Below are 57,671 nucleotides of genomic sequence, written 5' to 3' on the forward strand. Positions count from 1 at the left end.
TTGATGAAATTCCACAATTCTTAAATATTCTAAGTGGTGAGATGACTCTGATTGGTCCACGACCTGTTGTTGAGCCCGAATTAAAGGAGTACGGAAATGAAGTTGACCTTTTATTATCTGTGAAACCGGGAGCAATGGGGTATTGGCAGGCAAATGGCCGCAGTAACATTGGATATCCTGAACGTTGTAATTTAGAATTATATTACGTTAAAAATGCATCACTTGGTTTTGATTTGAGAATATTATTTAAGAATATATATTCGATCTTTCGTAGTGAAGGTGCATTTTAAAATAGAGGAGAAATAAAATATGAAGGTTGATTTAGAGTCGATACGACGGTTAATAGTTAGATATTCAATTTTGATTATACTTTTTGTAATTGTTTTTGGGGGTATTGGATACACAGCGTCTAAATTTTTACTGAATAAGACATATACTGCTCAAAGACAAATAATGGTTAAACATAAGAAACAAACCGAGACTCAAATTCAAATTGATATTAGTCTTATGCCAAATTATTCAACAATCGTTAAAGATCCGATTATTTTGAATGAGGCGACAGGTCAATTAAAGAAAAAGTATCCAGAGCTATCTGAAGCAAGTCTACAAAATAATACAAATGCTTATACTCAATATAAATCAACAATATTTGTGGTTCAGTCACAAGCCAAAACAGAGCGTCAGGCAGTTGATCAAGTAAATACAATTTCAAGAGTGTTTGCTAGCAAGATAAATACGATTACTAATGCAGGCGAGATTAAACTTATGGCAGCAGCTCAGAGTGGAAATATGCAGTCACCCTCAGATACAAGTATTGCACTTATTGGAGCAGTAGTAGGCTTGTTGTTTGGATTATTGGTAGTATTGATGAATAGTTATAAAGAGCAAAAAAAGAGTAGAACTTCTGGGAGCAAAAACAAATTGCGGGGTTGATCATTTTGACATTTTTACTGGTACCCATAAGTTTATTGAATAAAGTACTCGTTTCGGGTGTGCCGGGTATTATGAATACTGTACCTCTATATTTATTCGCAATCATGTTTTTTTGGCAAGTTAGAAGTAAAAAAGTACGGTTAGAGGATTTGACGGTTAGTAAAAAGGCATATGTTTTTTTTGTAGTTGCCTGTTTGGCACAGATAGTGACTGTATTTAGGAGTTTTATAATTACAACAACCAATAGTACGATACCTGTGAATTTGTTTTCTAATATTGGGAATATGTTGGTCACCTTTTCCGCTATTATTTTTTACTACTATTTCTGTGATGCGATGTTTACGTCTGAAAAGGCTATTAGTAGTTTTCTTCAATCGGGAATTGTAACCTTAATAGTTTTATATATGCTGGTAGTAATACCGCAAATCATTACCACGTTTACGCCTGCTTTAGATGGATGGGTTAATTTTGTTGGAAGAGTATTTGAAGAACGACATCCAGGAAACACATTATTTTATTTGAATGGTAGTTATGCGACCACGGAACATCGTGTTAATGGTTTTGCACCGGAGGCAAGCTTTTTTGCCGCAATGATTGGGATTATCTTTATTCCTTTATTGCTGTCTGCAATCCATAACCGATATGATGTTTTTAAAAAAAGAGTTAGTCGATATTTTTATTATGCATTATTACTATTGACAATGATTATTTTGATGTTTGCAAGAACAACCACTGGATTTTTGATTGTCTTTTTGGCGATTCTTATTTTACTACTTATTGTTCATGGTCGTGAAAGACTGTTTGTTATGATAATGTTAGGATTTATTCTAATCTTAGTTATTGGATTATATATAGCTAACCCAACTTTTCAAACGTTGGTTAATTCATACTTGCTAAAAAAACAAGGCACCGATAATCGAATGGGCGGAACTATTTCATTATTTAAGATGTTCCTTAGTTATCCAATCTTAGGTGTTGGTAGCGGTGCTACAGACTACTTTATGTTTAAGTACGTACCAATATCTACAACAAATAATTTAGAGTTTTATAGTAATTTCCTCCCGGCTCAGAGTTATCCAGTACAGTCAATTTGGGGAGAATTTTTTGCTTATTTTGGGGTAATAATTATGATTCCAGTTCTGATCTATATTGCCAAAAAAGTAAAAATTGCTATAGGTTTACGCAAATGGCTGCATGAAAAAAATGTAGCTGATCATCAATCAGTCGCACTATATACGTATGTGATTGATGCGTTCTTGTATTCACTTATATTTTTTGCGGTTTTAGCATGTTTTTCATTCTCATGGACGGAATCATACTATTTGTTGTTCTATTCATTTTATATCGTAATTATTAATAAGCTAGCATTGCAGGAGAAGGGATAAAAACCATGAAGATAAAAGTTTTAGTTGCAGCACACAAGCCATATGAAATGCCTAATGATAATCAAGTATATATTCCTATTTTTGTGGGAAGCAAACTACATTCTCAAATACCTGAAAATTATGTTTCAGATGGAACAGGTGACAATATTTCATTGAAAAATCCTCACTTTAATGAGTTAACAGCACTATATTGGGGATGGAAAAATTTGGATTGTGATGCATTAGGACTAGTACATTACCGACGTTATTTGACGGAAAATCATATTCCTAGACGAAATTTGAATGAAATTTTAACTGCTCAACAAATCGAAAACTTGTTTCAAAATAACGATATTATTGTTCCTAAAAAAAGGCATTATTATGTAGAGTCTAATTATGAGCATTATATTCATGTTCATTATCCCGAACCGTTAAAACAAGCTAGACGAATCATTAGTCAAGAATATCCTGCATATCTAAGTGCGTTTGACCTGGTAATGCACCGTAAATCTGCTCATATGTTTAATATGTTTATCATGAAACGAAAACCTTTAAATGCGTATTGCACATGGCTATTTGATATTCTTTTTAAACTTGAAGGCTGCATTGATATTACTGGTTATGATAAGTATGAAACGAGAGTATTTGGTTTTGTGAGCGAAGTCCTATTAGACGTTTGGTTAGAAAAGACGAAATATGTTTATGTAGAAGAAAAGGTCTTGTACTTGGAAGGTCAGAATTATCTAAAAAAGGGCTTTGAAATGCTTCAGCGCAAGTTCAATCCTATCCATGATTAAGGAGATTAATAATGGATTATGATATTAGTGTGATTGTTCCGGTATATAATTCCGAAGCACATTTAAAACATTGCTTTAGTCAGTTTAAAAACCAAATTTTAGATGAAGTTAGATTGGAAATTATTTTTGTGGATGATGGTTCACAGGATGATTCGCTAAGTATGCTGAATGTATTTGCAAAAGAAAATCAAAATGTGAATGTAATTCATCAGTCTAATCAAAAGCAAGCTGCAGCTAGGAATACTGGATTGCGCGCAGCAAGAGGGACTTTTGTTGCGTTTGTGGATTCAGATGATTCCTTTTCTAACAAGTATTTTAAACGATTGTTTGAAAAATCATGTGATGCTGACTGGGTTATTTCAGGCATCGAACGCATATTTAAAGCAGGAACTGACAAAATTGATACTGCGTGTTTTAAGGATCTTAAAAGTTCTGATAAAATACTTAGTGCATACGCTAGTAGCAATACTGAAATGGATGCCGGAGTTTGGTCTAAACTGTATCGAAGAAAATTTCTTTTTAAGCATGAAATATTTTTTGAAAATGGAAATTTTTTTGAAGACAGTTTTTTTAATTTGAAAGTTATTGTGCATATCGATCCCCAAAGAATTCGATATATACAGCAGACATATTACAAACTGGTCAAACAGACAGGATCAACAACGACTCAATTTAATGCAAATATCGATAAACTTGCTGGAAATTATGTAAACCTATGTAAAGGATATTTATTGAATAGTGATTTAAGTGAAGATACAGTTGATACTGTAATTGATAATCTAATTGCTCGTACCTTGATTCACGTTATTCATCACCATATAAAATATGATGAGAATATAAAAAAATATCCAATAAAGAAAATAATAAAACGTTTCGTGTCGAGTAATTATATATTCACAAATAAATTGCCCAACTCATATCGAATTGCACTTTTAATGCTGAGGTTTTTCCCGAGTTTTTATTGTTATCTTTATAGAAGTAAGAAAGTTGGAAGAAAATGAAGTATGTTTTAAATGTGACCTATGGTGAAAAAAATAATGCAGGTAGCAAAGCTAAAGCAGACGTTACGGAAATATTAACCAAAAAGCTGCTGTTCAAGGCAATTCAGTTTCAACAATTAGAGTCGCGAGCTGAAAGAGTTCATTTAGGCTATTCTAAAATTAAACATGTTTTGGAAAATGTCCATTCTGGAGATACCTTGGTGATACAATATCCAACTTATAATGGACACACACTTGAAAGTTTACTTTTAAAAAAATTGCAAGCCAAGCATGTAAAACTCATTGCTTTTGTACATGATATTGATGTTTTACGGTACGAAAAAAAGATTTTCTATAAAAATGTTGCTTGGGAATGTCGATTACTTAATAAATTTGATGTAATTATTTCTCCTAATTCACGAATGACCCAATTATTAAAAAGAAATGGGCTAGTACGGCCAGTCGTTAATCTTCAAGTATATGATTATTTGCAAGAGCAGTCTTTCCCAATGAGATCCACGCAATTCCAAGCAATAAGTTTTGCAGGAAATCTGACAAAGTCAACATTTTTGAGTAAAGTTAAGATACCAACGGATTATTTGTTACATTTGTATGGAAACAAGCCCGATGCGAATGTGCTAGAAAATAAGCGTGTTAAATATCATGGCTCATTTAGTCCTGAAGAATTAATCAATGTGATGCCCAATGGTTTTGGTTTAGTTTGGGACGGACCGAATCCGCGAGAGCTCTCTGGAACTATGGGTAAATATCTTGGGTATAATAATCCACACAAAGTGTCCTTATATCTGTCTGCTGGTTTACCGATATTAATTAGTGATAAGGCAGCGATTTCTGATTTCATTATCTCCAATCATGTAGGAATTATCGTGAATAATCTGGACGAATTGGCGTTTACTTTGAAGCAAGTGTCCTCAAGTGACTTTTTAGTATTGCAAAAGAATGCTCAAAAGCTCGGGGGGAAGTTGCGTGAGGGGTACTATAGTCAATTGGCAGTACAGCAAGCGTTAAACATGTTGTAAAGGCTATCTGGAGGTTGTATTGAAAACTAGAAATTCTGCGTTTGAGCTGTTAAGAATAATAGCTATGTTTATGATTGTGCTGTATCATTCAGTGTTCTGGGGGCCGTTAAACCAGATCACTTCATTGTCAACGAATCGAATATTTGCTCAACTTTTTCTTGTAGGCGGAAAACTAGGTGTAAATCTATTCGTGATGATTAGCGGCTATTTTTTAGTAACTTCGAAGGCTAAAATTGAAAAAGTAATTCCAATGTGGAAACAAGTATTTACATATTCTGCTGGTTTTTTAGTAATTTTCTTTATGATTAATCGGGGTAATGTGAATATTAAATCATTACTGCGCGGCTTTTTCCCAATGGTGTTCAATGAATATTGGTTTGTAACCACTTATTTAATGTTATATATTTTGGCACCATATTTAAATAGATTGATTAAGTCACTTCCTAGCCGTTTCTTGTTGAGGCTAATAGTTATATTAACTGTAGTTATATCAATACTACCAAGTATTTTTCAGAACCAAATGGCGGTAAGTAACCTAGGATGGTTCATTTTATTATACATTATTGCTGCGTATCTGAGACTTTACGGAGTTCCTTCAAAGTTGATAGCAAGACACTTCAATGTCTGGTTTTTGGCTATTTCGGCGGCATTACTGTACGGCTCGATTATTATTATGGATCTTGCTAGTTTGAAGTTTACTGTTTTTAAGGGTAAAGAGTTACATTTTGCTGGGCAAGAATCGATTCTATTATTGTGTTTTTCGATTTCAATATTTATTTGGGTCATGAATATTACACCATTTAGCAATAAGTTCATTAATCGAGTTTCAGCATTAACTTTTGGTGTGTACCTAATTCATGACAATGAATTTATTAGGCCTCTTTTGTGGCAGCATTTAGTACCTGAAAAGTTATTGTTCCGTAGTTCCATGTATCCAATTAGTATTATTGGAATTACCGTGCTGATTTATATTATTACATCATTCATTGAATGGATACGTCAACAAGTTCATTTCCGGAAGCGAGGTTAGGCACATGAAGGTAGGCTTGGTTGTACCATATTTATCAGGGCATGGAGGAATGGAAACGGTCCTAAAAAGTTTCGTTGATCATTATGATGACTCAACTTTATCTGTTTGCTTCCCCCAAGGGGTACAAAGTACAGATTTTTTGACCGATATACTAAAGCAACGTTTAACAGTAAGAAAAGTTCCAAATAAGAAGCTTGTTAGACAAACCGTGGGTGTGTTCAATTTATCAAAATATATTTTGAAAACTGATGCAGATGTTATTATTTGTATGAGTTCTATGCTAATTAAATTGGTGGCTAAGCTAAGATCATTGTTTAAAAAACAATTTGCAATCGTATCATGGCTACATTTTTCTATTACTGATGAAGATGCACTGAATTATAATGATTTAAAGTTAGCTGATTTTCACTTTGCGATTAGTAGTGGAATAAAGAAGCAAATGGTCGCTAATAAAATATCAGCAAATAAAATATTTACAATCTATAATCCAATTTCAACGATGAACAATCATGTAATAGAGAAGAGTCATGATGGCGTGACTCGGTTTGCTTATATTGGGCGAATGATGTGGGAGAGACAAAAGAATTTAAAAGAGATGCTGACAAGTTTTAAAGACGTTAAAGGAAATTATATTGTATATATGATTGGTACCGGTAGTGAAAGTGACATGCACAAAATAAGTTCATATATCAAAGAAAATCATATGGATAATGTTATTCTCAAAGGGTGGCAACATAATCCGTGGGGTTCTGTGCCGGCTATTGATTACACTGTATTGACGTCAAAATTTGAGGGCTTTCCGATGGTTCTGGTTGAATCAATAGCTCGTGGAGTGCCAGTTATTTCTAGTAATTGTCCAACCGGACCGGATGACATTGTTAATAATAGTAATGGTGTGCTATATTCAGTTGGAAATACGATAGAGTTGCAAAGTATTTTACAAAACGCTATTGATAACAAAATTTCGTTTTTAGAAGATGAAGTTTTAAAAAGTGCGACTAAGTTTTCTAGCGATGTATATTATAAAAATGTGTCCACGGCGTTAACTAGAATAAGTAATAATTACTGATGTCTGTCATATTTTTAATCCGAAAACATATGATTGACCTGTTAATTGTTGACGTATCAACTATATCAAAAAAATAGCGACCAATTCCGGCAGTATGCACTGGTCCCTGTCAAGTTGACACTTGAAATAATATAAAATTTGTTTGTTCTATCTTGATTTATGAAATGGCTTGACTTCGGTATTCTACCAGAGTTTGACCATTGTTTCTTGTCGATCGAACGTAAGTACCTAATAACTGACCGGCTATGATTGGCAATAAATACACGATATGATTACCTCATCAAATTAAATGGTGAGGTTTTTATTATGGATAAACAAGATATCGTTCAGGTTAAAATGCCCCAGAAGACCTTCGCAACAACTCCCGTTGTTCCTAGTCGCGCAATTCAATTAAAAGTTGGCTCCAATAAATCTGTGATTATTTACAACAAGGCAAACAGCTACATTGTTGATGCAGTTTTAATGTGCAGAGCGGCGATAAAATGTAGGAAAATGGCGATTTAGAATTGTCGGTTTTCCTACATTTTTTTGATATCATAAATCACATTGAAAATGAGGAGGTTCTCAGTGTGAGATATGATATCAGACAAGGAGTTGAGATGTACGTGAATAATAATATTAAGCCAAATTACGCAGCGCTGGCCCGTCAGTATGGAGTAGATTATCGAACAGCTAAACGCGCATTTCGAGAAGTACAGAACAACGATACGATAAAGACTAGCAGGCCTAAACGGCCGAGTTTATTGGATCCTTACCGAAAAATAATACAAGATAAATTAGAATTGAACTGTTCTGCTAAATCGATTTATAAATTTATTGAGAAGAAGGGATTTCAAGGCAAATATACGATTGTCCGAGAATACTGCGCTAGTATCCATAAAGAGCGAATCCGTAAAGCGACTATTCGAGTGGAATATACGCCCGGATTATCTGCACAAGTTGATTGGAAAGAAAATATGACGCTCTATGATGCAAATGGTACGCCACATAATTTCAATATTTTTCTTTACGTGTTGCCATACTCAAAATTGAAATATTTAACGCTAATTTTTGAACGTAGTCAAGACACATTGTTTGAATGCTTGGCCGAAGCATTTGAGCACACCGGAGGCGTTCCAAATGAAATTTGGTTCGACAATATGAAACAAGTCGTCGACCATACAAAATCAGCCTTTGGTAAACCGATATTCAACGAAAGATTCAAGCAATTTAGTCAAGATGCTGGTTATAAGCCCATCGCTTGTCGTGTATTCCGTCCGCAAACTAAAGGCGTTGTAGAAGCCTTGGCAAGAACAGTCGAACGACTTAGGCCGTATAACTATGAATTTGAAGATGGTGTTGAATTAATCAACTTAATCGATGATCTGTGTTGCGACTTAAATAGTGAAGTGTCACAAGCTACGGATCAAGTTCCGCAAGAAAAATTTGAGGCCGAAGAAAAAGAGTATCTGCACGAATTGCCAGTTGATCTATTAACACCCTTCTTTGAGGAAGACATTACCCGTGTCGTATCGAAGGAATCAATGATTAACTTTCGTAAGTGCAAATACTCTGTGGATCCGCGGTATATTGGTAAAACAGTTGATATTGAGTTAACCAATGACCAGCGGCATTTACAGATTTATTATAACGGAGAACCAATCCGTTCGCACGCTATTACTACGTATGCCTTTAATTATGATGACAATGATCGAATTAAAATACTTAAGCCAGATCTTTTGAAAGACCATAGTGAACAGGATATTAAAGCTTACATTGCCGAGCACATGACTCAATACGATTCAACATGAGGTGACTAACATGACAAAATTTCAAGAATTACTAACTAATCTAGACGCATTAGGTATGAATAAAATGCATGCTTATTTGCCAGACTATTTAGATGATATCAATGCGCAACAACTAACTTTTACTGACGCCATGCTCAAGTTAACTGATATTGAATTGAGCTGGCAGTCAGAATTACAAATAAAGCGGATCGTTGAACGTGCGCATTTTCCGCAGGAAAAAACGCTAAAATCATTTGATTTTGATTTTCAACCAAATCTCAATCGACAAGAAGTGAAGGAATTTCAAAGCTTGGCATTTATTGAGAAATGTGAAAACTTGGTCTTCATTGGTAGCCCCGGAGTGGGCAAGACCCACTTGGCAATTAGCATTGGAATTGAGGCTTGTCAGCAGGGAAAACGGACTCTTTTTATTAATTGCCATGAGCTGTTGGTCCGACTAAGGTCGGCCTATGAAAAAGGTACTTTAGACCGAAGTATTCGCCGATATTCGCGATATGAACTTCTGGTAATTGACGAAATTGGCTATCTGCCAATTGATCATGATGAAGCAAATTTGCTTTTCCAGTTAATAAATGCACGATATGAAAAACATTCGACAATTATTACCAGCAATAGCGATCTATCTGCGTGGATCGAAATTTTTCACAATCCAATTGTGACCGCCGCCATCCTCGATCGTATTGTACACCATGCACATGTTATAAAGATTAATGGCAAATCTTACCGCTTGAAAGCAACAAATTAGCCGCCACAAACCTACATTTTTATCCGCCCAAAACCTACATTTTTACACCGCCCTTGACAGTTTTAAAGGCGGTGTTCAATAATGCTCATTGATCCAGCAAAGATTAATCAAGTTTATATTGTTTGTGGCAAGACAGACTTACGTCGTGGAATTGATGGTCTAGCAGCTGTCGTACAGGAACAATTTGCATTAGATCCATACAATCAGGCTTTATATCTATTTTGTGGTACCCGCAAAGATCGATTCAAGGCGCTGTATTGGGATAAAGATGGTTTTCTATTACTTTACAAACGGATTGAAGCCGGCCGACTACAGTGGCCGGTCAATCAAGATGAAGTCCGAAAGTTAACCTATCTACAATTATCAAGACTTTTGGGAGGATGGTCACTAGATTCGACCATTCATAAAATTAAACCGCCAAAAGTAAATAAAGCGCTTTCTGTTAGTGGTAGGTTATGATAAACTCAATAACAAGAAAACGTAGAATGAATGGTTATATGATGACGTCAGAAGAAGAAATTACTAGTTTAAAAGCGCAAATAAAAGAACAAGCGGAGATCATTGATTACTTGACCAAAAAACTATTCGGCCAAAAGACAGAGAAAATTGATGGTAATCAAATCTCTTTATTTGAGGAAGAAAATCGTGTTTTTACCGAACCAGAGCAAACTGGGCGTACCTTTGTATCGGCAACTTCAAGATTGGAAGCGCCTCGGCGTGGATCTAAGTGAGACAACCATTGCCAATTGGGTGATCAAGGTCAGCCAAATTATGGTGCCATTATATGAGCAGTTGCGTCAGCAACTGGTTCAACAGCCCTGCCTGCAAGGTGATGAAACGCCAATCGAAGTGTTACGTGAACCTGGTAAAGCTGCCAAATCAGAATCCTATATGTGGGTGATGCGAAGTGTTACGCATCAGGCAAAACGTGGCGTCTTTTATGCTTATGGCACCAGCCGTGCCAGTAGCTTCGCCGAATCACTTTATGCCGGTTTTACGGGGACCCTTCAATGCGATGGTTATGCCGGTTATAATATCTTAGATGATTCAGTCATTAGGGTTGGTTGTTGGGCACGCATGTCCGGCGAAAATTCTATGACGCCGCCAATTCTGGTAAAAGCTTTAAGATGAGTCCGCCATTGGCATTGCTCAATAAAATGTTTAGCAATGAGCGTAAATGGCAGCATCTATCGCCACGAGTGCGCCGCCGACGTCGACGCAGTCAGCAACGAAAACTGTTAAAACGTTTTTGGTGTTGGATCGATACGATCGATGTTTTACCTAAGAGTCGCCTAGGCAAGGCCGTTGTTTATGCTCGAAACCAACGGGCCACGTTAAATCGAATCATTAATAATGGTTCCGTTGACTGGAGCAATAATGCCTCGGAAAGAAATATGAAGACCTTGGTCATCGGGCGTAAAAATTGGTTATTCAGTACTAGCCAAGCTGGTGCTAAAGCCAATGCGATTTGGATGACTTTAATTGAGTCAGCCAAGGCCAACGGCGTTGATCCGTCAGCTTATCTCGTATATCTATTAAAAAACATGCCACAACTTCCAACATTTGCGAATTCGGCAGATTTAGAGGTTTATTTACCATGGAACTTCAAACTAAAACCGAAAGTAATCAGTGATATCAAACAAAGCGTAGTTGCTTAGATGCGTGGACAAAATAACCCGAACTCTCAAAAAAAACGAGAGTTCGGGTTATTTTTCACTTTTCAATACGGTCAGTTATTAGGTGCTTACTATGATTACCTTATCAAATAAATTGGTGTGGCATTTATTATTGATGTGCATGATATTGTCAGGGTTGAAATGCCATACAATATTAACTTCGAACCTTTAACTAAACATTCATCTATGTTTCAGATCATTGAGTCTCTTTAGTATTGTTGGCTTTAAAATTAAAATCATTCCAATGTAAATTGCTAACCCTACCACTATTTGTTCAATTAAAGCGACAACAGAGATTCTCATTTGTATGTTTAAGTTGTATATGACCAGAAACATAATAAATGCTGACAAGAGATATTTCCAAAAATTTTTAAATAATCTTGAAAATGCTAAGTCTTTTCTCACACAAAACAATTGATAAGCAGTTACTGTGATTTCTGAAAATAGTGTTGCAAGCATTGCCCCACGAACACCCCAATAAATAATTAGAGGAATATTAACGATAATATTCACTAATGCGCCTAATACTACAGACTTTGTAAAATCCTTTGTCCTTTTTGTGGGTAAGAGGTATTGTTGTCCAATTACATTACTAAGACCAATCAAAATGATGACCGGTGCTTCGATCATTAATAGGATATTTACTGAAGCAAATTTTTGTCCGAAAAACCAGGGTGCAAAAGTTGTGGCGATTCCCGCTATTCCAAATGCCATCGGTGTTGATATTGCTAACACGAAATCAAATGATGCATATAAATATTTTTTGACTTGCTTGAATTTTCGCTTTGCATATAGATTGGCAATATGTGGTAGCATAACGGTACCAGTTGCGGTCACTACTGCCAATACAATCTTAACGAGCTTGTCAGAGTAGTCATAATAGCCCGATGCGGTGACTGAGTCTAATTGCCACAGCATTGTTTTATTCACTGCTAGGTAGACTGTAGTGGCCACTTGAGGCACAAATAAGGATAAAGAGGGTAACAAGTGTTTGAGCAAACTTAGTTCATGCCATTTGGGTTTGGAGATTGAATTTATAAGATATGGCCATAAACTGATGTTTCCAAACAATTGTGATAAAGACAAAATTAAAATATATTTTCCAACATCTTGGCTAGTCTTTACTAGTGTAAAGATTGCAACTAATGAAGCAATTTTTACAAAAGTATTACGGACAACTGTTTTTTTGAAGTCCTCAAGTCCCATGAAGTACCAAGAAATATCAAACGCACCGGCAATAATATAAAATGATTGATAAAAGAAAGCAACTTTGAATTGAGTTTCAGTGAACAAGAAAATTAAAAAAGCAATGTACGCAAGTGCGATTGTAGTGATTTGTAAAAATTCAATTTCCCAGAACACTCTAGATCTTTCTTTCAGGTCATCTCTGATAAAAGCAATCTCACGGTTTCCATAAATAGTAATTCCAACTGTTCCTGCTAGTAGAAAATATGTAATAACTGAATTGGTAGTTGCATTGATCCCTACACCTGTTGGGCCAAGCACCCGAGAGATGTATGGCACAGTTAATAATGGTGTTAGCAGGATTAGTATATTATAACCAGCATTGTATAGATAATTTTTCACTAGCTGCATTATGTTCCTCCTAAGACTATTTCACTAAAGTGATTGAATATGGTGAAAATAACCATTTAATTTTATCATACAATCTATAGGAAAAGTATTTTTTGAATGTATTTGTTCGTGATTTGTGACATGAAAAAGATGCCCGGAATGTCAACTCAAGCGCAACACCATGGAGCCAGGCCGTGAGCTAGCTTGCAAGCGCGGCCTCAATAAGCTCGGCGGCGTTAGCGTAGCCGAGTGTCATGCGATGTTTTTGATTCAGCGCCTCTTGAACCTTTGCGATGTCATCATCAGAGAAACCATGTAGCGATAGACCCTTAGGGATGTACTCTCGAATCAAACCGTTCTGGTTCTCGTTACTGCCACGTTCCCAAGGTGAGTAAGGGTGCGCAAAGTAGATCTGAGGCCCTTGAATCTGGTCCAACAGTTTGAACTCAGAACCGTTATCAAAAGTGATGGTCTTAAAGTAGCCAGGATGCTGATCAATGGTAGCTTGAAGCTCTTTTAAGCAGGTGTCTGCGTGGTAATTGGGAATCTTGACGATGATCTCATAGCGGGTTCGCCGTTCGGTCAGGGTCATCAGTGCTGGTTCACTAGCCTGACGCTTGCCTTTAACTAGGTCACCCTCCCAATCACCAAAGCGTTCACGGTTATTGATAGTGTCTGGTCGTTCATCAATTGAAGTGCCAGCCAGACGCTTGTTTTTCCGCGAGTGGTTGTGACGATTGGACTTTACATGGCGTCGGACCTTGGCTGGCAGGTCGATGTTCTTAATGTCTAAGCGGCCTTGACCAATGTACCGATAAACAGTCGGTGTTGAGGGGCATGGTTTGTCAGGATGAGCCTGTTTAAAGGTATGAACAAAGCCATCAACACTATCAATCCGTGGCCGGCGTTTAAGTACTGTTTTAAGCATCTTGAAGAACAGCCAGCAGGCTTCCTCTAAGCCTCTGAAACGGCAATTTTGACGGGCTTTTTCGTGGCGAATTTGGCTGGTATCCGCAAAGTATTCGGTGAAAAAGAGATAGTCAGAATTACGCTGTTGAACAGTACCACGCCTGATTTCACGTGAGATGGTGCTACGACTACGGTCAAGCCGACGGGCAATTTCAGCCTGAGATTCTCCTGCATTCAAATACGCTTGGATTTCGCCTCTTTCTTCCGGGGTAAGTTGTTGATAATGCTTGGTAGTGCTATTCTTGGATTGGGTCATGGAGATGTCCTTTCTAGAGTTTCAGCACTTTAAGTTTAGGTCTCCATGGCCTATTTGTATAATTTGAACTTGTTGCACTTAGATTTTAAATCCGGGCATGAAAAAGATGGGCGTATGTTAATATATAATTATATAATTTTTTAAATATAGTTTTATAAACAGGAGGGCCTACTATGCTTCTTACTTTTGAAGCATAAACAAGTTAATGAGTAAAAAACAGGGATATAAAAAGTGGTTGATAATTCTGTGTGTGATAATGCTTTCTTATTTTTTATTGATGGGTTCAAGTAGTGAATCAGTAATAAAAATGTTTTTGAATATTTTTATTGAACACAGTAAGGTTCAATTGATAACTATAGGCTTTCTAACTGTGATATTTTTTGTGATAGTTTTGTTGATTCCAATATTTTGGGTAGCAACAGGATTCTATTTGACTTTGTCATTGTTGATTGCAGTAACAAACCATGAAAAATTTCAGCTAAGAAATGAAGGAATTCTTCCATCAGATATTTCTATGATTACTTCATTTGGCAAAATTTTGTCCATGATAAGTCCCATATTAATAATAAGTTTTGTTGGAGTTTGTATAGTAATTTTTATGGGAAGCTATTTACTGACTAAGAATATAAAATTTAATGTGCATTGGTCCGTGAAGATGCTATTCGTATTAACAATGTTTGGATACATATATGCACTTAATAATTTACAACGAGAAAGTTCTATTTTTTACACTGTTGGGCAAGCAATGGGAGATGATCCCAAATACTATGATCAGTCTGAAGCTGTGGCAACGAATGGACCGATAGTGAATTTCTTTAATAATACTAATGTGAAAGTAATGGATAAGCCCAGTGGATATTCAAAGCAAAGAATGAAACAGATTGTTTCAAAGTATAGAAAGGAAAGTCAACGAATAAATGCACATAGAATTACTAAGAAGCAAACGGTAGTTTTTATTTTGTCCGAAAGCTTCAGCGATCCAACAGCAGTTCCAGGGGTGACTTTAAATTATGATCCAATGCCATATACGCGCCGACTGATGAAGCATACTACAAGTGGCAACATGATTAGTGACGGCTATGGTGGTGGCACCGCTAACATGGAGTATCAAGCACTAACTGGTTTATCTTTAGGGAATTTTTCGGCAACTCTACCCACTCCATACTCACAGTTGGTAGTTCATCAGTCAAAAACATTTTCGTTTAATAACCTATTTAAATATAGCCAGGCAATTCACCCATATTCGGGAACTTTGTATGATCGGGAGCAAGTATTCAAAAAAATGCAGTTTGATAGATTTAACTATTTACAGCATGGTTATTCGAAACAAGATGAAAAAAAGTTGGGTACAAATCCATACGTTTCTGATAAAGCAGTTTATACCAATTTGCTAACACAACTAGAAAACAAGCAAGGATCACAATTTATACAATTATCCACTATGCAAAATCACATGCCTTATACGACTAATTATTATCAAAAAAATCAATTCAATGTAAATGGGAAAATGTCACAAAATGAGAAAAACGAAATTCGAGTGTATGCTAAAGGAATTCAAGAAACGGATTCCGCAAATGAATATTTAATTAACAAATTAAAGAAGATAAAGCAAAATATTACCATTGTTTTCTATGGTGATCATTTACCAAGTATTTATGCACATGTTAATTTAGAAAAAAATGGTGTTGTTATGCATGAGACACCGTATTTTATATGGTCTAATCACTCACGAGAAGCGAAGGTTTCATACGCAAGTCGTATGGGAACGTATGGTTTTGGCAGTGAAATGTTGCAGGCAACTAATAGTAAAGTAACACCTTATTATGCATTAATTCAGCGAGTTAATGAACAACTTCCCATTGTTGCTTCTAAGGTTTCTAGCACGGCTTCTGATCCAAATTTACCAAGTGGGGGCATGAATCTAGTTGATAATAAGAAAAATAAATTGATGACTATTCAGAGTTTGTCAAATAGTCAACAAGAGTTGCTGCATGATTATCAATTAGTCCAGTATGATTTTACATCTGGAAAACATTATGCATTGAATGAGTTAACTAAGTGAGTACTTTTCGATGGCTTTGAGAAGTTGACAATGGAGACATTTTATTGAAGATATACTAATAACCGATGTTACCGATTTTAACTCCAAAGTTATTTACTAAGTGAGTTGCATAAAATATTAGAAACATTGTGCCATTTTTCAACAGATGTGGTTTATGTAATCTGTTATTTATTATAGATGATAAGCTTACGGAAGCAACTGTCAATCATCTGGTCTGGATAGTATTCGACTACTAAAGTTTGTAGTGAAAATGGATACGGTTTTTGGTGCACCAACCATAATCGAATTCTAAGTGTTAATTTCCGACACTTCACGTTACAATAATAGCAGTAATCAACGAAAATCTTGTGGACAAAGGATGTTAGTGACATGAACGATGATGGACTTACGGTATTTCCAGCCGATTACAATTCTTCGTACCACCTAATCCTGAGGCGGGGGACGGAACATTATGCCTATTACTATTTTAAAATCGATAAGCTGGATCAGCGGATTATCTTCTACGATGATGTTGCTCGTAGTGGCATTTCGATTAAAACGCAGATTACGCGCCAATTTATGCGCAATTTAATTAAAGCGATTGGTTGGCATCCGGTTGGCAACAGTATCATTGTTGAAATTTATAATGTGGAACGACAGACGTCCAAGGCGACCCGCCTAGTCTGCGATATTTGAGTAGATAATCATTCTTAAGAGTCCCATTACTGATGCTAAGTTGGTAATGGGCTTTTTTCATCTGTTGTGGTCGATCAGCCGTTCTCAAGTTACGATAACCCGAAATAATTCAAATAGGCATTGAATCTCAGGCAGCCAATCAGTATACTTTGAAGTATGTTAAGTGACTTAACCTTTTCTAGAATGATAATGAGGTTCAGTTATTAGCATTGATTGATCGGAGAAGCTGTGCGAGGCCGAAAAATGCAGGTTGTAATGATTAGCAATTGACTGTGTTAGTTCATGACAGTCGCATATCGACGATAAGTGATCTGATCGTGGTTACTTTTTTGATTGACAAAATAAAAATAAGGGGAGTATGGGGGAATGTTAAAGCAACAGAAGTATTATCAGGCTGCAGATGACCGTCATAGCGGTGGGAAATTTTGTCCGAACTGTGGGCAACCAGTCGCAGCCAAGGATGATTTTTGTGGTCATTGTGGTTTTGATTTAAAAGCTTTTTGGCACAAGTCTAAAGCTGGATTACATGAGGAAATGCCGGCTAAACCGGCTAAGTCACAACCAAAGCAACCGGTAACGACGCATATACGACGGACACGGACTAAGTCACCAATGCCGGTCTGGTTCTGGGGAATCGTCGGAATGATAGGCGTCTTAGTGATTGGGAGTTACTTATATGGTCAACACTATTATCAGCCAGCCAATCAGCTTGATCGTGATATGGCGGCGCTAAAAACAGGTAAAGGTTTGGCAAAACAAGTGACGAGCACCGATCCGTCGCTAAAGATTACTACGGATTCGGTTAAACCGATGGTGGCTTACTTTAAGCATGATGCCAAGGCATTAGCGAGTCTGGCGAGTGATCTGAAAACCAATGCGGGTGTCAATCAATACGGAATTCAATTTGTCCGAACGGGTAAGGCTTGGCTATTTTTTGACAAATACCAATTACAAGTCCCGTCGATTTATGCTAATTTGACGACTAACCACGAGAATGTTTCGTTAGCTGTCAACGGGAAGCAAGTTGCCAAGTCGACAAGTGCTAGGTATATCAAAAAAATTGGTCCCTATGTACCAGGTAACTACACGTTGACTGCTAAAGGGAAAGTTGGTCAGCATGAAATTACTAATAAAGGGACTCACTATCTGCATACGAACGGCCAGACGGTAAATCTGGATTTGCGTACGATTTCACTGACAGTTGAAGGAACGCCAGACACCGTGATTTATGTTAATGGCAAAAAACAAGGCAAGATTCATAGTAGTGGCACGCTTGCATTAAATGAATTACCTTGGTCCAATCACATGATGATGATTGGTAAATATCAGATTGGGTCGAAGACAATTACCTCGACAGCCGCAGATATTAGTGCCGCTGAAGGTGAAAAAATCACTGTTAAATTTCCTGGAACCATGAGTACTGATAGCGCGACAAATCTTATTGGCAATGTCTTTAGTGCCGTCAGCCGTTATACAAATACTGGTAATCTGAAAGACGCGACGAACTATGATAATCACAGTTTAGATGACTACTTCGTTAATGGTACAGATAATGTGAATTATCAGGAACTCGTGAAAATGGCCAAGGGTTACTATGACAATCACGACATTATTGGGGTCAGTTATCGGCCAACGCTGGTGTCAGTAGTGCCGGCCGCAGACGGTAAGAGTGAGATTACTTACGATCTTAAATATGACTTTACTAATACTAAAGATGAGCGTCTCCAAGTATTCCGGTATACAGCAACAGTCGAAAAGAATGGTGGCCATAATAAGATCAGTAAGATTAGTGCTGCCAAAAAAATTCGTGATTACACTAATAGCGATAATAGTTCCGACAACTAGGGGGAAGTAACGAATGACTAAATGTCCAAATTGTGATGCGACCGTGAAGCCAGGTGCAAAATTTTGTACACATTGTGGCTTTGATTTGACTAAAGCTACGCCAAAATCAACGCAGTCAACTTCAGCGGCAACGGATACGGGTGTACCAGACTCAGCACAAACACAAGAAAACACGAATTCGACCACGCAGGAACAGACACAAGTTAATCGTCGCGAGCAAGTACAGCGATTACAATTTACTGCAAAAAGTTATTTCAATTGGTTATTACAGACGTGGAAAACCCCGACGACTAATATCGCTGGGGAAAGTTATTTTGCCTATCTCTCGTTTGTGATTGAAGCGTTATTAGTGACAACCACAGCAGTGACGCTCGTTAATCGTTTTTTAACAGCCTTTAATCGTTCACAGTCCGCGATGAATGCCAGTAAATTAACGTTTGGGACTGATTTGAAAATTTTATTGGTCGTTTTACTGGGGATGGTGTTCTATCTAGGAGTTGGTTTTGCAGTCAGCACTTTAGGAAATCGGGGGATTAAAATCGGTCTTTCAGCTTATTTGGCTCAATTTGCTCGACTGACGAATGCTGCGATGATTGTGAATCTACTACTTTTGGTTTCGGTCTTTATGGTCAATATGACTGGCAATATTTTCCAACTATGGGGCAGCCTTAAACTCGTTTTCGTATTATTCAGCCTTGGTTGCTTGATCTGGCAACTTGGGTTAATTTTATCGATTACGAGCGTTACTGATCAGCCAGTCATCAGCAAGGCTTATCTAGTGCTAATTGCGGTAGTTATCGTCTCAGTATTAAGCTATTTGATGACACGTTTAATCAGCCAAGATATTGCGACAGAAATGATTAGTAAGGCCAACGACTTGATGACACAGTTTTCAAGCTTGTTTGAGATGTTTGGACGTCGATAATAACAAAAAAGGGTCCCCACTAACTACGCCATGGTTGGCAGCGGTTAGTGAGGACCTTTGTAACAGCGAACGGTGGTTAATTAAGCCTTGGGGGCGTCGATGATCGGTGTTTCGACCGTTTCAACGTACTTGGCAGCCAAGGGTTCAGCGACCAAGTTGACACCTTCTTTGGAGAATAGTTGTGCGGCAGCTAAGTCAGCCATCGCCTTGGCAACAACTTCCTTGGTCAAGCCATCACTGGCGTAGTGCAATTTCAAATGGTGAATCTTTTGGGTACTAGTTTTGAAGCTCATGTCTAAAGTTTTCATCGATTATTTCCTCCTATAGTTAGGCAACAGTTGCGTCATATTGATAAAAGTTAGTAATTTTAGCGGCATCGAATGTTTGGCCGGTTAAGGTTTCGAGCGCTTTACCAAAAGTGGTGAGTTGTTCGTTAGTGGCTTCCTGAGTAATGGCGGTAAACGTTTGCTTCCGCACGACGTTATCACGATCTTTCAATTCAACGGCTAACGTTGATTTCAACCAAGTTTTGTTCATGGGGGTGACCTCCTTAAGTTTTTGTAGGCTGGCCAGCTTACATTAATACAGACGGCTGACGGGGCTAAAAAGTGCAACAGCTTGAAAATTTGTTTGTGAGGACAAAAAAATCCGCTGGAAAGTTTCCAAATAGCGGAATTTCCAGCGGATCAGTTAGCGTGATCTAGAAGCTAAAATCATGAGTCGTCTTTAAGACAGCGGTCGTAAATGGTGCGGCGGCAAGTTGTGCGACGAAATTGCCAAGTGCTTGAATCTGTTCTGGTTTAATCTCGGCGGTGACGTTGGTGAAAGTCCGCTTAGCGGCGTGCGCGTCATCAGTTGCCACGGTGATCGATAGGGTGTTTGCCTGCCAATTTTGCATGAATGTATCCTCCTTGACTGTTTTTTGTAAGCTTACAAGATACCAACGGCTAGGGCTGGCAAATAGTGCAATTATTGCTCAGATTCATAGAGCGCTTGCGCTTTTTGCAGTAAACTTGCGCGCCAGTTATAGACGGTTCGACGACTCACGCCATGAGTTGCCATGATTTCGGCGACCGTTTGCTCGTCCAAAAAGAATTCCGTCAAGTAGATCCGTTCACCGGGGCGGCATTGAGCTAACAAACTGGTGAGTAGGTCAGTTAATTGCCACTGACGTTCGCGACCAACCATGGGGGTAATACTCAGTTGTGCGGCGGCAGTCATTGGCACTTGCGACTGACTGCGGAGTGTTTGTTTGCGCAGATAATCGAGCGTCCGCCATTTGATCCGACGAAAGGCAAATTTGCGAAAGTCAGCGAGATTTTCTGGTAAGTCTGGGTCGTAATTTTGATAGGCTGCTAGCCAGGTTAAATGGGCCGTGGTAACACAATCCTCAAATTGGGGATGGCCTTTGGTGACGTTCGCCGCTTTTAAGGCACCATATAAGAGGCGTTGATGAGCTGGTTCTGCTAATAAGTCGAAGGCTGCTTGGTTTTCAAGTCGATCAGTACGCATGGTTAATTCCTCAAATCGTTAGGTTGCCTTGGCCAAGGTTGACTTTAGCTTAACGAAAGTGCGACTGAATCACGAGCAGACGAAAAGTGACCAAATTTGTATAAGATACAGCTAATTATGGCATTTCATAGAGAATTGGCTTTATTTAGACGAATTGTCTGGTATTCCACGTACACAGCTGGTACGCTATGGTTAACTTGATTGGTTATTCCGTTAGTTAATCATTAACTGAGTACACAAGCTAGTGAGAATGCCGGATCATCGGTAATTGAGAGGAATTGTGCTATGTTTAATAGTAACAAGCTCCATCATGACTTTAATGAATATGTCTGGTCAAAATTACCAAATGCGTTTAATTTAACTCAGCCACTGCAACTGCTGCAATGGGCTCAACCTCGAAAAATGATTAAAATTAACCTTCATCATACTTTTCTTATTCTTGACATGAGTGCCCTGAACTGCCTTGAAAATGCCATTGTTTTTGATTCACAATTAGGGCTGTTAAAGACGATACAAACAACGCGTGAGCTCATGCGACAATATTGGCATCAAGCCGATTACTGGCACCGGCCCTTGCTCGAACAAATTGCGCGCGTCAATCACATCACGGCCAGCAAGATTCCTTTTATTAAGGGCGATGTTTGCATGATTCCATTAGGCGCGAGTACCCAAAAGTCGACCAGCTGGTTTAGTAGTCATTTATTGACCGCTCAAGTAAAGCGCACCGCCAAGCAGACCGAATTAAGCTATGGTCAACGGGTATATGTGACCGTTGCTGGGAGCCTCAAAGTCATTCAGCGCCAAGTGAAAGACAGCCAGCAGATGCAGGCGGCATTGCGGCTCAATATGGCAACGAACTTACAGTTTATGTGTGGCGAGTTGCCCGCAACCGAAGTTGATCAACAGGCGTGGGGCTACGGACAAAGTTTGATGCGTGACTTCGCATGGTATGCCTATGAATCCAAAGGACTGATTTTTACGACGCAAGAGATCCGGCAAACGGTGAACAATTTTTTTGGTAAAATTTAACTTTTTTGGTAAATTAGAAGCTAGTAACGTCAGTCAATGACAGGAGCACAAGTTTAATGACAAAAAAGATTACCAAAATTATGGCGCAAAAACGTTCTGGGCGTTACAACGTCTATTTAGATGATAAGTATGCGTTTCCGATTAGTGAGTCGGTGATGATCAAGTTTCGCGTGTTCAAGGGAATGGAAGTCGATGAGGCACTCGCTGCGGAAATGGTAGCGGCCGATGACATTTCCAAAGCGTACACCCGAGCTTTGGATTATCTATCCCATCAATTGCGCACGGAAAAGGAAGTTCATGATAAACTTCGTGATGAAGAAATCGATGAACCGGTGATTACCGCGACCATGCAGCATCTACGTGAGCTGAATTTACTCAGTGATGAACAGTACGCTGCGGCCTATGTCCGGACGGCTAAACGAACCTCGGATAAAGGCCCCCGGGTGATCCGACAAAAATTACGCCAAAAGGGTGTCGGTGAGCAACTGATCGATGACGCTTTGGCCGGGCAATTTACAGCTGATGACCGGCTTGAGAATGCGACGGATGCCGCTAAAAAATTGGCAAAACGCTACCATAATCAAGCTTTTAAAACGATGCAACAAAAGATCCGCCAAGGGCTGATGACCAAAGGCTTTGATAGCGAAATCATTACCGCGGCAATCGCTGATTTGGCGTTAGAACCGGATATCGATGAACAATGGGACGCACTTGTTAGCCAAGGTGAAAAGCTATGGCGCCGCAACCGTAAGTATGCTTTCTCGGAACGTTGCCAGCGCACTAAGCGCAATCTTTATCAAAAGGGCTTTCTAATGGATGATATTAATCGATTTATTGACGAACAGGTTGCGGATGACTGAAATGCGGTAAATAGATACGCGCACGTCATTAAAATCTGTTATAATGTTTAATGAAATTCGATGAAATTTTCACCCTATGTTTTAGAAAGTTGGGCTTAAACATGACGCGCGAAGCTAAAGGACCTAAGGAAGGCGACTTCATTACGATCAAAAGCTATAAGCACGACGGGAGTTTACATCGAACTTGGCGCGATACAATGGTACTCAAAACAAGCGAAAATGTCCTAATTGGTTGCAACGATCACACGCTCGTCACCGAAGATGATGGCCGGCGGTGGGTGACTCGCGAACCGGCAATCGTTTATTTTCATAAGCATTATTGGTTTAATATCGTGGCGATGATTCGCGATAACGGGGTTTCATATTATTGTAACTTAGCGTCACCATACGTTTTAGATAAAGAGGCTTTGAAGTACATCGATTATGATCTGGACGTCAAAGTCTTCCCCGATGGTGAGCGGCGGTTATTGGATGTTGATGAGTACGAGGAGCATGGCGCCAAATGGCAATATCCGACCGAGACCGATCGCATTTTAAAAGCCAATGTGAAGGTTTTAGTAGATTGGATTAAGCATAAGAAAGGCCCATTTTCACAAGAATACATTGATATCTGGTATAGCCGTTATCAAGAATTATCACGTCGGCAATAGCTCTGCTGGCGGCGAGCCAGTAGCGTAATTTAGCAAAAAGACATCCGCTGGGTGTCTTTTTTTTAACCTTAACGCGTAGTGCTAGTTCCGTAATATTTCTAGTGAAGCACTAATTTATGCTAAGTCCGCTTTTACCTTGAGCTAGATTGCTATGAACCTTGATAATGTTCCATAAAAATAGTGCCGCTAATCGGCTACCTAGGCCGATTAGCGTTCGGGTTCCAGGATGTTCAAAATGGCCAACGATATTCAAATTATTAAAACCTGTTTCAATATATCGTCGTTGATTTTTTAGAAATGAGGAATTTATATGATCTGTTTTCCTCATGTTCTTTCGCAGTGGAAACCAGAAGTTGATTCCTTGTGATTTTAATCGTTCTTGAAGCTTCCGGCTCAAGTATCCGCCGTCTGCTAAGACTTGATGAGCCGGTGCTTCTCGTAAAAGCTCTTCAACTGGTTTTCTATCATCAACGTTTGCTGGTGTCAGTTCCCAGTTCACAAAATAACCGTCATTATCCATCACCGCATGTAGCTTGAAGCCATAATAATATAGTTGCTTGGTTGCGTTATAGCCTTTATGAGCTACACCTCGTAAGACTTTTGCTTGATTACTTCGTCTTGCTGAGACCAAAGTGATTGGGGCACTATCAATGATTTCATAAGTGCTGCCATGCCGATATCGCTTCAATAGATACTGACGGATCAACTTCATTATTTGAAGAAGGTCGCGACACCGACGATTGTAACGACTTCGTTCTGGAACAACCACTCCGGAAGCCGCCAAAGTTTGATGGAAGTGGGTTTCTGAAGGGTCACGTAACGCTATTCGCGCAAGCATACAAGCGATAATCGTGACGTCATTAACTTTTAGTTGACGATAATTTTGACGAAAACGAAATCTTTTTGGCAATAGTTGGTAAATTGGTGTAATTATTTTGATGAATTCTTGGACGGTTGCTTGAATTAAATTGAATTTTGGGATAGCTTTAAGGAGGCCTTGCATTTACGGTTCTTCTTTCTGGGTTTAGTCACCTTAGAAGCTACCGCAAATGCGGGCTTTTTGCATATAATTTGATTTAATCAATGAACTATCCGACAAATGTTACAAGACTAGCACTACGCGTTAACCTTATTGTCGATCAAGTGTGGTATCAAAACAAATCGGGACGATGCTGAAGTCAAAATTTATCTATAAATTTACGTCTCCGTGGACCAGCACGTTCGCCGTGGGGGCAGACCTGCAGCCAAAAATCGGTCTGCAGGGCGCTTTCAAGCCGCAGCCCACGTCTTAAAAGTCGGCCAGACACTAACCTGGGAAAAATCACCCAGCTAAGTGTCTCGACACGGCAAACGAGCTAGTCCCCTCCGACGTTAAACAGTGGTTGTCATCAAAAAGATATTGGCAAAGTTAAAATCTGCTAACAACTAATTAATATTAGTATCACTGACTAGCGCAGGGCGGGCTGGATGATGCTCAGTGGTGAAATTTTCCTTTGCTGGTGAACTTCCAGCTTAGGAAAAGCCCGGCTTGTGAGACCGCATTTTGGCTCACAAACGAGGCCACCACGTTCCAGCATCAGTCCAGACCAACCGGAGCGGCAAGTTAAACGGATACTTATAAATGTGAACGTTACATGGCTACCGGCTAATTTAAGGTACTGTCACCAAATATGTTACAATTAATCACGTGATTTTAAGGGAGTGAAGTTAATGAGTGTGCTGAAAAGTCTCATGATGTCCGACACGATGATGTGCCAACGATAGTGTCAGCGGAGCTAGCCATTCGAATGAAGGAGCTCGCTTGCTGACAGACGCAAGGAGCAAAAATGCAAAAAAATATTAAACAATTAACACAACTAGATCAAATTTTAACCAAAGTGGCTGAGTTCACGCACAGTACTGTGGCGGCAGAACAGCTTGCAGCCAGTCCAATTTTGACGGATATCACGGCAGTACGTGACCAATTAGCGTTGACCGCTGAGGCCCACCAATTGTTGTTGAATTCAGTTATGCTAACCTTTTTCAACTTAGATGATTTGAAAGTGATTCAAACCAAACTGGATCAAGGCATGTTGTTAAATGCCACGCAATTAGGCGTTTTGGGGACTTTCTTGACCAGTGGACAACGATTAATGACCACATTACGGCATCATGCCAAATTAGCGCCGAAACTGGTCGCCCTAATGACACCGGTGACAGGTTTGAGTAGTTTACAGCAACGTTTGACGACTGAAATCAAACATGATCAAGTTGCCGATCAAGCCACACCGGAATTGACGCAAGTCCGTCAAAAAATTAGCCAACAACGGCAACAGGTCCAGGCAGCTTTGACCCAATTTGTCCAAAAACATCCACAAGCTATCCAAGGTCGACGGTTAATCACCCGCAATGACCATGTTTGTGTTCAATTGAAAGCTAATTATAAGACCCGTTTCCCAGGTCAAATTATTGATCAATCCGGAACTGGCTCAACGGTTTTCTTTGAACCCAAGATGGCCGCACAACGGGGGCAAATTTTGGCCGAGTTGGTCGCGGAAGAAAGTGCCGAAGTTTACCAGATCTTAGCGACATTAACGGGTGATGTTCAGGAACGTTGGCCACAACTGATCCAGAACCAACAATTGATCAGTCAATTGGATCAACTCATGGCTAAGGGGCAATACGCGTTAAGTACGCGGAGCTGTTTGCCAGCGTTAAATACGACGCAACATTTGAAAATTGTTAATGGTCGACACCCATTATTGGGGACAAACGCGGTACCGTTAAACGTTGAATTGGCGCCCAAACAAGGCTTGATGATTACTGGGGCTAATTCCGGTGGGAAAACAGTGGTCCTCAAAACGATTGCGCTATTTGCTCAGATGGTACAAGTTGGGCTAGAAGTGCCGGCTGATTTAGGCACCGAGATCCCAGTCTTTACGCAGATCTGGTTAGATATTGGTGATAATCAGAGTTTAGCTGCGCAACTTAGTACGTTTGCGGCAGAAATGACGACCTTAGTCACAATGACTGATGGCATCCAACCGAATGCCCTAGTTTTACTCGATGAAATTGGTAGTGGGACGGACCCAGAAGAGGGTTCTGCACTGAGCATCGCGATTATTGATTACTTGCGCGCTGCCGGAGCCACCATTATTGCCACCACTCATTTTAGTGCGATCAAGAGTTATGCCGTGGCTTGTCCAACATTTGTCACGGCCACGATGGCCTTTGATCGAAAAACGCTGGAACCAACTTATCACTTGTTGCTACATCAAGTTGGTGCAAGTGAAGCGATTTGGTTGGCGGAACGTTTAGGCTTAGCGCCAGCAATTTTAACTGCGGCACGCCAGCGACTTGAAAAATAATAACTAGAAGTCAGTCCAATTGGGGCTGGCTTTTTTTGCGCGACCAATTAACTCAAACACTAAAATTGACCGGCTGTGAAGTTTCCACGACATGCCACCAGGAAACGTAGACGGGTGAGCATTTGACACCACTGTCCTGCGATTTCATTATGGTCATAGCATAGGAATACAGTATCACAAGCAAGTTGCAGTCATTTTACACTTTGTTTAAGAAATACCACCACAAGTTACAGCTGCAATCCGCATGGTTAACCGTTTCGTGAGCCAATTAACTTGATAAACTGATTATAGATTAACACTTGCTTTTTAGCCTGAATCTCGGTATATTGCATACAGTAAACGAAAAAAGGGTAAAGGAAGTGACGGCTGTGGCGTTTATGAAATTAGATAATGGCGAATTACTGAAAAACATTCGTCAATTTGCTAAGAAAAATGGCTTAACGTTAGCAGAAGTGGCGACGTTAGCTGGATTAAGTGCCAGTGCCATTTATAGTTGGAAGAAGCACACGCCGTCAAAAGGCACGTTGAATGAAGTTGCCCAAGTGTTGGGGACGAGTTATGCGAAGTTGGTCGGTAAAGCCGGTCACGCGGATGAGACGACGGCGGTCGATTTGAAAAAAGTTATTGAGAATCGAAAAAATCGATTTGAATACCATGGTCAACCGGTGTCGGCCGAGCAACTCAAGATCATTCGGAACGTTTTAAAAACGATGTTTGAACGGTAGTAAGGTTAAATTTCATATAATTGCAGACGAATTAAGTGCAAGGCCGGCAAGGTTAGTGTAAACTATTCACCAAGATTCAAGTTATTTTCGAGTCGTCAAAAAACTTGCGAAAATGCTTGACGTGTCTGCGAGATTGAGGCACAATATCTTCAATCATTCAACAAGTTGGGAGATGGCGAATATGAAAAAAGTCACCACTGCGCTGGCCAAGAAAAATATTAACCAGCTATTAACGATCGTTAATCAGGGCCACGAATCTATTGAGGTGGAGAATCCCAATACGCAAGATTCTGCGGTCATGGTCAGCATGAAAGATTGGCTACAGATCGTTGCGACCTTAGCCAAACAAAACAATCACGATATGGAATTTAGTTAATCAAAAAGTTGGACGCGCGCACTGTAACTGGTGAACGCGTCCTTTTTGTTTAGTATGAGTCATTTAAAAACAAAATCGCCGGAGTTGGAAGTATTAATGGCGAAAGTCTTAAAAGATGAACAAAATAAAAGAACATTTCCGCGTACTTGCAGAAATGTTCTTTATATTTTTCTAAGCTAATGATCGAACTTTGCTGATTAAACAGACTATCTCGTTAAGATAAAGCTATTTTGCTTGGCTTTCAGCAAATTTGGTTTTGATATAGTCGGCAGAGATTTGTAACTTTTTGAGTTCTTCGTCCGTTAAATCTAATTGAACCTGTTCGACGATACCATCACGACCAACGACGGCTGGGTATGAGAGGTAAACCCCGTATTCTTCGCGGTAGTTAGAAACGGGAAGTTCTGTCAAGGCATCGTTAAGGACAACGTTGGCTAAACGGACAGCCGCAGTGGCGACCCCGTAACTTGTGTATTTCTTGCCATGGAAAATGGCGAACCCACCTTGACGAGCCGCTTTATCAAGCGCGACGAGATCGAGGCCGCGGTCTTTGGCAAGCTTAGCAATCGGTTGACCAAGTGCGCGAACGGTTGACCAAGCAGTAAATTGGGAATTACCATGTTCACCTAAGTTATAGCCGGCAACTGAGCGTGAATCAATGTTTAACTTTTTAGCGACCGCGCGTTTCATCCGTGCAGAGTCTAGCAAGGTACCAGTTCCAATGACGTGCTGCTTTGGTAAACCAGTCACGGCTTGATAGATCGAGGTAATGACATCGACGGGGTTCGTAATGGCAATAATAATCCCATTAAAACCACTGGCCTTGATCTTTTCAGCGACCGCCTTAACTTGGGTGCTGGTGAATGGTAGTTCGGCAAAGCGATCGTTATTCGGATTGTCTTGGAGTTTGATATTCCCCAAAGCGGAAATAATCACATCGGTGTCCTTCAACGCTGCGTAATCATTCACAATAATATTGGTGTGGGTTGGCAAATTAGGCATTGCGTCTTCGAAATCAATGGCATCCGCATTAACTTTTTCGGTTTTAGGATCAATTAAGACTAAGTCGTCGGCAAAACCACCGGCAACGATGTAGTGGGCGGCAGTGGAACCAACGTGGCCCATGCCGATAATAGCAATTTTTCGTGACATATGTTTAAAACACTCCTTTGAATTTTCATTCTTCTTAACTAAATTACCATTATTCTCATCAAATTTAAATAGTTTTTCGAACAAACTTCTGATTGGTCGCCAAAAAAGTAAGCTAAATTAAGCCGCGACGAAAGATTTGTCCAGTCTTTTCACCGAAAAAAGCCAAGTTTCAGGATAGTGTTAGTCAACTGAAAAATAGGGTATAATTAACTTGCGTTTGTCTCATCTGTTGTCATGATGTGGCAACTCGCGGAGACATTAAGTAATACATACAGCAAAAAGGGAGGGGCGACTGTGCTTAAACGCCTGAAAGATTCGTCTTTAATGTTTTGGTCGCTCGAGATTTTGATTGTGGCGGCATTGATCTGGGTTTGTACGAAGCTTGGCTTCTTGTTTCAGCCAATTGGGACTTTTTTAAACGTCGTCTTCATGCCAATTGTGATTTCGGGTTTCCTATTTTATATGCTCAATCCGCTCGTCAAGTTATTAACGAAGGTTCATTATAAAAAGTTTCGCATTACGCGGACTTGGGCCGTGACGATCGTGTTCTTGCTATTGATCGGTGTCTTAGCGTATGGCGCGGTATCACTAATTCCACGCTTAGTCTCACAGGTGACGCAATTAATTTATAATTTACCTGGGTTAGCGACGGAAATGCAAAAGGCCGCGACTAAAATGATTAATAACAGTTCGATGTTGCAAAAAGTTGACGTCAGTTCTTACATGAAACAACTGAATGGTCAAGTCAGCAAGTATGCGCAAACGTTCCTGTCATCTTTATCAACGAGTATCGTGACCGTGATCTCGACGATTACGAGTGTGACGATCATGGCAATTACCATTCCAGTCGTCTTGTTCTACATGCTAAAGGATAGTGAAAAATTCATTCCAGCTATTAGCCGATTCTTGCCACGCAAACAACGGCCAGAAATTGTTGGCTTGATTCAAAAAATGGGTGATACCATTTCCAGCTATATTAGTGGGCAAGTGATCGAGTGTTTGTTCGTCGGGACCTTCACGGCGATCGGGTATATGATGATTTCACAACCTTATGGCTTATTACTTGGCGTCGTCGCCGGAATGGCGAACATTATTCCTTACTTGGGACCCTATATTGGGATTGCCCCATCCTTGATCGTGGCTTTCACGGTCTCGCCGATGCAAGTGATATATGTTGTTATTATTGTGGTGATCGTGCAACAAGTTGATGGTAACTTGATCTACCCGAATATTATTGGACGGACGTTAAAAATTCACCCGCTAACGATTATTATTTTATTGTTAGCCGCGGGGAATATCGCCGGAATTTTAGGGATGATCTTAGCCATTCCTTTTTATGCGGTCGTGCGGACGATCGTCGTGTATCTTTACAATATTGTTGAGTTGCGTAATGAACAAGCTTTGCGCAAGCAGACGACGGTGTATCAGCCACAACCTGCTAAGGCGACCAAACCACTGGTTCAGAAGTCTAAAAAGTAAAGCGGTTGGGTGTGGTCACTTGCAGTGTCTCGGTTGATATCGTTTCCAATAAGTAAAAAAACTTGTTTTTGAAGGCCGGTAACTGACGGCCGATTGAATCCAGTGTGAGCAACACTGGATTTTTTATGGAAAAATCAGTAGAATATGTAAGGTTAAGGCTAACGATGTTACGAACGAAGATAATGATGAATCATAATGTTTTTGATGAAAGGATTTTTTATGAATAAAGCAGAACTACAGGCAGCGGTCGATACGCGACGGACCTTTGCGATTATTTCTCACCCGGATGCTGGGAAAACCACGATCACTGAACAAATGCTCCTTTTTGGTGGCGTGGTACGGCAAGCTGGGACAGTTAAAGCTCGGAAGAGTGGCAACTTTGCCAAGTCTGACTGGATGGAAATTGAAAAGAAGCGGGGCATCTCAGTAACAAGTTCCGTGATGCAATTCGATTACGATGGCAAACGCATCAATATTTTGGATACACCTGGACATGAGGATTTCTCTGAAGATACGTATCGGACACTAATGGCAGTCGATTCTGCCATCATGGTCATTGACTCAGCGAAAGGGATTGAACCTCAAACTAAGAAGTTATTCCAAATTTGTAAGATGCGTGGGATTCCGATCTTTACCTTCATGAACAAGTTGGATCGCGATGGTCGCGAACCGTTGGATCTATTAAATGAAGTTGAAGAAGTTTTAGGGATCGAAACGTATCCAATGAACTGGCCAATTGGGATGGGTAAAGGACTGAAAGGCTTATACGACCGGTATAACCACCGCGTTGAACTTTATCATAATGAAGCTCATGGCGAAACGTTCTTACCACTAGACGCTGACGGCAAGCTGGACCCTAGCAACGAGTTGACGAAGGACAGTATTTATCGTGATGTGTTGGAAGAAATGGAATTGATCGAAGAAGCCGGTAATGACTTTGATGAAGCCAAGATTGCGGCTGGGGACATGACGCCGGTCTTCTTTGGGTCAGCGTTGACTAACTTTGGGGTCGAGACTTTTTTGAAGACTTATCTCAAATACGCGCCTAAGCCCAATGCGCATCAAACGCGGGATGATGAAACAATTAAACCAACGGATGATGAATTTTCTGGCTTCGTTTTCAAGATTCAAGCAAACATGAACCCGAATCATCGGGATCGGATTGCCTTTGTCCGAATCTGTTCAGGTGAATTTGACCGCGGAATGGATGTTTTCTTACAACGTACCGGCAAAAAAATGCGCTTGAACAATTCGACACAATTCATGGCGGATACGCGTGAAACGGTGGAAACGGCCGTAGCCGGAGATATCGTAGGACTTTATGATACCGGTAACTTCCAAATTGGTGATACCATCTATACAGGTAAAAAAGCGATTCAATTTGAAAAGCTACCACAATTTACCCCAGAATTATTTATGCGCGTCACCGCTAAAAATGTGATGAAGCAAAAATCCTTCCACAAAGGGATCGATCAGTTGGTTCAAGAAGGGGCAGTTCAACTTTATACCTCTTATTCAACTGGGGACTATATTTTGGGAGCGGTCGGGCAACTTCAATTTGAAGTGTTCAAATTCCGGATGCAAAATGAATATAATTCCGAAGTTGTGATGGAACCACTTGGCAGCAAGACCGCGCGCTGGATTGATCCAGAACAATTGGATGAAAAAATGTCCAGTTCACGGAACTTACTTGTGAAGGACCGTAATGGCGCACCATTATTCTTATTTGAAAATGCCTTTGCGGAACGTTGGTTTGCAGAAAAGTATCCCGATGTAAAATTGACAGCCAAGCTGTAAGCCAATGAGCAAGTGGCTGAGTTGAACGGTATGACGACTTAGGAGGCGTTTTTGTGAACATCTTAATTGCCTTGATTCCCGCGTTGGGCTGGGGCTTAAATCCATTATTAATTTCAAAACTAGGTGGTAAACCAGTCAATCAGACGTTAGGAACTGGTGTTGGCGCTTTGATCGTTGGGATCATTGTCCAACTTGCCGTGCGACCAACTGTTGATATGGCAACTTTCTGGTTGAGTGCTTTGTCCGGAGCTTTTTGGGTCCTAGGGCAAATTGGGCAGTATACGTCTTATTCACGGATGGGTGTTAGTACCACGATGCCGATTTCGACGGGGATTCAATTAGTCGGAACGTCGGTTATCGGCGTGCTCATGTTCGGTGAATGGGCTGGAACTGGCGCTAAAATGGTGGGCTTTGCCGCCATCGTCTTGATGATTATCGGGGTCGCCTTAACTGCGGTCACCGATAGTCCTGCTGGGCGTAACGGTCTGATGAGTGGCTTGATGGTCCTAGTACCGACAACGGTCGGTTATTGGGTCTACAGTGCCTTACCAAAGGCTGTTTCAGCGTCAGGAACCGCTATCTTCTTCCCACAAATGCTGGGGATGTTTTTGGCAGCGGTACTTTATGCCCTAATTAGCGGTCATGGCCGAGCATTTAAGGAACGAACCAGTTGGTTAAATGCGTTTGCTGGGATGATTTTTGGTATCTCTGCGTTAGCTTATATTTTTTCCGCCAAAGCCAATGGTGTTGCGACCGCTTACGTGATTACGCAAGTTAGTGTCGTGATTTCGACTTTGGGTGGTTTGTTAGTTCTTAATGAAACGAAATCGTCGCGTGAATTACGACTGACTATTATTGGTCTCGTGTTAATCGTGGCGGGTAGCGTGATGACTGCCTTTATCGGTTAAAGGTGGGCGATAAAAGTTTCGATTGGTTAGTAGCCAATCGAAGCTTTTTTTGTTTGGCGGTAAATTTGAGACTTAGCCGGGAGTATTACCTGAAAATGCCATGGTGGCGTCCTAAAATGAGAGTATCAAAGGTGAGGGGACGAGCATGATGCGATGGCAATGGTTAGTTTTAGGAGGTACTTGTTTGGCATTGGGGTTAGTACAGCCAATTCAGGCTAATGCGGCCAGTCAACGGGGCGCGATAACCGCCGTACCAACTGAAGCGGTTCAAGTGACCGCGACGAAACGGTTGGTAAACTTGCGAGGAAGTGCCAGCCAATTACAGGTAACCCCAGGTGTGACGGTCGATGCCAGCAAGCAATCAACTTGGATTCAACTGGCGCAAACCACGGTGACCACTAAAGGCCAAGTTAGTCGTTATATTGAGATTAAGAATCTTAAAACCGGCGTGCGGGGGTGGATTTTAGCCCCCGCGATTCGACCTGTAGCGACCGAACAATTGAGTCCTAGCGTGAAAATTAAGCCGGTAACGATGCAAACAACAACGAAAACGGCCCTTTATCAGGTGAACGGGGCAGCTCAACCGGCCCGTTTGACCGTGGTCGGCCAGTTAGCTCGTGGCGATGAGTATCAAGTTACACAGACGCGGCAAGTGACGACGGCTGGTCGCACGAGTCAATACGATGAGGTCGGTCATCAAGGCTGGGTTTTGGCGACTGCCTTAAAAGTGGCGCCGATAGTTGGGTCGACAACCAAAGTGGGGACTACTGCTGGCATGACAACTTATCGGGTGACGGGAAATGCGCTGAAAGCACAAACGACCGCCAAATTACCGACCGTGGCCTTGGTTGGACATGGCCGGTATACCATGAATCAGATTAACTTTGCCCCAACGACGGCGTATCTTAAAACTGGCTCGTTGCAACAAACACCTTCAACGTTAGATCAATCACGGGGTTATTTGACCCATTATGATTTCAAAACTGAGCTCTATTTGCCAATGGGGGATTACCGTGGCACTCTATTGAATGATCCGCAAAGTGCTGCCTTTTCAAGCAACAATCGATATTTGTACGTGTTGTATGTAGATGACCGCACAGCAGCAACTAACGCGGCGCAAACTGGTTGGGTCGTGCGATATGATTGGCAACGCTTGCTCAAGTTAGGTGCCGCCAAGTCTGGTCACATGGCCATGATTCGCCAAGCCGTGTTAGCCGCTAACGCCCATAAGTTGACGAAGCGTGATCGTGAAATCTTAGCTTGCTTGAAGTTGGGTCCCAAGTTTGATTCCGGGCATGCGCAGTCGTTAACGTTAAATCCTGTGACCAATGAATTATGGTTCGTACAAGATTTCGGGAATGAACGGCCCAATGCAGTCGAACGGTTGAATCCGAATACCCTTAAACCGGATGCGAAAGTTGTGTTCAATCTGTCGCCGCACACCGGTATGGGCGATGTGTTGACTTTTGATGATCAAGGTCACGCCTACTTCTGGACCCATGCGGCCGATTCGGCAACTAATCAGCCCGTTGGTGGCGTTAAGATTTACCGCGGGCAAATTAGTACCCGTAATGTCAGTTTTCAATTGGTCGCGCAGTTACAGACACGACCAGGGTTAATCGCGCAGTCGATGAGTTATGATGACGCTGCTCGCCAGCTTTATTTAATTGCGGATGAAGGCATTACCACAGTGCCAGTGATGGATTTAGGACACTTAACGTCGCGCGTGGTTGGCGAAAGTGATTTTGGCGCTGATCGTGAGTTTGAGGGGTTAGTCTTCATGCATCATTCTGTCAACGGTTATTTGCTTACCAATCGTGGCGTTGAATTGATGAAGTTAACGCGTCGATAATTAAAGTATAAAGGTCAACGTTTACTTGGCAGATGCCAAATGAACGTTGACCTTTTGGGGTTAAATTTCGAAAAAGAAGACAAGCATCAAAAACGGCTACTAAGCGTTTGTTACCACTGAGTACTATTCTAGACCAACCGGAGTTATACATCAGTTTAGAACAAACTGTCCGCTGGATCTAAGTCGGTCAAATAGCGGCCTGGCAAGTAGCCCCGATTTTGAATCCGGTACCAGACGACACGATTGTCATCAACGAGTCGTTCGGTCAGGATAACTTTTTCGCCATGCGTGACCGTGGTCAGGTAGCGGCCATAAGGTTCTAAATAAGTGTGAACCTGTTTACCCGGAACAAAACTGACGATCCCCGTTTGTTGCACCTGGTGGGCGTCCCGGGTACGGTAACCGCGTGGCAGCTTTAGGAGTAGCTGATTGCCATTGGTCAGTTGAACTTGTGTTTCGGGAATCCATTGATTATCACCGATGTTATACCAAGTGTCACCATCGTTTAACTGAACGCGCAGATAGGTTTTATAGACGCTACCCGGTTGTAACGTGGTGAGATAGGTCGTCGAAGTAGCGCCTGGATTTGGAAAAACAGGCGTCAACTGGCGAATCTGCACGTAGCCGGTACTTAAATCAGTTTGGTGCCAGTTCTGATTGCGATAAAAGAACAAGACGGTCTTGGAAGTTGTGGTGTATTCGCCGGTCAAATCACCGACTGACCGGAGTAACTTAAAACCAGCCACGGTTGGCGCCATCACCTGATACGCCGTGCCCAACGGTCCCCGAGTCATGGTTGGGAGTCCGATCAATTGACGCTGGTCAATATCATAAGCATAGGCCCAAACTGGTTGTCCGGCTTGGCGTTCGTAGGTCAAAACAATCTGAGCTTGTGGTTTTGTGAACCAGCGGGTCAAGCCATTAATGTTTACTAAATGATAACCAGTGATGTTGACTGCTGGCAGATGAATTTCGTCGCCAACGTAGCCTGCAATCATATCGGGGGCTTGTAATTCATGACCAGTCGCATCCAGGTGGTGGACGAGAATTAAGGCTTCCGTGTGATTAACCATGGGAGCTTGATCTGACGTGGTCGCTGTCACGTTCGGCGTACCGGTCGCCGTGGCCGCATTTTGAGGATCTGGGCTATTTAAGCCATGGAGCATTTGTTTTAAACGATCAAAAATGTGCATGTGACCACTTCTTCCATAATTATTCTAATTATTTCTAGTATAACGCATCCGCCCGCGAGTTTGCATAGCTTAAGTAAATTGTAAATGTCTCGATGGGGTCGGTCGTGTATACTAAGATTAAATAGGGGGCTGGGACGGATGAATTTAAAGCAATTACGCTACTTTTTGGTGGTGGCCGAAGAGGGGCAGATGACGGCCGCAGCGAAACGACTGCACGTCGCGCAACCACCACTGAGCTATCAAATCAAGCAGCTAGAGTTAGACCTCGGCGTAACACTGTTTAAACGGTTGCCCCAAGGCGTGGCGGTGACGTCGGCTGGGGAATTGCTAGTGGGTTATGCGCAACAACTCACGCAACTATCTGCGACGGCTGAAAACAAGGTTCGGGCATTAGGCCGTGGTGTGACCGGGACACTAAACCTTGGGACTGTGTCGTCTTCCGGCGGTGTGATGCCGAATCAGCAAGTGCTCACTTGGTTACAGCAGCACGGCGACGTCCAACTAGAAGTCAGCGAGGGGAATACGTTCGAATTATTAGATGATCTACATAAACGATTGTTAGATATTGCTATTTTACGCACTCCCTTTAATCAGCAACACTTGGTCTGTCGTTATTTTGCCGCGGAACGGATGGTTGCGGTGTTACCAAAGCGCTACACGCAATTTAACCGCCGTCGTCAATTGCGACTAAACGATTTGGCCGGACTGCCACTGATTAAATATCGCCGTTTTAACGAATTATTTCATGTGGCCTTTTTGGAACAAGACTTTGAGCCTCAATATGTCATGACTTGCGACGATGCGCGGACCGCGATGCACTGGGCGACCCATCAAATTGGTGTCGCACTCGTTCCACGGTCGTTAGCGGAGACTTATGACTCCGGTCAAGTGCTCATTCGGTCATTGGCGGATCGGCGTTTTGAGACGCAACTAGTATTAGCGACGACGCCAGAGTCATTGGCGACACCGTTAGTCGCGGGTTTTATGGCGCAATTTCCACAAGCCCAAACTTTAGACTAATTTTTGCTATCTGCCATCTAATTTTTTAATAATGATTTTTTGTGAAAGGCTGGATTATCGGGAATGATTCCGGTTACATCGACTTCTAAGCCGGAGTCACTAATTTGCTCGTCAATCGCTAAACTCGCCGTCATTACAGGGATTGTAAACGATAATTGTAAGGATTAGGCGCAGCCCTTAGTAAATGGTAAACTTACAAGTGAAATCTAAAAGGCGAAGGTGAGTTTAGTGATTTATTCATTATTATTAATGCTCGGTGTGGGTGTCTTAGCGGGCGTTTTTGGGGCAATTCTTGGCATTGGTGGTGGGATGATTATTACGCCCATCTTGACGCTAGCGATGGGATTAGATATTAAGTACGCTATTGGTGCCAGTATCATTGCAGTTATTGCGACCAGTTCTGGGTCAACGATTGCGTATTTAAAAGATGAAATGCTCAATTTACGGGTGGCGATGTTCTTAGAAATTGCTACCACGGTCGGGGCCGTACTGGGGGCCGTCTTGACGGGGCTTGTCCATGCGACGTTCTTGTATTTCTTATTTGGCGGTTTACTAGTCTTTACCACTTACAATATGATTCGCAAGTTAATGGGTAAGGGACAAGGTGATCAGGACGCACACGCGGATGAATTAGCGACTAAGTTAAACTTAAATGGAACTTATTATGATAAGGCCTTATCAAAACAAGTCGATTATCAAGTTCAAAATGTGCCTGGTGGGTTTGTCATGATGTTTGGCGCTGGCTTAGCCAGTGGCCTCTTAGGAATCGGCAGTGGGGCCTTCAAAGTCCTAGCTATGGATACAATCATGCACATGCCACTAAAGCCCTCCTCAGCGACCTCAAATTTGATGATGGGGGTCACGGCCGCGGCCAGTGCGATGGTCTATTTCTTCAATGGGTCGATCAAAGCCGGGATTGCGGCACCATTAGCAATCGGTATTTTGCTAGGGGCCTTGATTGGGACGCGCATTATGCAACATTTGAAGCCACGGTTGATTCGGATGTTATTTGTCCCAATCATGTTGTACTTAGGGCTACAAATGATTGCTAAAGGATTTGGGGTGACGATCTAATGAGTCAAAAGGATTCTAAAGCGAAAGAAATGCATCAAGTTGAACTGATGATCGGTCAGATTTTAAGAATCGGGGTCGTTGTCTCCGCCACGGTGATCGTCTTCGGGATTATTTTGATGTTGATCCAAGGCGGCGGTGGCTATCCTAATGGGGTCCAACCAACTGGTTTTAGAACTATTTTTACTGGGGTGCTTGCTTTACGGCCATTTGCAGTCATCATGTTGGGACTTTTCTTATTAATTTTGACCCCAACACTGCGAGTCGCTGTTTCGATTTACGCTTTCGCTGTGGAAAAAGATCATTTATATGTTTGGATCACGACGGCGGTCTTAATCATTTTGATCATTGCTTCTATTATCGGTTATTTTGGAAGTTAGGCCGGCCACAATCAATTAAAATTTAACTAAAATTCCGACTTCAAAGACCAACGAACTGGTTAGTCTTTGAAGTTGGATTTTTTTGTTTTAATCGCAGCGGGAAATTGGGCGCCACTCAGGATAGTGACGATATAGTGGACTGGGCACTATGACATCATATAAACAATTTAAATAATAAGAGTACACTGATAAATTTGTTCTGGCGAGTTGTTATTTTTCCTTTTTAGCTGTTTTGACTAATCAAATATCGGCTCAATTTGATGAAAAAGGTGTAAATTGAAATTATTTATTAAGAAAAATAACTCAGTCTAAAACATTGTGAATCGATCTTGGACTTAGAGACATAAACGGCTATTTAAAGGCACTTTTATAATTACGAAGTTGTGAATAATTGGCTTGTAATCATAATTAATTAAGTCAATTATGACGAAATAATGATAAAAATTAGAATTTAGCATTGATTTTAATTTATTTATAATATACAATTACTTTAACTTTTCGAGGGAAAAGCACACACACACTATTAAGTTAGAGGGGTTGGGGTTTTATGAATTTAAAGACAGCTGCTAAAGTAACTGCCGTTGCGGGGGCATCATTATTGTTCCTCGCAGCCTGTGGTTCAAAGAGTAACTCAGCAACATCAAGTAAGCAGACCGCGACGATTACAGAGAAATCCGAATTACCAACGATGGATTTGTCTAAGTCAACCGATGTAACTAGTTCAAACATGCTGAATAACACCAATGAAGGGTTATACCGGTTAGGTAAAGATAGTAAGGTTACACCCGGAATTGCCAAATCAACCACTGTTTCTAAAGATGGTAAAACATATACGTTCACTTTACGGAAGAACGCAAAATGGAGTAATGGCGACAAAGTTACCGCTAAAGATTTCGTTTATGGTTGGCAACGCACTGTTAATCCCAAGACTGCGTCACAATACGCATACTTATATTCAGGCATCAAAAACGCTGACGAGATCAGCAGTGGTAAAAAAGCTGTTTCTAGTTTAGGCGTTAAAGCTGACGGCGACTACAAGTTGACGGTTAGCTTGGACAAGCCAATTCCTTACTTCAAGAAATTAATGGGCTTTGTTAACTTCTTCCCACAAAACGAAAAAGCCGTTAAGAAGTATGGCTCTAAGTATGGGACCACCAGTTCTGATATGGTCTATAACGGCCCTTACACAATGACTGGTTGGAAAGGGACTAACTTAACTTGGTCATTGAAGAAGAACAAAGATTACTGGGATGCTAAGAACGTCAAGATGAGTAGCATCAAGTTCCAAGTTGTTAAGGATGCCTCAACTGGTTTGAACTTGTTTAACTCAAACAAGGTTGACGATACGATCCTTTCTGGGACTCAAGTTAAGAGTTACAAGACCAACAAGAACTTCAAGTTACGTAAAACTGCTTCGACATTCTACGTTGAATTTAATCAAAAAGACAGCAACTCTGATTTAGCTAAGGCTTTCCAAAACAAGAAGATTCGTCAAGCCTTGTCAATGGCAATCAGTCGTAAACAATTCGTTAATGATGTGTTAGCTGATGGGTCCACTGAAGCTAAGGGTTATGTTTCATCTGACTTAGCAAAGAGCCCAACCAATAACAAAGACTTTGCCGACGATGCTTATGTGGCTAGTGGTGTTGAATATAACATGACTGAAGCTAAGAAGTTATTGAAGGAAGGGTTGAAGGAAACTGGTCAATCCAGCTTGAAGATCAACTTACTTTCTGACGATACTGATGGCGCTAAGAAGTCCACTGAATATGTTCAAGGTCAATGGCAAAAGCTTTCTTCCAAGGTTAAGGTTTCTAACCAAAATGTGCCATTCAAGACTCGTTTACAACGGTCACAAAATGGTAACTTTGATACTGTCATCTCTGCTTGGAACGCTGACTTTACTGATCCAATCTCATTCTTGTCACTCTTTACTTCTGACAACTCATACAACAACGGTAAGTACAACAGCTCAACCTATGACACGGCTATCAAGAATGCCACTGGTAAAGATGCGAATAACGAAACCGCTCGTTGGAATGACATGGTCACTGCTGAAAAGACGTTGATGACTGACCAAGGGGTTGCGCCAATTTATCAACAAGCTGAAGCTCATTTAACCCGGACGAGTTTGAAAGGTATCATCTACAATACGGCCGGTTCACAATACAACTACAAGTATATGTATGTTAAATAGCGACTAAATCTGAAGTTATTAATGTGTGTGCTTTAACTGAACGAATGTGAAACGAAGGGGTAAGGATTGACACATTGTTAATCCTTACCATTTTGTTTTATAATCAGGACTGTCATCATATTTTAAGGCTAATTTAATAGAATGCGAGGAATTCTAATGAGAAAGTATCTCTTAAAGCGGATATTTTACTTATTCCTGACGTTATTCATTGTCGCAACGGTCACGTTCTTCTTAATGAAACTAATGCCAGGGACACCGCTTCAAAATGAAGCCAAGTTGACTGCTAGCGAAAAAGCGTCAATTTTAGCGCAATACGGGTTAGACAAGCCCGTTTGGCTCCAATATTTAATCTATATTGGGGGAATCTTCAAAGGTAGTTTGGGTTTATCTTTCCAATTTAGTGATCAAGCCGTGAGCTACTTGATTGGTAGTCGGATGGGTCCCTCAATGCAATTAGGTGGTCAAGCCATGGTCGTTGGGGTCATCTTTGGGATTATCCTCGGTGCAATCGGGGCGATTCGGAAAGATACTTGGGCCGACCGGTTGGCAACGATTGTTTCAATTTTAGGGATTGCGGTCCCCAGTTTCGTGTTAGCCATCTTACTGCAATATTACCTTGGTTTGAAATTGGGTTGGTTCCCAGTTGCCGGTTGGGAAGGCTTCGCCTATACGATCTTACCAACGTTAGCGCTAGCTGCTAGTCCGTTGGCCGAAACAGCCCGGTTTATCCGGACGGACATGGTCGACGTCTTGAGTTCCGATTATATCGAATTAGCCAAAGCTAAAGGGTTATCGAAATTCGGCATTGTTTATCATCATGCCTTACGAAACAGTTTGATTCCGATGGTCACCTTGATTGGACCATTAGCCGCCGCCTTAATGACGGGGTCGATGGTGGTTGAAAATATCTTCTCGGTCCCTGGGATTGGGGAACAATTTGTGAAGTCGATCTTAGTTAATGACTACCCGACCATCATGGGAGTCACAATCTTCTATTCCGCATTACTTTGCTTGTTGCTGTTATTGACCGATATCGTCTACGGCATCATCGATCCGCGGATTCGCTTAAGTGGAAATGGGGACTAGTTAATGGTAGATAATCCAAATAATATTGAAATCAAACCCGGCGACTTCGAGCCGTTAGACAAACAAGCCGGGCCTGATAACGAAAAAATCGCAGCACCTTCCTTAACCTTTGGGCAAGATGTTTGGCGGCGCCTGAAATCCAATAAGACGGCGTTCACCAGTTTTATTGTTTTAATTCTGTTGTTCTTGATGGCCTTTGGAGGTCAAGCCTTGTATCATCATGACCCCAATAACCAAGAACCTAAGTATGCGAACTTGCCTCCCAAGATTCCGGGGGTCGGTATCCATGGCTTGAATGGTCATATCAACCAATCAGGTGCGGATGTTGACGCCTACAAGCAAGCTGGTGCCGGTTCTAATGTGCATTACGTTTTAGGGACAGACTATTTAGGTCGGGACTTATTTGCCCGGATCATGTATGGGACACGGGTCTCACTTGAAATTGCGTTGATTGCCACCCTGATTGATTTAACGATTGGGGTCGGGTTCGGGATCCTATCCGGTTGGATGGGCGGACGAGTCGATTTGTTAATGCAACGAATCATTGAAATTCTCTCCTCCGTCCCATCATTAGTTGTCATGGTCTTGATGGCGACAGCCTTCCAGAAAACTGGGATGGCCTCCATCATCGCCGCCTTGGCACTGATTAACTGGACCACGATGGCCCGTTTGACACGTGCCCAAACGCTACAGCTGAAAAACCAAGATTTCATTTTAGCTGCCCGGACTTTGGGTGAGTCTGCACCGAAGATTGCTTGGAAACATTTATTACCAAACTTATCTTCCGTGATAATTATTCAAACAATGTTTACGATTCCAAACGCGATCTTCTTTGAAGCGTTCTTGAGTTATATTGGGATTGGGATCAGTTCACCACAAGCTTCGTTAGGGACGTTGATCTCTGATGGGCAAAAGAACTTCCAATTCCTACCATATCAAATGTGGTACCCAGCAATCGTCTTGATTGTGTTAATGCTGGCCTTTAACTTATTAGGTGACGGTATGCGGGATGCGTTTGATCCGAAGTCGAAACGATAGGGGTGTAGCAACAAAATGGAAAATCCTGAAAATGTCATTGAAGTGCGGAATCTACAAATTGATTTCCACACCTATGCGGGCGAAGTTAAAGCCATTCGTGATGTCAGTTTCGACTTGCGTAAAGGTGAAACGCTAGCCATCGTTGGTGAATCGGGCTCTGGTAAATCAGTTACGACCCGATCACTAATGGGGTTATTAGCACCCAATGCCGTCATCAAGGGCGGTAGTATCATGTTTCATGATGAAGATATTATCAAAAAATCAGAAAAAGAAATGCAGCATATTCGTGGTAAGGATATTGCCATGATTTTCCAAGATCCAATGACTTCATTGGACCCAACGATGCGGATCGGGATGCAAATCGCTGAACCGTTAATGAAGCATAAAGGGTTGAAGAAAAAGGAAGCCATTGCGCAAGCTTTGGAAATGTTGAAATTGGTTGGGATTACCAATCCTGAAGGCCGGATCAACGACTATCCTTATCAATTCTCTGGTGGGATGCGACAACGGATCGTGATTGCGATTGCGTTGGTCTGCTACCCAGAAGTCTTGATTGCTGACGAACCAACCACGGCGTTGGATGTCACGATTCAAGCTCAAATTTTGGACTTGATGAAGGATCTGCAGAATCGGATCGATACGTCAATTATTTTTATCACCCATGATTTGGGCGTGGTCGCCGGAATGGCTGACCGGGTTGCCGTCATGTATGCGGGTAAAATTGTTGAGTATGGGACCGTCGATGAGATCTTCTTCAATCCGCAACATCCTTACACTTGGGGACTGCTAAACTCAATGCCAACTTTGGATACTGAGGGTGGCTCATTGACCGCGATTCCAGGGACCCCACCAGATTTACTCGACCCACCAGTTGGGGATGCGTTTGCGGCGCGGAGTGATTATGCGATGAAGATCGATACGGAACAAGAACCACCATTCTTCAAGGTTTCTGATACGCACTATGCCGCAACGTGGCTATTGCATCCAGATGCCCCTAAAGTGACGCCACCGGCAGAAATTGTCCGACGTCAAAAGAAGTTTGCGGCCATGGAAAAGCCAGAACCACCGATCAAACATGAGACGAAGGAGTAATCAAAATGCCTGATGAACGTAAAAAAATTCTAGAAGTCCATCATTTAAAGCAATACTTTAATGTTGGCAAAAAAGATGAAGTCCGGGCCGTTGATGACGTCTCCTTTGACATTTATGAAGGTGAAACGTTTGGTTTAGTCGGTGAATCCGGTTCTGGGAAGACTACTGCGGGCCGTTCAATCATTCATTTGTATGAACCTACGGATGGTCAGATCATTTTTAACGGCAAAGACGTGTCGAAGTTACGCACGAAGGCTGAAAAACATGAATTCCGCCGTGAAATTCAAATGATTTTCCAAGATCCGTATGCGTCATTAAACCCGCGGATGAAAGTTAAAGATATCGTGGCGGAGGGGATTGATATTCACCACCTCGCCAAAGATGATGCAGACCGGACTAAGCAGGTCGAAGACTTACTGGAAACAGTTGGTCTGAACAAGGACCATTCGAGTCGTTATCCGCATGAATTCTCCGGTGGGCAACGGCAACGGATCGGGATTGCCCGGGCGCTAGCGGTGGAACCAAAGTTTATCATCGCTGATGAACCCATCTCGGCATTGGATGTCTCCATTCAGGCCCAAGTGGTCAACTTGATGAAGGAACTTCAAGAAAAACACGGCCTGACTTACTTGTTCATCGCGCATGATTTGTCGATGGTTAAGTATATCAGTGACCGCATTGGGGTCATGCATTATGGGAAGATTCTAGAAATCGGTCCCGCGGATGAAGTTTATACGCATCCGTTGCATGCTTATACTAAGAGTTTGATTTCAGCGGTACCGGTTCCGGATCCTGAATTCGAACGAAACCGCAAGCAAGTCGTTTATGATGCGTCACGTGAACATGATGACAAGCAACGGCGGATGGTTGAAATTGCCCCAGGACACTTTGTTCGGGCCAGTGAAGACGAAATCCCCATGTATACGAAACGCGCGCAGGATGCTGGTCTAGTGACCGACTTTCCTCGTAGCTAACTAAAAAACTGTTCAGCTATTCTTGTTTTAAGAATAACTGAACAGTTTTTTTAGTGTTGCCATTGATGATAGGCCGTTGGGGTCAAAATAGCTCGTAGGATCATCGCTGTGAGCGCCGACAGTCCCTGGGGATCAGCGGGGTAGTCACCAGCTTGAACCCCAGACACATAATGAAAGACGGGTCGTGTCAAAAAGTAGCGAATGAGATTGAGGTCAACCGCTTGAAAGACTTGTGTTTGAATCCCTAACTTTAAGGCTTGTTGAATCTGTTGATTCGCAACGTCGTCCAGTTTTAAGGGGGCTTGTTGTTTAAATTGGCTATCGTCGATTAAGACTTGAATGGCGGTTGCCATTGCTGGTTGCGCCATCGCAAATTGGTAGAGTCCGGCAATACTTGTGGCGGTTTGGTCAACTAAAGGTCGGTCGCTACTGAAGCTAGCAACCACCGCTAAACTCATTTGATGGACGGCTACGGTATAGGTGGCGTTAAGTAACGCTTGTTTGTTTTTGAAATAAATATAAACGTTGGACTGCGGAATACCGGCTTGTTTGGCCACTTTAGTCGTCGAAAATGGGGCGAGGCCGTCCGTTGCTAATAATTGAATGGCGGCTGCGATTAAGCGGTCATACTTTTGTTGATCCTTGATTTTCATGATTAAAACTCCTTGCACCTAATTTAATTCAAGTTTAACGCTTGACAAAATATAAGTCTATCTTTTATAATGACTTTTGTATTAAAGATAGACTTATATTTAATGAAAAGAGATCATCATAAATGAAAATTATTTTAACCGGCTCATTGGGCCACATCAGCAAACCAGTTACTGAACAGTTGGTTAAGTTAGGGCATGCGGTTACTGTGATCAGTCACAGTGCCGCACGGGCCGCGCAAATTACCGCATTAGGGGCGACACCGGCGATTGGCAGTATTGATGACGAAGCATTTTTAACACGAACTTTTCAGGGAACGGATGCGGTTTATCTCATGATTACGGCGGCAACAACGACCGGCGACATTTTTGAAGCTGGTCGACAAGAAGCCATGATTTACGCCAATGCGGTTAAAGCCGCCGGGGTCAAACAAGTTGTCAATCTGAGCAGTGTCGGGGCCAATCTGGGGCCAGAAGTCGGGGCGCTACACATTTACAACATTATTGAAGGGGTTTTAACGGCAGAATTGCCTGGCGTGAATTTGACATTTATTCGGCCAACCGGGATGTATTATAATTTATTCGGTCAGCTGGCAACGATTCGTCAAGATCATGCTATTTACACGAATAGTTCTTTAACGAAGCCCAATTCATGGGTTGCGCCAGTAGATATTGCGCCCGTGGTGGTGCAGGCCTTAACTGCACCAGCAGCTGGCACGACGGTCCAATATGTGGCTAGTGATGAAAAAACTTATCCAGAGGTCGCGGCTATCTTAGCTACAGCACTTGGCATGCCAGATTTGAAAGTGATTCAGATTAGTGATGAACAACTGTTAAAACGACTAACAGCGGTGAATCCGCGGACAGAATTTTTCACGCAATATGTGAAGATGACGGCTTATGAACGTGATCACGATTTCTACGTGGATTACCGAGCTCATCAGCCCGTTTTAGGCCCAACTAAGTTGACCGACTTTGCAACGACGTTTGCCAAAGTCTATCACCAACAAGCGTCAGCAGAATAATCATTGATGTATCGTAGCCATCATATTATTAAAATAAGTTATTAATTGTCCGTCTCCGTGGACCAGCTCGTTTGCGGTGAGGCAGACCTGCAGCCAAATACCGGTCTGCAGGGCGCTTTCAAGCCGAAGCTCACGTCTTAAAAGTCGGCAAGACACTAACCTGGGAAAACCACCCAGCTAAGTGTCTTGACACGGCAAACGAGCTGGTCCACTCCGACGTTAAATAGCGATTATAATCAAAGCGATATTAGCAAAATTAGAGCCTGTTAATAACCAATTAGTATGAGAATCACTAGTCAGCGCAGGGCGGGCTGGATGATGCTCAGTGGTGAAATTTTCCTTTGCTGGTGGGTTTCCAGCTTAGGAAAAGCCCGGCTTGTGAGACCGCGCTTTGGCTCACAAACGTGGCCACCACGTTCCAGCATCAATCCAGACCAACCGGAGCGGCAAGTCAAACAGTTACTTATAAATACGATAGTTACACCATATTAGTAGTTGCTTTTACAATAAGCATATGTGTTGCCTGACTTGATTAATTTAGTTATATTTGAGATTAATCAAACGAAGGAGGACCACACGATGAAAAAAGTAATCCTTGGATTAAGTGTCGTTGGCGCGATGGCAGGCGGTTATTGGTTGTGGCAGCAGCGCGATCGGTTAGCTCGGCAGGCACGCCAGTCGAGTCGGATTGATCGACTTAAAGGTGCGGGTCTGAAAGCCAAAGGAAAACTCACTGGGGATTCTCGCGACCAGTTGCGTGGTAGCTTACTTGCTGATCGTGGTGAACTCAAAGATTGGCTCGTGGCAGTCAAATGTCAGCAGAAGTGATTCTTAAAGGCGTCAGCGACGGTGAAAATTGTCGTTGACGCCTTTTTAATTGTTTAGATAATTAAGTGAATTAATGAAGATAGACGGTAATAACCGTAATCAGTCCAAAGAAGATACCGGGAACATTTGAAATAATGACTGGCCAATCTTTGTGAGTTTTGAACCAACCATAGCCTGTCCAAAGTGTCGCATTGACCATCGCAATGAGTGGTTGAAGTGGCGGATCACCAGAAAATGATTAATTTCAACCATGCGGCCCCTGAACGCGCTTTCGGTTTGAACAGTTAATTGCCAACGATTAAATTGTTGTTGATATATTAGTGCCAGCTTTAACACTTGTAGCAGAATCTAATTAAGCTAGGTTAACTGAATGACTTTGGATTAGTTGTGGGAGGGTTGACATTCTGTCGTTAAATGTTGGTAGGATTTAATGATGTTAGCCGTTATAAGTGTTGAATAATAAATAAATAGCATCAAAAATATAATTTTTTATTTTTATATTTATAAGGGTTTAATTAATTAGTCTGTTCATTCCAGTGGACAATCGGTATAATGTAGTTGAGCTCAGGAGTAGTCGAGCTTAGTGCTTAAAACTCGTCACGTGAGGGGGGCGGTTATTAACCTAATTTTGGTTAGCAATCGAAAATATGATGCGAAAAATAATAATAAGTTTTTTAATTGGACTCGGCTTAGGCGGCTTGCTCTGGCAAACTGTTTACGCGGAGGATTTACCGTTTCCAGATTCTTCAGTCGGTAACTATGTTTTTGGCGTAGGTTCTTATTATAACGCTTTCGCGGCTGGCAAACTGACGATCAACAGTAGTCCGATTGACACCCTAGAAGGGCGTTACGCCGCTCGACAAATTGTCAGTGCTGTGGACACTTTTAATGATGGTAAGGTTTGGAATAAGTTGTCACAATTTTCGCCGGTGTACGTGGCTAATGAAGTCCCATATCAAAGTACGGATTCTTCATTAAAAACGACTGGGCAAAACTTGTTTAAAATTTTTAATACGCAAGATAAGTTGCCGGATGCTGATAAGATTGTCGTGAATAATTTACGTGATCAATTGCAACATGATTGGACCGCGACTGAGAAACAAAGTAATGCCGTTTTGATTAAGCATTTGGCTGATGAAAACGTGGGTGACGTCAATTACTTCAAAGATAACGTGGCTTCTTTGGAAGCGGCTTATCAGGTGGAAGAAGGCAAGTCATTAACTTTAGATCCAACCAAAGCAGACGCAACAGATTATTTTGACGCTGCGGCGGATCAAATCCGTCGCATCTCAGACTATTATGCCAGTTTCAATGATAAACAGGACACGTTAGCTAATGGTGGGGTCGATGGCGTCACTGTGCAGAATGACTTGTCCGGAACCAACCCGGAAGTGACAATCAAGTTAAGCGATGATTATGACAAGTCGTTCGATGATACGCCACCGATGATTTTCTTAAATCTGAAGGGGTCACCGCAAAACGTCACGATTAATATTGAAAATATGTCGACCAGTGTTGTCAATACCGCGGCGACTAGTGATTCGTCTTATGCGACCTATCAGTATGCTCCTTATATTTTTGTGAACTGGACTGGGGTCAAAACTTCGATGCCATTTAGTTGGGGCAGTGCTTATAAGTTTTCAGTCACTGACATTAGTGGGCAAAAAATCACGAATGCTAGTGGTGATGATGTCACTAACTCGGACGGTAGTAAAGCGACCTTGAACCAGTTACTCTCAAGTCATATTTTAAATAATTTTCCTAATGCGACTACGGCCGATGGGAGTTACTTAACCGCTGATACTGGGAGTAGCAGTGATCTGTTTGCTGGGAGCATTATGGCACCTGATGCAAGTATTAGGGTGTCAAACGTTGGTTCAACACAATTCTTTTATGGGAGTATTATTTCCGGGAAAGATATCTTGATTGAAAATAATATGCTACCAGCCCGAGTCATTGCTAGTAGCTTTGATGTTGAGCATATTTCGAGTGACAGTATCAGTGAGCTTGATCCAAGTAAACCGCAAGTGCCGGCCATTTCGAAAGTGACATTGAGTCAAGGGAGTACGGCAACCAATTCAAAAACCGTGGGTGACGGTGCGACGGCTGACTATTCTGCTCAGCATGCGGATGGCGCGGTTACGCTGACTGCTCGTGTGATACCACGAAAAACACCATATCAATTGTTTTATCAGTTGAATGGCAAAGCTTGGCGGCTTCTGACTAATTCAGCCATTGATGCGACGCAGTCCAGCAATGAACTGGATTTGGGAAAATTAACGGATTTAAACGATGCGAATGCGCAGACGTTAACGGCAACTGGTAAAACGACGACTCAAGCGGCAGACTATGATCCCACACAATCGGCTGATACGACGCAAACTATTTCGGCTGAACTCGCTCGAAAAAATCAGTTGAAGTTGGTCGTCATGCCACTCAAAGCCGACAGTGGGACCACGATTACAGCTGATAATGTGTCTGATTATTTATCGACTTACGCGCCAACAACGGTGAATATTGCCGAGACTGGAACTGCTGCAGCAACCTTGCCGACGGTGTTTGATTTTGAAATGCCCACGGGTGACACGGTGTTGACCGCAAGTCCAACGGTTCAAGTGACAAATGACTGGCAAGTTCCAGTGAGCTTGAGCTTAGCGGCTAGTACGGCGTTGACTACGCCGTTGAGTGATGGTGCTCAACCGTTGTCATCAATTGATTGGGTTCGGTATACGGCCACGGTGGATGCTGTCGCGACGGCGCATCATTTGAGTACTACGGCAACAACACTTTTGCCGGCTACGAGCCCACCAACGACGACTAAACAGTTGGCCTTTACAATGACGATTGATCCGGCCGACTATCCGGCAGATGTACAGGCTGGAAAACGTTACTTTGTGCCATTTACCTGGCAATTAAATTATGGCTTAACAGCCAAATAAACTTTGGAGGCAGTTATCATGAAAATAAAGACCTTAGCATTGAGTATTGCAGCATTAGCAGGGATGAGTTTGTTAGTTAACTTACCCGCACAAGCAGCGGATGATCAGTTGATGGGTAATTCAATTGGTGAATTTACAGTAGCTAAAGGTGAGTTGACCTTGGATGCGGTACCAACTTTCGCCTTTGAACCTACAGACGTTAAACAGTTGGTTACGAATGGTGCCAATTTGGCTTATACCAATGATACCATCACTGGTGGCAAAACTACTGGGACTGCGCTGACGGTTAGTGATTATCGTGGGAGTGACCAAGCTGGCTGGAATTTAAATGCCAAATTAGGTGATTTTTCCAACAAAACTTCAACGATTACTGGAACGGTAACTTATGTGACAGATAATGCTGCAGCTGGGACAATTGCCGCGGCTGATAGCACAGTTTGGAATAATACGGATGCCAAAACTGGTGGGGTTGGTACGGCAACTGCCGGCACAACCACTTCAACTAAGTTAGTGATTCCTAAGACGACTGGTATTTCTAGCGGGACCTATGATGCTGATTTAACTTGGGCATTGAGCTCGACAGCAAGTGATACGACCAGTGATTAAGTTAAGACGTTGGTGGTTGATTTTCGTAAGCGTACTGGGCGGACTCTATTTAGCAAATGCGCAACCGGTAATTGGTCAAGCAGCCAGTGGGAACGGTGCTGGTTTTACGATCCAAATGGTGGCTAACCCACATCAAACTAGCGGCGTAACGAACTATTTTGACTTGACCGTTCAGCCTGGACAAACTGGCAGCGTTCAAATGCGTGTGATCAACCTGACTAAACAGACCTTACATCTGCGGCTTGCCAGTAATACGGGCTACACGACTAGTAATGGGACTGAAGCTTATGATTTGTCAAAGCTTGGAACTAGAAGCACGGCGCAGTATCAGTTAAACCAATTGTTTCAGACGCCGGCTAAATTGACCTTAGCGCCTTCAGCAACCAAATTAATTACGGTACCGTACCAGATGCCGAAACAAGGCTTCAATGGCATTCTTGAAGGGGCGTTTTACTTTCTGAATCTTGCTAGTGGGTCGCGGCAGGTGACTAATCAAAAGGGGTTCTATCTGCATAATCGGTACGCTCTGGCCTTAGGCTTGGTATTACGACAAAATGCCAAGATAACGGTTAAACCAAAATTGACATTGAACAAGATCGCTACCGGGATTGAACAGCGTCAAAAATTCAGTCCAGCGATTAGTGTTAACTTGGCTAATGTGGCACCACAATTACTCAAAAAGTTGACCGTTGATGGCCGAATCTATGGCGACAATAACCGTCTGAAATATCGGACAAAGCGCAGTGGGTTAGGCATGGCGCCTGCGTCAAACTTTGATTATCTCATTAACACTAATAATCAACGCTTGGCAGCTGGCAAGTATCGTTTACACCTAGTTGCGACTTCTGGTTCACAGCGGTGGGTTTTCAACCGGCAGTTTACGGTTACAAAGGCGGCGGCGGATCACGCTAACGCTGAAACCCCACGTGACTGGCACTGGCTGTGGTGGTTATTGTTAATCATCATTATTTTGTTAGTGATTTGGTTGGCTTATCGTTTCGGTAAACATCAAGCAGCAAAGAAATCAGCGAAATAGGCTGTTCTCGATTGATGATTGAGATGACGTTAGTGGTTTAAACGTTATCTCAATTTTTTTGATGACTTTTTAGAATGGTTTGACTTATTGGGACAGCATCGCTCTCGATAGGCTGACATTAGAAACACAAAAAAACTCGCAAGTCAGAAATGACCTACGAGTTTTTGTTGAGCTTTATTTAGCTGCTTTTGGTTCTTCAGTGCCTAAGATGATTTTACCGTCTTCAACTTTGGCGACCATATTTTTAACTTCACTGTGATCCAAGTAGAAGTCCGCAATCCGGTCTTCAATCTGTTCTTGGATAACTCGCCGAAGTGGTCGAGCACCCATTTCAGGATTGTAGCCGAGATCGACTAACTTTTCTTCAACTGGTTCAGTGACGTGGACGTGTAAGTCTTGGTTGGCTAACATCGCGTTGACGTCATTGATCATCAAGCCAACGATCTTCATCAAGTTTGCCTTGGATAAAGCATTGAACTGGATAATGTCGTCAAAACGGTTCAGGAATTCCGGCTTGAAGTAGTTACCCAAGCGACTAGTAATATCGTGAGTTTTACCTTCAGCTGCCGCACCGAAACCAACGTTTGCTTCGGCATCGCCAGTCCCAGCGTTTGAAGTCATGATAATAATGGTATCTTTGAAGCTGACCGTGCGACCTTGTGAATCGGTCAAACGACCATCATCTAAGATTTGCAAGAACATATGCATGACATCAGGGTGGGCCTTTTCGATTTCATCCAATAAAATTAAGCTGTATGGATGACGCCGAACTTTTTCGGTCAATTGACCGGCTTCTTCATAGCCGACATAGCCAGGCGGTGACCCAATCAATTTAGCCACTGAATGTGGTTCCATGTACTCACTCATGTCAAAGCGAATCATGGCATCTTCTGAGCCAAAGAGTTCCTTAGCTAATTGCTTAGCCAACTCCGTCTTACCAACCCCAGTAGGGCCGACAAACATGAAGGACCCAATCGGACGACCAGTACCATTTAAGCCGATACGATTCCGACGAATAGCACGTGAGACAGCTTCGACCGCGGTGTTTTGACCAATAACGTGACCTTCAAGATCACTCGCCAAGGTCTTCATTTGAGCTTGTTCCTTGGCTTGCAATTCACCAACTGGAATATCGGTCTTTTCTTCAACAATCTGCTGCATGTCTTCAACCGTCACGGTCGCAGTGTCTTCAGCGGAATCAGCCGCGTTTTCATCTGGCTTGGCTTTTTCGAGTTTGGCAACTTGATCACGGTAATAGGCCGCTTTCTCGTAGTCTTCTTTCTTCAAAGCATCTTGCTTCTGCTTTTCGGCACCGTCGATCTTTTCTTGAATCGTCTTCGGATCAACGGTCTTCAAGGTCAAATTCTTCCGTGACCCAGCTTCATCAAGTAAGTCAATGGCTTTGTCAGGTAAGAATCGATCTTGAATGTAACGGTTTGATAACTTAACCGCTGCGACGATTGCATCCGCGTTGTATTTAACGTGATGATAATCTTCATATTCCTTTTGAATCCCTTGCAAAATCTTGATGGATTCTTCAACACTCGGTTCGTCAACCGTAACTGGTTGGAAACGCCGAGCGAGAGCCGCATCTTTTTCAATGTCGCGATATTCGTTGAGCGTAGTAGCCCCAACAAGTTGGAAGTCGCCACGAGCTAAGGCTGGCTTCAAAACGTTACCAGCATCCATACCGCCTTCAGCATTGCCGGCACCCATAATTTCATGGATTTCGTCAATGAAGAGGACAATATTTGGATTCGATTGAACTTCCTTCATGAGTTGTTGCATCCGTTGTTCAAATTGACCCCGAATCCCGGTGCCTTGAACAAGGGAAGCCACATCCAAACGAATGATTTCTTTATTTAATAGTTTTTGGGGAACTTGACCAGAAACAATCTTCTGGGCTAAGCCTTCAACGACCGCCGTCTTACCAACCCCAGCTTCACCAATCAGAACCGGGTTATTTTTCGTCCGCCGGTTCAAGATTTCGATGACGCGGTTGATTTCATTGTCACGACCGATGACTGGGTCAATTTTGCCTTGCTTAGCTTGTTCAGTTAAGTTGTAGCCATATTGCCCAAGTAGGCCGCCGCCGTTTGAGCCACGCCGGTTGCCCCCATTATTGGGACCAGCAGGTTGGGTCGGTGGGGTCTGTTGCTGTTGCCGATAGCCGTCGCCAGAATTGACGTCGCCGCCTTGCATAGCGCGGAAGATATCGTCAAGACCGCCAAAACCAAATGGATCTTGTGCCATATCAGTACCTCCAACTCCGTTATTTGGTTGCTGTTCCTGATTCTTGAGCAGTTGATAGCAATTTTGGCAAAGATTGATCTGCCGCCGCTGACCGTTGACGTTCGTATATAAATGAATCGTCGCTTCGTTCTTATGGCAATTGTCACAGAGCATATTGCTGTCACACACCTTTCTTAATCAGAAATATTCACTAAGTCGATGAATCGTCCTAGTGAAAGGTTCAAAAATCATCTGACCTTTGTTGACCTTTGACTATTAGTATAACGATTTTTATAGACCGTGCAAGTTTAAAGACTCAACATCAAAACTGGATAGCTTTGGACTTACAGGAGTGGTCTAAAACGTGAAGATTCAACAACTTAATTATTTCTGAAGTGTTCGGCCGGTTCGACTAAATCACTTGTCATTCGGTATTATCAGTTGTATATTTAACACCTAATCAGAACAAGTCAGTTCGTGAACCGTCTGACCATATTATAGTACAACTTAGTCATTTCGCACGTAAATGGTCTGACCTGTCCTGATGTTAGTTGATGAACGTTCCTAACTGAACGGATTAAGAAGGAGGGAAAACTGTGGCAACGGATTATCATCAGTTAATGGAAGCCTTGCGTACAGGTGAGCGGGAAAGCTTTAGTGTGGACCCCGCGGACTTTATGGCGTTCCATGAAGCCTACATGGGCTATGAATACCGAAAAAGAATCATTGGTATGGCTGACCTTGATGGGCACGTTGTTTACCATTTTGATAAGGATGGTAAGGCTACCAATTAATCGCAATTTGATGAATGAAAGGGCTTGTATTTCAATTGGATAATTGCTATCATCAATATTAAGGGCTCTAGAGCGCACGTGTTGGCGGCAACTCGGGTTGACTCGGAACCAATTTAAATTTACATCTTCGAAGGAGATCGAATAGTTATGGAAAAGAAAGATTTTCACGTAATCGCAGACACAGGTATCCACGCACGTCCCGCAACATTATTGGTACAATCAGCAAGTAAATTCAACTCAGAAATTACGTTGCAATACCAAGACAAGTCAGTTAACTTGAAGTCCATCATGGGTGTTATGTCACTCGGTGTTGGTAAAGATGCAGATGTAACGATTTCAGCAGAAGGTGCTGACGAAGCAGATGCTATCGCAGCTTTGGCTGAAACGATGAAGAAAGAAGGATTATCTGAATAATGGCTGAAAAGGTACTAAAGGGAATCGCTGCCAGTGATGGTATTGCGATTGCTAAGGCCTATATGCTAGTTGATCCAGATTTGTCATTCGAAAAGACGACGGTTTCAGATACTGATGCCGAAATCAAGAAGTTACATGACGCTTTTGACGCTTCCAAGGCTGAATTGCAAGTCATCAAAGACAAAGCAACGAAAAGCTTAGGCGCTGAAGAAGCGGAAGTTTTTGAAGCTCATATCACTATTTTATCTGACCCTGAAATGTTAGGACAAATTGAAGGTAAGATTAAGGATGATAAAGTCAATGCCGAAGAAGCTTTGAAGGAAGTTACAGATGCTTTCATCTCAATGTTCGAAGCAATGACGGATAATGCATATATGCAAGAACGAGCCGGCGATGTTCGCGATGTCACGAAGCGTGTAATGAGCCACTTGTTAGGGGTAACCTTACCAAGTCCCGCATTGATCGATTCTGAAGTGATTGTCGTTGCCCATGATTTGACACCTAGTGATACGGCCCAATTGGACCGCAAGTTCGTTAAAGGTTTCATCACCGATATCGGTGGTCGGACGAGTCACTCCGCAATCATGTCACGGACTCTTGAAATCCCTGCCGTTGTTGGTTCTGAAACCGCAACGACTACGATCAAGGAAGGCACCACTGTGATTCTTGACGGCATCAACGGTGAAGCTTTAGTTGCGCCAACTGATGCTGAAATCAGTGACTACCAACAAAAAGCCAAGGATTTTGCTGCTCAAAAGGCCGAATGGGAAAAGCTTAAGAACGAAGCAACCGTTTCTAAAGACGGCAAACACTTCGAACTAGCTTCAAACATTGGGACTCCTGATGACATGGACGGTGTCTTAGATGCTGGTTCCGAAGCCGTTGGGTTGTTCCGGTCAGAATTCTTGTACATGAACAGTGCTGAATTACCTGATGAAGATACCCAATTCGAAGCCTACAAAAAGGTTGTCGAAGGGATGAAGGGTAAGCCAGTGATTGTCCGGACCATGGATATCGGTGGTGACAAGCATTTACCATACTTGCCATTACCTGATGAAATGAACCCATTCTTGGGTTACCGGGCAATTCGGATCTCACTTGATCGTGATGATATTTTCCGGACCCAATTACGGGCGTTACTCCGGGCTTCTCACTATGGTCAATTGCGAATCATGTTCCCAATGATTGCAACCTTGGATGAATTCCGTCAAGCTAAGGCCATCTTCGAAGAAGAAAAGGCTAAGTTAGTTAAAGCGGGCACCCCAGTTGCGGATGATATCAAGTTAGGCATTATGATTGAAATCCCAGCTGCAGCGATCTTAGCTGATCAATTTGCTAAAGAAGTTGACTTCTTTAGTATTGGGACTAACGACTTGATTCAATACTCATTCGCTGCTGATCGTGGTAACGAACGGGTCTCATACTTGTATCAACCATACAACCCAGCGTTGTTACGTTTGATCAAGCATGTAATTGATGCTGCGCACGCTAATGGCCGCATTGCGGGCATGTGTGGTGAAGTTGCCGGTGACCAAGTTGCGGTACCATTATTGATGGGCTTAGGCTTGGATGAATTCTCAATGAGTTCTACTTCAGTTTTGAAGACACGCTCATTGATGAAGACCATCGACACGAAGAAAATGGCTAAGTTAGCAGACAAGGCCATCAACGAATGTGT

General features: G+C 42.0%; 56 protein-coding genes and 1 pseudogene (2 of these 57 running past the window's edge). 45 read left to right on the forward strand and 12 right to left on the reverse strand.

Features of this window, described 5'->3' with window-relative positions; genetic code table 11:
- The 15 genes from RA086_RS04795 to RA086_RS04865 all read left to right on the forward strand — a co-directional run.
- Nucleotides 1-290, forward strand: the final stretch of a protein-coding gene (locus RA086_RS04795) for a sugar transferase (RefSeq protein WP_308702743.1). The gene continues 322 nt to the left of window position 1, outside the view; 290 of the gene's 612 nt are visible here — the last part of the coding sequence; its start codon lies beyond the left edge, outside the window; its stop codon occupies nt 288-290.
- Between the two features lie 19 nt (nt 291-309).
- Entirely contained in the window at nt 310-933 is a 624-nt protein-coding gene (locus RA086_RS04800; protein ID WP_308702744.1) for a Wzz/FepE/Etk N-terminal domain-containing protein, read from the forward strand.
- A 5-nt stretch (nt 934-938) separates the two neighbouring features.
- Nucleotides 939-2,318: an O-antigen ligase family protein gene (locus RA086_RS04805; protein WP_308702745.1), complete on the forward strand. Its 1,380-nt coding sequence runs from the start codon at nt 939-941 to the stop codon at nt 2,316-2,318.
- A gap of 5 nt (nt 2,319-2,323) precedes the next feature.
- Nucleotides 2,324-3,094, forward strand: a complete 771-nt coding sequence (locus RA086_RS04810) for a DUF4422 domain-containing protein (RefSeq protein ID WP_308702746.1) — start codon at nt 2,324-2,326, stop codon at nt 3,092-3,094.
- Between the two features lie 11 nt (nt 3,095-3,105).
- On the forward strand, nt 3,106-4,095 hold the full coding sequence (locus RA086_RS04815; RefSeq protein WP_308702747.1) for a glycosyltransferase: 990 nt from the start codon (nt 3,106-3,108) through the stop codon (nt 4,093-4,095).
- Nucleotides 4,092-5,114: a hypothetical protein gene (locus RA086_RS04820; protein ID WP_308702748.1), complete on the forward strand. Its 1,023-nt coding sequence runs from the start codon at nt 4,092-4,094 to the stop codon at nt 5,112-5,114. Before RA086_RS04815 ends, RA086_RS04820 begins: the two co-directional genes overlap by 4 nt.
- Before the next feature lie 19 nt (nt 5,115-5,133).
- Nucleotides 5,134-6,144, forward strand: a complete 1,011-nt coding sequence (locus RA086_RS04825; RefSeq protein WP_308702749.1) for an acyltransferase — start codon at nt 5,134-5,136, stop codon at nt 6,142-6,144.
- A 4-nt stretch (nt 6,145-6,148) separates the two neighbouring features.
- Entirely contained in the window at nt 6,149-7,213 is a 1,065-nt protein-coding gene (locus tag RA086_RS04830; RefSeq protein WP_308702750.1) for a glycosyltransferase, read from the forward strand.
- A 306-nt stretch (nt 7,214-7,519) separates the two neighbouring features.
- Nucleotides 7,520-7,717, forward strand: coding sequence for a hypothetical protein (locus tag RA086_RS04835; protein ID WP_308702751.1), 198 nt, complete (start codon nt 7,520-7,522; stop codon nt 7,715-7,717).
- Between the two features lie 65 nt (nt 7,718-7,782).
- Nucleotides 7,783-9,003 carry an IS21 family transposase gene (gene istA / locus RA086_RS04840; protein WP_308702752.1) on the forward strand — a complete coding sequence of 407 codons (1,221 nt, stop codon included), beginning with the start codon at nt 7,783-7,785 and terminating at the stop codon, nt 9,001-9,003.
- A 10-nt stretch (nt 9,004-9,013) separates the two neighbouring features.
- On the forward strand, nt 9,014-9,748 hold the full coding sequence (gene istB, locus RA086_RS04845) for an IS21-like element helper ATPase IstB (RefSeq protein WP_308702753.1): 735 nt from the start codon (nt 9,014-9,016) through the stop codon (nt 9,746-9,748).
- An 81-nt stretch (nt 9,749-9,829) separates the two neighbouring features.
- Nucleotides 9,830-10,207 (forward strand): IS66 family insertion sequence element accessory protein TnpB, encoded by a 378-nt coding sequence (gene tnpB, locus RA086_RS04850; protein WP_308702754.1) that lies wholly within the window; start codon nt 9,830-9,832, stop codon nt 10,205-10,207.
- A 38-nt stretch (nt 10,208-10,245) separates the two neighbouring features.
- Nucleotides 10,246-10,479 carry a transposase gene (locus RA086_RS04855; RefSeq protein WP_308702755.1) on the forward strand — a complete coding sequence of 78 codons (234 nt, stop codon included), beginning with the start codon at nt 10,246-10,248 and terminating at the stop codon, nt 10,477-10,479.
- A complete protein-coding gene (locus RA086_RS04860; protein WP_308702756.1) occupies nt 10,466-10,879 on the forward strand; it encodes an IS66 family transposase in 414 nt (137 codons plus the stop codon). The genes RA086_RS04855 and RA086_RS04860 overlap by 14 nt, the downstream gene beginning before the upstream one ends.
- On the forward strand, nt 10,876-11,406 hold the full coding sequence (locus RA086_RS04865) for an IS66 family transposase (RefSeq protein WP_308702757.1): 531 nt from the start codon (nt 10,876-10,878) through the stop codon (nt 11,404-11,406). The genes RA086_RS04860 and RA086_RS04865 overlap by 4 nt, the downstream gene beginning before the upstream one ends.
- A gap of 198 nt (nt 11,407-11,604) precedes the next feature.
- Here RA086_RS04865 and RA086_RS04870 read toward each other — a convergent pair whose 3' ends face one another.
- Nucleotides 11,605-13,020, reverse strand: coding sequence for an oligosaccharide flippase family protein (locus RA086_RS04870; protein ID WP_308702758.1), 1,416 nt, complete (start codon nt 13,018-13,020; stop codon nt 11,605-11,607).
- A gap of 178 nt (nt 13,021-13,198) precedes the next feature.
- A complete protein-coding gene (locus RA086_RS04875) occupies nt 13,199-14,224 on the reverse strand; it encodes an IS30 family transposase (RefSeq protein WP_065928829.1) in 1,026 nt (341 codons plus the stop codon).
- 205 nt (nt 14,225-14,429) lie between these two features.
- On the opposite strand from RA086_RS04875, the gene RA086_RS04880 reads away from it, so the two are divergent.
- The 4 genes from RA086_RS04880 (at nt 14,430) to RA086_RS04895 (ending at nt 19,731) form a co-directional block, all read left to right on the forward strand.
- Nucleotides 14,430-16,286, forward strand: a complete 1,857-nt coding sequence (locus RA086_RS04880; RefSeq protein WP_308702759.1) for an LTA synthase family protein — start codon at nt 14,430-14,432, stop codon at nt 16,284-16,286.
- Between the two features lie 369 nt (nt 16,287-16,655).
- Nucleotides 16,656-16,961, forward strand: coding sequence for a hypothetical protein (locus RA086_RS04885; RefSeq protein ID WP_308702760.1), 306 nt, complete (start codon nt 16,656-16,658; stop codon nt 16,959-16,961).
- A gap of 366 nt (nt 16,962-17,327) precedes the next feature.
- A complete protein-coding gene (locus RA086_RS04890) occupies nt 17,328-18,806 on the forward strand; it encodes a zinc ribbon domain-containing protein (RefSeq protein ID WP_308702761.1) in 1,479 nt (492 codons plus the stop codon).
- A gap of 13 nt (nt 18,807-18,819) precedes the next feature.
- Nucleotides 18,820-19,731 carry a zinc ribbon domain-containing protein gene (locus tag RA086_RS04895; protein WP_308702762.1) on the forward strand — a complete coding sequence of 304 codons (912 nt, stop codon included), beginning with the start codon at nt 18,820-18,822 and terminating at the stop codon, nt 19,729-19,731.
- An 80-nt stretch (nt 19,732-19,811) separates the two neighbouring features.
- On the opposite strand, the gene RA086_RS04900 is transcribed toward RA086_RS04895, so the two are convergent.
- From RA086_RS04900 to RA086_RS04915, 4 genes are all read right to left on the reverse strand, one after another.
- Nucleotides 19,812-20,039 carry a DUF2922 domain-containing protein gene (locus RA086_RS04900; protein ID WP_308702763.1) on the reverse strand — a complete coding sequence of 76 codons (228 nt, stop codon included), beginning with the start codon at nt 20,037-20,039 and terminating at the stop codon, nt 19,812-19,814.
- 19 nt (nt 20,040-20,058) lie between these two features.
- Nucleotides 20,059-20,268: a DUF1659 domain-containing protein gene (locus RA086_RS04905; protein ID WP_308702764.1), complete on the reverse strand. Its 210-nt coding sequence runs from the start codon at nt 20,266-20,268 to the stop codon at nt 20,059-20,061.
- Between the two features lie 163 nt (nt 20,269-20,431).
- A complete protein-coding gene (locus RA086_RS04910; RefSeq protein WP_308702765.1) occupies nt 20,432-20,629 on the reverse strand; it encodes a DUF1659 domain-containing protein in 198 nt (65 codons plus the stop codon).
- A gap of 71 nt (nt 20,630-20,700) precedes the next feature.
- Nucleotides 20,701-21,243: a sigma-70 family RNA polymerase sigma factor gene (locus RA086_RS04915; RefSeq protein WP_308702766.1), complete on the reverse strand. Its 543-nt coding sequence runs from the start codon at nt 21,241-21,243 to the stop codon at nt 20,701-20,703.
- Between the two features lie 285 nt (nt 21,244-21,528).
- Between RA086_RS04915 and RA086_RS04920 the strand changes: the two genes are divergently transcribed.
- The 3 genes from RA086_RS04920 to ntdP all read left to right on the forward strand — a co-directional run bounded on the left by RA086_RS04920 (nt 21,529) and on the right by ntdP (nt 23,782).
- Nucleotides 21,529-22,272 carry a hypothetical protein gene (locus tag RA086_RS04920; RefSeq protein ID WP_308702767.1) on the forward strand — a complete coding sequence of 248 codons (744 nt, stop codon included), beginning with the start codon at nt 21,529-21,531 and terminating at the stop codon, nt 22,270-22,272.
- Nucleotides 22,273-22,328: 56 nt separating this feature from the next.
- Nucleotides 22,329-23,132, forward strand: a complete 804-nt coding sequence (recX, locus tag RA086_RS04925; RefSeq protein WP_308702768.1) for a recombination regulator RecX — start codon at nt 22,329-22,331, stop codon at nt 23,130-23,132.
- A 101-nt stretch (nt 23,133-23,233) separates the two neighbouring features.
- Nucleotides 23,234-23,782, forward strand: coding sequence for a nucleoside tri-diphosphate phosphatase (gene ntdP / locus RA086_RS04930; protein ID WP_308702769.1), 549 nt, complete (start codon nt 23,234-23,236; stop codon nt 23,780-23,782).
- Nucleotides 23,783-23,891: 109 nt separating this feature from the next.
- Here ntdP and RA086_RS04935 read toward each other — a convergent pair whose 3' ends face one another.
- A complete protein-coding gene (locus RA086_RS04935; RefSeq protein WP_308701964.1) occupies nt 23,892-24,785 on the reverse strand; it encodes an IS982 family transposase in 894 nt (297 codons plus the stop codon).
- An 823-nt stretch (nt 24,786-25,608) separates the two neighbouring features.
- On the opposite strand from RA086_RS04935, the gene RA086_RS04940 reads away from it, so the two are divergent.
- From RA086_RS04940 to RA086_RS04950, 3 genes are all read left to right on the forward strand, one after another.
- Nucleotides 25,609-27,129: an endonuclease MutS2 gene (locus RA086_RS04940; RefSeq protein ID WP_308702770.1), complete on the forward strand. Its 1,521-nt coding sequence runs from the start codon at nt 25,609-25,611 to the stop codon at nt 27,127-27,129.
- A gap of 377 nt (nt 27,130-27,506) precedes the next feature.
- Complete coding sequence (locus tag RA086_RS04945) at nt 27,507-27,854, forward strand: helix-turn-helix domain-containing protein (RefSeq protein ID WP_308704416.1); 348 nt, start codon at nt 27,507-27,509, stop codon at nt 27,852-27,854.
- A gap of 181 nt (nt 27,855-28,035) precedes the next feature.
- On the forward strand, nt 28,036-28,230 hold the full coding sequence (locus tag RA086_RS04950; protein WP_137608195.1) for a type II toxin-antitoxin system Phd/YefM family antitoxin: 195 nt from the start codon (nt 28,036-28,038) through the stop codon (nt 28,228-28,230).
- Nucleotides 28,231-28,455: 225 nt separating this feature from the next.
- Here the strand turns inward: RA086_RS04950 and RA086_RS04955 are convergent, their stop codons facing one another.
- On the reverse strand, nt 28,456-29,382 hold the full coding sequence (locus tag RA086_RS04955) for an L-lactate dehydrogenase (RefSeq protein WP_308702771.1): 927 nt from the start codon (nt 29,380-29,382) through the stop codon (nt 28,456-28,458).
- 294 nt (nt 29,383-29,676) lie between these two features.
- Here RA086_RS04955 and RA086_RS04960 point away from each other — a divergent pair, with 294 nt between their 5' ends.
- The 4 genes from RA086_RS04960 (at nt 29,677) to RA086_RS04975 (ending at nt 35,418) form a co-directional block, all read left to right on the forward strand.
- Nucleotides 29,677-30,861 carry an AI-2E family transporter gene (locus RA086_RS04960; protein WP_308702772.1) on the forward strand — a complete coding sequence of 395 codons (1,185 nt, stop codon included), beginning with the start codon at nt 29,677-29,679 and terminating at the stop codon, nt 30,859-30,861.
- Between the two features lie 219 nt (nt 30,862-31,080).
- Nucleotides 31,081-32,658 carry a peptide chain release factor 3 gene (locus tag RA086_RS04965; RefSeq protein ID WP_308702773.1) on the forward strand — a complete coding sequence of 526 codons (1,578 nt, stop codon included), beginning with the start codon at nt 31,081-31,083 and terminating at the stop codon, nt 32,656-32,658.
- A gap of 53 nt (nt 32,659-32,711) precedes the next feature.
- The gene (locus RA086_RS04970; RefSeq protein WP_308702774.1) at nt 32,712-33,566 is read left to right on the forward strand and encodes a GRP family sugar transporter; all 855 of its coding nucleotides are present in this window, start codon (nt 32,712-32,714) and stop codon (nt 33,564-33,566) included.
- 145 nt (nt 33,567-33,711) lie between these two features.
- Nucleotides 33,712-35,418, forward strand: a complete 1,707-nt coding sequence (locus RA086_RS04975) for a hypothetical protein (protein ID WP_308702775.1) — start codon at nt 33,712-33,714, stop codon at nt 35,416-35,418.
- Nucleotides 35,419-35,573: 155 nt separating this feature from the next.
- Here RA086_RS04975 and RA086_RS04980 read toward each other — a convergent pair whose 3' ends face one another.
- Entirely contained in the window at nt 35,574-36,611 is a 1,038-nt protein-coding gene (locus RA086_RS04980; RefSeq protein WP_308702776.1) for a MucBP domain-containing protein, read from the reverse strand.
- Between the two features lie 138 nt (nt 36,612-36,749).
- On the opposite strand from RA086_RS04980, the gene RA086_RS04985 reads away from it, so the two are divergent.
- From RA086_RS04985 to RA086_RS05020, 8 genes are all read left to right on the forward strand, one after another.
- Entirely contained in the window at nt 36,750-37,631 is an 882-nt protein-coding gene (locus RA086_RS04985) for a LysR family transcriptional regulator (RefSeq protein ID WP_308702777.1), read from the forward strand.
- Between the two features lie 228 nt (nt 37,632-37,859).
- The gene (locus tag RA086_RS04990; protein WP_308702778.1) at nt 37,860-38,705 is read left to right on the forward strand and encodes a sulfite exporter TauE/SafE family protein; all 846 of its coding nucleotides are present in this window, start codon (nt 37,860-37,862) and stop codon (nt 38,703-38,705) included.
- Nucleotides 38,705-39,082, forward strand: a complete 378-nt coding sequence (locus RA086_RS04995) for a DUF1634 domain-containing protein (protein ID WP_308702779.1) — start codon at nt 38,705-38,707, stop codon at nt 39,080-39,082. The genes RA086_RS04990 and RA086_RS04995 overlap by 1 nt, the downstream gene beginning before the upstream one ends.
- A 547-nt stretch (nt 39,083-39,629) precedes the next feature.
- A complete protein-coding gene (locus RA086_RS05000; protein WP_308702780.1) occupies nt 39,630-41,279 on the forward strand; it encodes a peptide ABC transporter substrate-binding protein in 1,650 nt (549 codons plus the stop codon).
- A 156-nt stretch (nt 41,280-41,435) separates the two neighbouring features.
- Nucleotides 41,436-42,365, forward strand: a complete 930-nt coding sequence (gene opp3b, locus RA086_RS05005; RefSeq protein WP_308702781.1) for an oligopeptide ABC transporter permease — start codon at nt 41,436-41,438, stop codon at nt 42,363-42,365.
- A 3-nt stretch (nt 42,366-42,368) separates the two neighbouring features.
- A complete protein-coding gene (locus tag RA086_RS05010; protein WP_308702782.1) occupies nt 42,369-43,403 on the forward strand; it encodes an ABC transporter permease in 1,035 nt (344 codons plus the stop codon).
- A 15-nt stretch (nt 43,404-43,418) separates the two neighbouring features.
- Nucleotides 43,419-44,495, forward strand: a complete 1,077-nt coding sequence (locus tag RA086_RS05015) for an ABC transporter ATP-binding protein (RefSeq protein WP_308702783.1) — start codon at nt 43,419-43,421, stop codon at nt 44,493-44,495.
- 5 nt (nt 44,496-44,500) lie between these two features.
- Nucleotides 44,501-45,469, forward strand: coding sequence for an ABC transporter ATP-binding protein (locus RA086_RS05020; RefSeq protein ID WP_308702784.1), 969 nt, complete (start codon nt 44,501-44,503; stop codon nt 45,467-45,469).
- A 50-nt stretch (nt 45,470-45,519) separates the two neighbouring features.
- On the opposite strand, the gene RA086_RS05025 is transcribed toward RA086_RS05020, so the two are convergent.
- Nucleotides 45,520-46,122: a TetR/AcrR family transcriptional regulator gene (locus RA086_RS05025; RefSeq protein WP_308702785.1), complete on the reverse strand. Its 603-nt coding sequence runs from the start codon at nt 46,120-46,122 to the stop codon at nt 45,520-45,522.
- Between the two features lie 122 nt (nt 46,123-46,244).
- Between RA086_RS05025 and RA086_RS05030 the strand changes: the two genes are divergently transcribed.
- On the forward strand, nt 46,245-47,144 hold the full coding sequence (locus RA086_RS05030) for an SDR family oxidoreductase (RefSeq protein WP_308702786.1): 900 nt from the start codon (nt 46,245-46,247) through the stop codon (nt 47,142-47,144).
- Between the two features lie 579 nt (nt 47,145-47,723).
- On the forward strand, nt 47,724-47,972 hold the full coding sequence (locus RA086_RS05035; RefSeq protein ID WP_308702787.1) for a hypothetical protein: 249 nt from the start codon (nt 47,724-47,726) through the stop codon (nt 47,970-47,972).
- Nucleotides 47,973-48,042: 70 nt separating this feature from the next.
- On the opposite strand, the pseudogene RA086_RS05040 reads toward RA086_RS05035, so the two are convergent.
- Nucleotides 48,043-48,210 (reverse strand): annotated as a pseudogene (locus RA086_RS05040) (SemiSWEET family transporter); the annotation flags it as partial.
- Between the two features lie 409 nt (nt 48,211-48,619).
- Here RA086_RS05040 and RA086_RS05045 point away from each other — a divergent pair.
- The 3 genes from RA086_RS05045 to RA086_RS05055 are packed head-to-tail and all read left to right on the forward strand — an operon-like array spanning nt 48,620 to nt 52,553.
- Nucleotides 48,620-50,911: a hypothetical protein gene (locus RA086_RS05045; RefSeq protein ID WP_308702788.1), complete on the forward strand. Its 2,292-nt coding sequence runs from the start codon at nt 48,620-48,622 to the stop codon at nt 50,909-50,911.
- A gap of 18 nt (nt 50,912-50,929) precedes the next feature.
- A complete protein-coding gene (locus tag RA086_RS05050; RefSeq protein ID WP_308702789.1) occupies nt 50,930-51,517 on the forward strand; it encodes a WxL domain-containing protein in 588 nt (195 codons plus the stop codon).
- A complete protein-coding gene (locus tag RA086_RS05055; protein ID WP_308702790.1) occupies nt 51,510-52,553 on the forward strand; it encodes a DUF916 and DUF3324 domain-containing protein in 1,044 nt (347 codons plus the stop codon). Before RA086_RS05050 ends, RA086_RS05055 begins: the two co-directional genes overlap by 8 nt.
- A gap of 174 nt (nt 52,554-52,727) precedes the next feature.
- Here RA086_RS05055 and RA086_RS05060 read toward each other — a convergent pair whose 3' ends face one another.
- Nucleotides 52,728-54,959, reverse strand: a complete 2,232-nt coding sequence (locus RA086_RS05060) for an ATP-dependent Clp protease ATP-binding subunit (RefSeq protein ID WP_308702791.1) — start codon at nt 54,957-54,959, stop codon at nt 52,728-52,730.
- A gap of 422 nt (nt 54,960-55,381) precedes the next feature.
- Between RA086_RS05060 and RA086_RS05065 the strand changes: the two genes are divergently transcribed.
- The 3 genes from RA086_RS05065 to ptsP all read left to right on the forward strand — a co-directional run.
- On the forward strand, nt 55,382-55,579 hold the full coding sequence (locus tag RA086_RS05065) for a hypothetical protein (protein WP_308702792.1): 198 nt from the start codon (nt 55,382-55,384) through the stop codon (nt 55,577-55,579).
- A 147-nt stretch (nt 55,580-55,726) separates the two neighbouring features.
- Nucleotides 55,727-55,993, forward strand: a complete 267-nt coding sequence (locus RA086_RS05070) for a phosphocarrier protein HPr (protein WP_308702793.1) — start codon at nt 55,727-55,729, stop codon at nt 55,991-55,993.
- On the forward strand, nt 55,993-57,671 hold the 5' portion of the coding sequence (gene ptsP, locus RA086_RS05075; RefSeq protein ID WP_308702794.1) for a phosphoenolpyruvate--protein phosphotransferase. The gene runs 52 nt beyond the window's last position; only the first 1,679 of its 1,731 coding nucleotides appear in the window; it begins with the start codon at nt 55,993-55,995; its stop codon lies off the right edge, out of view. Before RA086_RS05070 ends, ptsP begins: the two co-directional genes overlap by 1 nt.

Source organism: Lactiplantibacillus brownii (assembly GCF_031085375.1).
In the GTDB taxonomy this organism is placed as follows: Bacteria; Bacillota; Bacilli; order Lactobacillales; family Lactobacillaceae; genus Lactiplantibacillus; species Lactiplantibacillus brownii.

Excerpts from the sequence above, each read along its gene's own strand:
- RA086_RS04800 (WP_308702744.1), top strand. The coding sequence starts at position 310 with ATGAAGGTTGATTTAGAGTCGATACGACGGTTAATAGTTAGATATTCA.
- RA086_RS04810 (WP_308702746.1), top strand. The coding sequence starts at position 2,324 with ATGAAGATAAAAGTTTTAGTTGCAGCACACAAGCCATATGAAATGCCT.
- RA086_RS04815 (WP_308702747.1), top strand. The coding sequence starts at position 3,106 with ATGGATTATGATATTAGTGTGATTGTTCCGGTATATAATTCCGAAGCA.
- RA086_RS04820 (WP_308702748.1), top strand. The coding sequence starts at position 4,092 with ATGAAGTATGTTTTAAATGTGACCTATGGTGAAAAAAATAATGCAGGT.
- RA086_RS04830 (WP_308702750.1), top strand. The coding sequence starts at position 6,149 with ATGAAGGTAGGCTTGGTTGTACCATATTTATCAGGGCATGGAGGAATG.
- RA086_RS04835 (WP_308702751.1), top strand. The coding sequence starts at position 7,520 with ATGGATAAACAAGATATCGTTCAGGTTAAAATGCCCCAGAAGACCTTC.
- istB (WP_308702753.1), top strand. The coding sequence starts at position 9,014 with ATGACAAAATTTCAAGAATTACTAACTAATCTAGACGCATTAGGTATG.
- tnpB (WP_308702754.1), top strand. The coding sequence starts at position 9,830 with ATGCTCATTGATCCAGCAAAGATTAATCAAGTTTATATTGTTTGTGGC.
- RA086_RS04855 (WP_308702755.1), top strand. The coding sequence starts at position 10,246 with ATGATGACGTCAGAAGAAGAAATTACTAGTTTAAAAGCGCAAATAAAA.
- RA086_RS04865 (WP_308702757.1), top strand. The coding sequence starts at position 10,876 with ATGAGTCCGCCATTGGCATTGCTCAATAAAATGTTTAGCAATGAGCGT.
- RA086_RS04870 (WP_308702758.1), bottom strand. The coding sequence starts at position 13,020 with ATGCAGCTAGTGAAAAATTATCTATACAATGCTGGTTATAATATACTA.
- RA086_RS04875 (WP_065928829.1), bottom strand. The coding sequence starts at position 14,224 with ATGACCCAATCCAAGAATAGCACTACCAAGCATTATCAACAACTTACC.
- RA086_RS04880 (WP_308702759.1), top strand. The coding sequence starts at position 14,430 with ATGAGTAAAAAACAGGGATATAAAAAGTGGTTGATAATTCTGTGTGTG.
- RA086_RS04885 (WP_308702760.1), top strand. The coding sequence starts at position 16,656 with ATGAACGATGATGGACTTACGGTATTTCCAGCCGATTACAATTCTTCG.
- RA086_RS04890 (WP_308702761.1), top strand. The coding sequence starts at position 17,328 with ATGTTAAAGCAACAGAAGTATTATCAGGCTGCAGATGACCGTCATAGC.
- RA086_RS04895 (WP_308702762.1), top strand. The coding sequence starts at position 18,820 with ATGACTAAATGTCCAAATTGTGATGCGACCGTGAAGCCAGGTGCAAAA.
- RA086_RS04900 (WP_308702763.1), bottom strand. The coding sequence starts at position 20,039 with ATGAAAACTTTAGACATGAGCTTCAAAACTAGTACCCAAAAGATTCAC.
- RA086_RS04905 (WP_308702764.1), bottom strand. The coding sequence starts at position 20,268 with ATGAACAAAACTTGGTTGAAATCAACGTTAGCCGTTGAATTGAAAGAT.
- RA086_RS04910 (WP_308702765.1), bottom strand. The coding sequence starts at position 20,629 with ATGCAAAATTGGCAGGCAAACACCCTATCGATCACCGTGGCAACTGAT.
- RA086_RS04915 (WP_308702766.1), bottom strand. The coding sequence starts at position 21,243 with ATGCGTACTGATCGACTTGAAAACCAAGCAGCCTTCGACTTATTAGCA.
- RA086_RS04920 (WP_308702767.1), top strand. The coding sequence starts at position 21,529 with ATGTTTAATAGTAACAAGCTCCATCATGACTTTAATGAATATGTCTGG.
- recX (WP_308702768.1), top strand. The coding sequence starts at position 22,329 with ATGACAAAAAAGATTACCAAAATTATGGCGCAAAAACGTTCTGGGCGT.
- ntdP (WP_308702769.1), top strand. The coding sequence starts at position 23,234 with ATGACGCGCGAAGCTAAAGGACCTAAGGAAGGCGACTTCATTACGATC.
- RA086_RS04935 (WP_308701964.1), bottom strand. The coding sequence starts at position 24,785 with ATGCAAGGCCTCCTTAAAGCTATCCCAAAATTCAATTTAATTCAAGCA.
- RA086_RS04940 (WP_308702770.1), top strand. The coding sequence starts at position 25,609 with ATGCAAAAAAATATTAAACAATTAACACAACTAGATCAAATTTTAACC.
- RA086_RS04945 (WP_308704416.1), top strand. The coding sequence starts at position 27,507 with ATGAAATTAGATAATGGCGAATTACTGAAAAACATTCGTCAATTTGCT.
- RA086_RS04950 (WP_137608195.1), top strand. The coding sequence starts at position 28,036 with ATGAAAAAAGTCACCACTGCGCTGGCCAAGAAAAATATTAACCAGCTA.
- RA086_RS04955 (WP_308702771.1), bottom strand. The coding sequence starts at position 29,382 with ATGTCACGAAAAATTGCTATTATCGGCATGGGCCACGTTGGTTCCACT.
- RA086_RS04965 (WP_308702773.1), top strand. The coding sequence starts at position 31,081 with ATGAATAAAGCAGAACTACAGGCAGCGGTCGATACGCGACGGACCTTT.
- RA086_RS04975 (WP_308702775.1), top strand. The coding sequence starts at position 33,712 with ATGATGCGATGGCAATGGTTAGTTTTAGGAGGTACTTGTTTGGCATTG.
- RA086_RS04980 (WP_308702776.1), bottom strand. The coding sequence starts at position 36,611 with ATGCACATTTTTGATCGTTTAAAACAAATGCTCCATGGCTTAAATAGC.
- RA086_RS04985 (WP_308702777.1), top strand. The coding sequence starts at position 36,750 with ATGAATTTAAAGCAATTACGCTACTTTTTGGTGGTGGCCGAAGAGGGG.
- RA086_RS04995 (WP_308702779.1), top strand. The coding sequence starts at position 38,705 with ATGAGTCAAAAGGATTCTAAAGCGAAAGAAATGCATCAAGTTGAACTG.
- RA086_RS05000 (WP_308702780.1), top strand. The coding sequence starts at position 39,630 with ATGAATTTAAAGACAGCTGCTAAAGTAACTGCCGTTGCGGGGGCATCA.
- opp3b (WP_308702781.1), top strand. The coding sequence starts at position 41,436 with ATGAGAAAGTATCTCTTAAAGCGGATATTTTACTTATTCCTGACGTTA.
- RA086_RS05010 (WP_308702782.1), top strand. The coding sequence starts at position 42,369 with ATGGTAGATAATCCAAATAATATTGAAATCAAACCCGGCGACTTCGAG.
- RA086_RS05015 (WP_308702783.1), top strand. The coding sequence starts at position 43,419 with ATGGAAAATCCTGAAAATGTCATTGAAGTGCGGAATCTACAAATTGAT.
- RA086_RS05020 (WP_308702784.1), top strand. The coding sequence starts at position 44,501 with ATGCCTGATGAACGTAAAAAAATTCTAGAAGTCCATCATTTAAAGCAA.
- RA086_RS05025 (WP_308702785.1), bottom strand. The coding sequence starts at position 46,122 with ATGAAAATCAAGGATCAACAAAAGTATGACCGCTTAATCGCAGCCGCC.
- RA086_RS05030 (WP_308702786.1), top strand. The coding sequence starts at position 46,245 with ATGAAAATTATTTTAACCGGCTCATTGGGCCACATCAGCAAACCAGTT.
- RA086_RS05035 (WP_308702787.1), top strand. The coding sequence starts at position 47,724 with ATGAAAAAAGTAATCCTTGGATTAAGTGTCGTTGGCGCGATGGCAGGC.
- RA086_RS05045 (WP_308702788.1), top strand. The coding sequence starts at position 48,620 with ATGATGCGAAAAATAATAATAAGTTTTTTAATTGGACTCGGCTTAGGC.
- RA086_RS05050 (WP_308702789.1), top strand. The coding sequence starts at position 50,930 with ATGAAAATAAAGACCTTAGCATTGAGTATTGCAGCATTAGCAGGGATG.
- RA086_RS05060 (WP_308702791.1), bottom strand. The coding sequence starts at position 54,959 with ATGCTCTGTGACAATTGCCATAAGAACGAAGCGACGATTCATTTATAT.
- RA086_RS05070 (WP_308702793.1), top strand. The coding sequence starts at position 55,727 with ATGGAAAAGAAAGATTTTCACGTAATCGCAGACACAGGTATCCACGCA.